The sequence below is a fragment of the Nostoc favosum CHAB5714 genome (assembly GCF_020829495.1).
Taxonomy (GTDB): domain Bacteria; phylum Cyanobacteriota; class Cyanobacteriia; order Cyanobacteriales; family Nostocaceae; genus Nostoc; species Nostoc favosum.
In genome coordinates, this window is sequence record NZ_JAIVFQ010000004.1 from 57,672 (window position 1) to 112,395 (window position 54,724).

The 54,724-nt window shown below is 43.1% G+C and carries 70 protein-coding genes, 1 tRNA gene and 2 pseudogenes (2 of these 73 only partly in view); 16 read left to right on the forward strand and 57 right to left on the reverse strand.

The genetic code is table 11. From position 1 onward, the window contains the following. The 4 genes from LC586_RS04545 to LC586_RS04560 all read right to left on the reverse strand — a co-directional run. Nucleotides 1–79, reverse strand: partial view of an amino acid ABC transporter permease gene (locus tag LC586_RS04545; RefSeq protein ID WP_229483326.1) — the beginning only. The gene continues 1,073 nt to the left of window position 1, outside the view; only the first 79 of its 1,152 coding nucleotides appear in the window; the start codon lies at nucleotides 77–79; its stop codon lies off the left edge, out of view. 333 nt (nucleotides 80–412) lie between these two features. After that, a complete protein-coding gene (locus tag LC586_RS04550) occupies nucleotides 413–730 on the reverse strand; it encodes a hypothetical protein (RefSeq protein ID WP_229483328.1) in 318 nt (105 codons plus the stop codon). Nucleotides 731–744: 14 nt separating this feature from the next. Beyond that, complete coding sequence (locus LC586_RS04555; protein ID WP_229483329.1) at nucleotides 745–1,662, reverse strand: amino acid ABC transporter permease; 918 nt, start codon at nucleotides 1,660–1,662, stop codon at nucleotides 745–747. 158 nt (nucleotides 1,663–1,820) lie between these two features. Next, nucleotides 1,821–2,900 carry an amino acid ABC transporter substrate-binding protein gene (locus tag LC586_RS04560; protein ID WP_229483331.1) on the reverse strand — a complete coding sequence of 360 codons (1,080 nt, stop codon included), beginning with the start codon at nucleotides 2,898–2,900 and terminating at the stop codon, nucleotides 1,821–1,823. 648 nt (nucleotides 2,901–3,548) lie between these two features. On the opposite strand from LC586_RS04560, the gene LC586_RS04565 reads away from it, so the two are divergent. Together LC586_RS04565 and LC586_RS04570 are read left to right on the forward strand one after the other, a co-directional pair. Next, complete coding sequence (locus LC586_RS04565; RefSeq protein ID WP_229483333.1) at nucleotides 3,549–4,106, forward strand: hypothetical protein; 558 nt, start codon at nucleotides 3,549–3,551, stop codon at nucleotides 4,104–4,106. 77 nt (nucleotides 4,107–4,183) lie between these two features. After that, complete coding sequence (locus LC586_RS04570; protein ID WP_012410672.1) at nucleotides 4,184–4,828, forward strand: DUF3318 domain-containing protein; 645 nt, start codon at nucleotides 4,184–4,186, stop codon at nucleotides 4,826–4,828. A 232-nt stretch (nucleotides 4,829–5,060) separates the two neighbouring features. Here LC586_RS04570 and LC586_RS04575 read toward each other — a convergent pair whose 3' ends face one another. Next, the gene (locus LC586_RS04575; protein ID WP_229483334.1) at nucleotides 5,061–5,858 is read right to left on the reverse strand and encodes a 7-carboxy-7-deazaguanine synthase QueE; all 798 of its coding nucleotides are present in this window, start codon (nucleotides 5,856–5,858) and stop codon (nucleotides 5,061–5,063) included. Between the two features lie 198 nt (nucleotides 5,859–6,056). Between LC586_RS04575 and LC586_RS04580 the strand changes: the two genes are divergently transcribed. Further along, entirely contained in the window at nucleotides 6,057–7,106 is a 1,050-nt protein-coding gene (locus tag LC586_RS04580; RefSeq protein WP_229483336.1) for a sugar transferase, read from the forward strand. 283 nt (nucleotides 7,107–7,389) lie between these two features. Here LC586_RS04580 and LC586_RS04585 read toward each other — a convergent pair whose 3' ends face one another. From LC586_RS04585 to rsfS, 7 genes are all read right to left on the reverse strand, one after another. Beyond that, entirely contained in the window at nucleotides 7,390–7,899 is a 510-nt protein-coding gene (locus LC586_RS04585; RefSeq protein ID WP_229483338.1) for a hypothetical protein, read from the reverse strand. An 18-nt stretch (nucleotides 7,900–7,917) separates the two neighbouring features. Beyond that, on the reverse strand, nucleotides 7,918–8,934 hold the full coding sequence (locus tag LC586_RS04590; protein ID WP_229483339.1) for a hypothetical protein: 1,017 nt from the start codon (nucleotides 8,932–8,934) through the stop codon (nucleotides 7,918–7,920). A 95-nt stretch (nucleotides 8,935–9,029) separates the two neighbouring features. Then, on the reverse strand, nucleotides 9,030–10,487 hold the full coding sequence (locus LC586_RS04595) for a YcjF family protein (RefSeq protein ID WP_229483341.1): 1,458 nt from the start codon (nucleotides 10,485–10,487) through the stop codon (nucleotides 9,030–9,032). A gap of 105 nt (nucleotides 10,488–10,592) precedes the next feature. After that, nucleotides 10,593–10,669 (reverse strand) — tRNA-Met (locus tag LC586_RS04600). A 46-nt stretch (nucleotides 10,670–10,715) separates the two neighbouring features. Beyond that, nucleotides 10,716–11,669: an asparaginase gene (locus LC586_RS04605; protein WP_229483343.1), complete on the reverse strand. Its 954-nt coding sequence runs from the start codon at nucleotides 11,667–11,669 to the stop codon at nucleotides 10,716–10,718. Between the two features lie 93 nt (nucleotides 11,670–11,762). After that, nucleotides 11,763–12,263 carry a CGLD27 family protein gene (locus tag LC586_RS04610; RefSeq protein ID WP_229483345.1) on the reverse strand — a complete coding sequence of 167 codons (501 nt, stop codon included), beginning with the start codon at nucleotides 12,261–12,263 and terminating at the stop codon, nucleotides 11,763–11,765. Next, nucleotides 12,260–12,718 carry a ribosome silencing factor gene (rsfS, locus tag LC586_RS04615; protein ID WP_229483346.1) on the reverse strand — a complete coding sequence of 153 codons (459 nt, stop codon included), beginning with the start codon at nucleotides 12,716–12,718 and terminating at the stop codon, nucleotides 12,260–12,262. The genes LC586_RS04610 and rsfS overlap by 4 nt, the downstream gene beginning before the upstream one ends. 440 nt (nucleotides 12,719–13,158) lie before the next feature. On the opposite strand from rsfS, the gene LC586_RS40395 reads away from it, so the two are divergent. Both LC586_RS40395 and LC586_RS04625 read left to right on the forward strand, forming a co-directional pair. Next, complete coding sequence (locus LC586_RS40395) at nucleotides 13,159–13,428, forward strand: carbohydrate porin (protein WP_229483348.1); 270 nt, start codon at nucleotides 13,159–13,161, stop codon at nucleotides 13,426–13,428. A gap of 62 nt (nucleotides 13,429–13,490) precedes the next feature. Then, nucleotides 13,491–13,628, forward strand: a pseudogene (locus LC586_RS04625) (carbohydrate porin); the annotation flags it as partial. A 136-nt stretch (nucleotides 13,629–13,764) separates the two neighbouring features. Here LC586_RS04625 and LC586_RS04630 read toward each other — a convergent pair. After that, entirely contained in the window at nucleotides 13,765–15,036 is a 1,272-nt protein-coding gene (locus LC586_RS04630; protein ID WP_229483349.1) for a glycosyltransferase family 4 protein, read from the reverse strand. A gap of 285 nt (nucleotides 15,037–15,321) precedes the next feature. Between LC586_RS04630 and LC586_RS04635 the strand changes: the two genes are divergently transcribed. From LC586_RS04635 to LC586_RS04665, 7 genes are all read left to right on the forward strand, one after another. Then, complete coding sequence (locus LC586_RS04635; RefSeq protein WP_229483351.1) at nucleotides 15,322–16,500, forward strand: DNA cytosine methyltransferase; 1,179 nt, start codon at nucleotides 15,322–15,324, stop codon at nucleotides 16,498–16,500. A gap of 174 nt (nucleotides 16,501–16,674) precedes the next feature. Continuing rightward, on the forward strand, nucleotides 16,675–17,355 hold the full coding sequence (gene deoC, locus LC586_RS04640) for a deoxyribose-phosphate aldolase (protein ID WP_229483353.1): 681 nt from the start codon (nucleotides 16,675–16,677) through the stop codon (nucleotides 17,353–17,355). A 117-nt stretch (nucleotides 17,356–17,472) separates the two neighbouring features. After that, the gene (recO, locus tag LC586_RS04645; RefSeq protein ID WP_229483355.1) at nucleotides 17,473–18,510 is read left to right on the forward strand and encodes a DNA repair protein RecO; all 1,038 of its coding nucleotides are present in this window, start codon (nucleotides 17,473–17,475) and stop codon (nucleotides 18,508–18,510) included. Beyond that, nucleotides 18,497–20,137 (forward strand): MFS transporter, encoded by a 1,641-nt coding sequence (locus LC586_RS04650; RefSeq protein ID WP_229483522.1) that lies wholly within the window; start codon nucleotides 18,497–18,499, stop codon nucleotides 20,135–20,137. Before recO ends, LC586_RS04650 begins: the two co-directional genes overlap by 14 nt. Before the next feature lie 354 nt (nucleotides 20,138–20,491). Then, a complete protein-coding gene (locus tag LC586_RS04655) occupies nucleotides 20,492–21,640 on the forward strand; it encodes a glycosyltransferase family 4 protein (protein WP_229483357.1) in 1,149 nt (382 codons plus the stop codon). Between the two features lie 79 nt (nucleotides 21,641–21,719). Then, nucleotides 21,720–21,890: a hypothetical protein gene (locus LC586_RS04660; protein WP_229483359.1), complete on the forward strand. Its 171-nt coding sequence runs from the start codon at nucleotides 21,720–21,722 to the stop codon at nucleotides 21,888–21,890. 313 nt (nucleotides 21,891–22,203) lie between these two features. Next, nucleotides 22,204–22,647, forward strand: coding sequence for a DUF29 domain-containing protein (locus LC586_RS04665; protein WP_229483360.1), 444 nt, complete (start codon nucleotides 22,204–22,206; stop codon nucleotides 22,645–22,647). Between the two features lie 69 nt (nucleotides 22,648–22,716). Here the strand turns inward: LC586_RS04665 and LC586_RS04670 are convergent, their stop codons facing one another. The 8 genes and pseudogenes from LC586_RS04670 to LC586_RS04705 form a co-directional block, all read right to left on the reverse strand. After that, the gene (locus LC586_RS04670; protein ID WP_229483362.1) at nucleotides 22,717–22,953 is read right to left on the reverse strand and encodes a hypothetical protein; all 237 of its coding nucleotides are present in this window, start codon (nucleotides 22,951–22,953) and stop codon (nucleotides 22,717–22,719) included. 79 nt (nucleotides 22,954–23,032) lie between these two features. After that, the gene (locus LC586_RS04675; RefSeq protein ID WP_229483364.1) at nucleotides 23,033–23,848 is read right to left on the reverse strand and encodes a peptidase; all 816 of its coding nucleotides are present in this window, start codon (nucleotides 23,846–23,848) and stop codon (nucleotides 23,033–23,035) included. A gap of 10 nt (nucleotides 23,849–23,858) precedes the next feature. Beyond that, nucleotides 23,859–24,092, reverse strand: coding sequence for a preprotein translocase subunit SecG (secG, locus tag LC586_RS04680; protein WP_094328436.1), 234 nt, complete (start codon nucleotides 24,090–24,092; stop codon nucleotides 23,859–23,861). A 163-nt stretch (nucleotides 24,093–24,255) separates the two neighbouring features. Then, complete coding sequence (gpmI, locus tag LC586_RS04685) at nucleotides 24,256–25,854, reverse strand: 2,3-bisphosphoglycerate-independent phosphoglycerate mutase (protein ID WP_229483366.1); 1,599 nt, start codon at nucleotides 25,852–25,854, stop codon at nucleotides 24,256–24,258. A 222-nt stretch (nucleotides 25,855–26,076) separates the two neighbouring features. Beyond that, the gene (locus LC586_RS04690; RefSeq protein ID WP_229483368.1) at nucleotides 26,077–27,762 is read right to left on the reverse strand and encodes an ABC-F family ATP-binding cassette domain-containing protein; all 1,686 of its coding nucleotides are present in this window, start codon (nucleotides 27,760–27,762) and stop codon (nucleotides 26,077–26,079) included. 242 nt (nucleotides 27,763–28,004) lie between these two features. Further along, nucleotides 28,005–28,229: a hypothetical protein gene (locus LC586_RS04695; protein ID WP_229483369.1), complete on the reverse strand. Its 225-nt coding sequence runs from the start codon at nucleotides 28,227–28,229 to the stop codon at nucleotides 28,005–28,007. A 51-nt stretch (nucleotides 28,230–28,280) separates the two neighbouring features. Next, nucleotides 28,281–29,113: pseudogene (locus tag LC586_RS04700) on the reverse strand (Rpn family recombination-promoting nuclease/putative transposase). A gap of 34 nt (nucleotides 29,114–29,147) precedes the next feature. Then, complete coding sequence (locus tag LC586_RS04705; protein WP_306423228.1) at nucleotides 29,148–29,690, reverse strand: hypothetical protein; 543 nt, start codon at nucleotides 29,688–29,690, stop codon at nucleotides 29,148–29,150. A 437-nt stretch (nucleotides 29,691–30,127) separates the two neighbouring features. Here LC586_RS04705 and LC586_RS04710 point away from each other — a divergent pair, with 437 nt between their 5' ends. After that, complete coding sequence (locus LC586_RS04710; RefSeq protein ID WP_229483371.1) at nucleotides 30,128–30,310, forward strand: hypothetical protein; 183 nt, start codon at nucleotides 30,128–30,130, stop codon at nucleotides 30,308–30,310. Nucleotides 30,311–30,394: 84 nt separating this feature from the next. On the opposite strand, the gene LC586_RS04715 is transcribed toward LC586_RS04710, so the two are convergent. Then, nucleotides 30,395–30,757 (reverse strand): helix-turn-helix domain-containing protein, encoded by a 363-nt coding sequence (locus LC586_RS04715; protein WP_104906418.1) that lies wholly within the window; start codon nucleotides 30,755–30,757, stop codon nucleotides 30,395–30,397. A gap of 240 nt (nucleotides 30,758–30,997) precedes the next feature. Here LC586_RS04715 and LC586_RS04720 point away from each other — a divergent pair, with 240 nt between their 5' ends. Further along, on the forward strand, nucleotides 30,998–31,444 hold the full coding sequence (locus tag LC586_RS04720) for a hypothetical protein (RefSeq protein ID WP_229483372.1): 447 nt from the start codon (nucleotides 30,998–31,000) through the stop codon (nucleotides 31,442–31,444). 9 nt (nucleotides 31,445–31,453) lie between these two features. On the opposite strand, the gene prfA is transcribed toward LC586_RS04720, so the two are convergent. The 32 genes from prfA to LC586_RS04880 all read right to left on the reverse strand — a co-directional run bounded on the left by prfA (nucleotide 31,454) and on the right by LC586_RS04880 (nucleotide 49,911). Then, nucleotides 31,454–32,551 carry a peptide chain release factor 1 gene (gene prfA / locus LC586_RS04725; RefSeq protein ID WP_229483374.1) on the reverse strand — a complete coding sequence of 366 codons (1,098 nt, stop codon included), beginning with the start codon at nucleotides 32,549–32,551 and terminating at the stop codon, nucleotides 31,454–31,456. A 104-nt stretch (nucleotides 32,552–32,655) separates the two neighbouring features. Then, entirely contained in the window at nucleotides 32,656–32,898 is a 243-nt protein-coding gene (gene rpmE / locus LC586_RS04730; RefSeq protein ID WP_229483376.1) for a 50S ribosomal protein L31, read from the reverse strand. Between the two features lie 147 nt (nucleotides 32,899–33,045). Next, nucleotides 33,046–33,462, reverse strand: a complete 417-nt coding sequence (gene rpsI / locus LC586_RS04735) for a 30S ribosomal protein S9 (RefSeq protein ID WP_012410698.1) — start codon at nucleotides 33,460–33,462, stop codon at nucleotides 33,046–33,048. Continuing rightward, complete coding sequence (rplM, locus tag LC586_RS04740) at nucleotides 33,462–33,923, reverse strand: 50S ribosomal protein L13 (protein WP_229483378.1); 462 nt, start codon at nucleotides 33,921–33,923, stop codon at nucleotides 33,462–33,464. The genes rpsI and rplM overlap by 1 nt, the downstream gene beginning before the upstream one ends. A 97-nt stretch (nucleotides 33,924–34,020) precedes the next feature. Continuing rightward, nucleotides 34,021–34,881, reverse strand: a complete 861-nt coding sequence (gene truA, locus LC586_RS04745) for a tRNA pseudouridine(38-40) synthase TruA (RefSeq protein ID WP_229483379.1) — start codon at nucleotides 34,879–34,881, stop codon at nucleotides 34,021–34,023. Between the two features lie 81 nt (nucleotides 34,882–34,962). Continuing rightward, nucleotides 34,963–35,313 (reverse strand): 50S ribosomal protein L17, encoded by a 351-nt coding sequence (gene rplQ, locus LC586_RS04750; RefSeq protein WP_100901254.1) that lies wholly within the window; start codon nucleotides 35,311–35,313, stop codon nucleotides 34,963–34,965. A gap of 32 nt (nucleotides 35,314–35,345) precedes the next feature. Next, nucleotides 35,346–36,293, reverse strand: coding sequence for a DNA-directed RNA polymerase subunit alpha (locus LC586_RS04755; protein ID WP_229483380.1), 948 nt, complete (start codon nucleotides 36,291–36,293; stop codon nucleotides 35,346–35,348). Nucleotides 36,294–36,619: 326 nt separating this feature from the next. Then, on the reverse strand, nucleotides 36,620–37,015 hold the full coding sequence (gene rpsK, locus LC586_RS04760; RefSeq protein ID WP_069070761.1) for a 30S ribosomal protein S11: 396 nt from the start codon (nucleotides 37,013–37,015) through the stop codon (nucleotides 36,620–36,622). A gap of 54 nt (nucleotides 37,016–37,069) precedes the next feature. Further along, on the reverse strand, nucleotides 37,070–37,450 hold the full coding sequence (gene rpsM / locus LC586_RS04765; RefSeq protein ID WP_104906411.1) for a 30S ribosomal protein S13: 381 nt from the start codon (nucleotides 37,448–37,450) through the stop codon (nucleotides 37,070–37,072). A 115-nt stretch (nucleotides 37,451–37,565) separates the two neighbouring features. Beyond that, entirely contained in the window at nucleotides 37,566–37,679 is a 114-nt protein-coding gene (gene rpmJ, locus LC586_RS04770; protein ID WP_015129703.1) for a 50S ribosomal protein L36, read from the reverse strand. Between the two features lie 117 nt (nucleotides 37,680–37,796). Beyond that, nucleotides 37,797–38,021 carry a translation initiation factor IF-1 gene (infA, locus tag LC586_RS04775; protein WP_006276978.1) on the reverse strand — a complete coding sequence of 75 codons (225 nt, stop codon included), beginning with the start codon at nucleotides 38,019–38,021 and terminating at the stop codon, nucleotides 37,797–37,799. 231 nt (nucleotides 38,022–38,252) lie between these two features. Then, on the reverse strand, nucleotides 38,253–38,807 hold the full coding sequence (locus LC586_RS04780) for an adenylate kinase (RefSeq protein WP_229483382.1): 555 nt from the start codon (nucleotides 38,805–38,807) through the stop codon (nucleotides 38,253–38,255). A 2-nt stretch (nucleotides 38,808–38,809) separates the two neighbouring features. Continuing rightward, on the reverse strand, nucleotides 38,810–40,120 hold the full coding sequence (secY, locus tag LC586_RS04785; protein ID WP_229483384.1) for a preprotein translocase subunit SecY: 1,311 nt from the start codon (nucleotides 40,118–40,120) through the stop codon (nucleotides 38,810–38,812). Nucleotides 40,121–40,194: 74 nt separating this feature from the next. Then, nucleotides 40,195–40,638 carry a 50S ribosomal protein L15 gene (gene rplO / locus LC586_RS04790; protein ID WP_100901250.1) on the reverse strand — a complete coding sequence of 148 codons (444 nt, stop codon included), beginning with the start codon at nucleotides 40,636–40,638 and terminating at the stop codon, nucleotides 40,195–40,197. Between the two features lie 48 nt (nucleotides 40,639–40,686). Then, complete coding sequence (gene rpsE, locus LC586_RS04795; protein WP_109011930.1) at nucleotides 40,687–41,214, reverse strand: 30S ribosomal protein S5; 528 nt, start codon at nucleotides 41,212–41,214, stop codon at nucleotides 40,687–40,689. Between the two features lie 108 nt (nucleotides 41,215–41,322). Next, the gene (gene rplR, locus LC586_RS04800; RefSeq protein WP_099101131.1) at nucleotides 41,323–41,685 is read right to left on the reverse strand and encodes a 50S ribosomal protein L18; all 363 of its coding nucleotides are present in this window, start codon (nucleotides 41,683–41,685) and stop codon (nucleotides 41,323–41,325) included. A 2-nt stretch (nucleotides 41,686–41,687) separates the two neighbouring features. After that, a complete protein-coding gene (gene rplF / locus LC586_RS04805; protein WP_100901247.1) occupies nucleotides 41,688–42,236 on the reverse strand; it encodes a 50S ribosomal protein L6 in 549 nt (182 codons plus the stop codon). 86 nt (nucleotides 42,237–42,322) lie between these two features. Then, nucleotides 42,323–42,724, reverse strand: a complete 402-nt coding sequence (gene rpsH / locus LC586_RS04810; RefSeq protein ID WP_109011927.1) for a 30S ribosomal protein S8 — start codon at nucleotides 42,722–42,724, stop codon at nucleotides 42,323–42,325. A 20-nt stretch (nucleotides 42,725–42,744) separates the two neighbouring features. After that, a complete protein-coding gene (gene rplE / locus LC586_RS04815; protein WP_229483386.1) occupies nucleotides 42,745–43,293 on the reverse strand; it encodes a 50S ribosomal protein L5 in 549 nt (182 codons plus the stop codon). A 116-nt stretch (nucleotides 43,294–43,409) separates the two neighbouring features. Next, a complete protein-coding gene (gene rplX, locus LC586_RS04820) occupies nucleotides 43,410–43,763 on the reverse strand; it encodes a 50S ribosomal protein L24 (protein WP_100901245.1) in 354 nt (117 codons plus the stop codon). Beyond that, nucleotides 43,763–44,131, reverse strand: a complete 369-nt coding sequence (gene rplN, locus LC586_RS04825; RefSeq protein WP_012410715.1) for a 50S ribosomal protein L14 — start codon at nucleotides 44,129–44,131, stop codon at nucleotides 43,763–43,765. Before rplN ends, rplX begins: the two co-directional genes overlap by 1 nt. 46 nt (nucleotides 44,132–44,177) lie before the next feature. Continuing rightward, nucleotides 44,178–44,426, reverse strand: a complete 249-nt coding sequence (rpsQ, locus tag LC586_RS04830; protein WP_073641952.1) for a 30S ribosomal protein S17 — start codon at nucleotides 44,424–44,426, stop codon at nucleotides 44,178–44,180. Between the two features lie 6 nt (nucleotides 44,427–44,432). After that, the gene (gene rpmC, locus LC586_RS04835; protein ID WP_100901243.1) at nucleotides 44,433–44,660 is read right to left on the reverse strand and encodes a 50S ribosomal protein L29; all 228 of its coding nucleotides are present in this window, start codon (nucleotides 44,658–44,660) and stop codon (nucleotides 44,433–44,435) included. A gap of 3 nt (nucleotides 44,661–44,663) precedes the next feature. Continuing rightward, entirely contained in the window at nucleotides 44,664–45,089 is a 426-nt protein-coding gene (gene rplP, locus LC586_RS04840) for a 50S ribosomal protein L16 (protein ID WP_012410718.1), read from the reverse strand. Between the two features lie 116 nt (nucleotides 45,090–45,205). Continuing rightward, complete coding sequence (gene rpsC / locus LC586_RS04845; RefSeq protein ID WP_229483388.1) at nucleotides 45,206–45,988, reverse strand: 30S ribosomal protein S3; 783 nt, start codon at nucleotides 45,986–45,988, stop codon at nucleotides 45,206–45,208. A gap of 54 nt (nucleotides 45,989–46,042) precedes the next feature. After that, on the reverse strand, nucleotides 46,043–46,399 hold the full coding sequence (rplV, locus tag LC586_RS04850; RefSeq protein ID WP_190727944.1) for a 50S ribosomal protein L22: 357 nt from the start codon (nucleotides 46,397–46,399) through the stop codon (nucleotides 46,043–46,045). Nucleotides 46,400–46,535: 136 nt separating this feature from the next. Further along, on the reverse strand, nucleotides 46,536–46,814 hold the full coding sequence (gene rpsS, locus LC586_RS04855; protein WP_012410721.1) for a 30S ribosomal protein S19: 279 nt from the start codon (nucleotides 46,812–46,814) through the stop codon (nucleotides 46,536–46,538). Between the two features lie 127 nt (nucleotides 46,815–46,941). Beyond that, nucleotides 46,942–47,805, reverse strand: coding sequence for a 50S ribosomal protein L2 (gene rplB, locus LC586_RS04860; protein ID WP_229483390.1), 864 nt, complete (start codon nucleotides 47,803–47,805; stop codon nucleotides 46,942–46,944). A gap of 141 nt (nucleotides 47,806–47,946) precedes the next feature. Further along, on the reverse strand, nucleotides 47,947–48,261 hold the full coding sequence (locus LC586_RS04865) for a 50S ribosomal protein L23 (protein WP_069070779.1): 315 nt from the start codon (nucleotides 48,259–48,261) through the stop codon (nucleotides 47,947–47,949). Further along, nucleotides 48,254–48,892: a 50S ribosomal protein L4 gene (rplD, locus tag LC586_RS04870; RefSeq protein WP_100903153.1), complete on the reverse strand. Its 639-nt coding sequence runs from the start codon at nucleotides 48,890–48,892 to the stop codon at nucleotides 48,254–48,256. The genes LC586_RS04865 and rplD overlap by 8 nt, the downstream gene beginning before the upstream one ends. Before the next feature lie 140 nt (nucleotides 48,893–49,032). After that, on the reverse strand, nucleotides 49,033–49,665 hold the full coding sequence (gene rplC / locus LC586_RS04875) for a 50S ribosomal protein L3 (protein WP_229483392.1): 633 nt from the start codon (nucleotides 49,663–49,665) through the stop codon (nucleotides 49,033–49,035). Nucleotides 49,666–49,737: 72 nt separating this feature from the next. After that, a complete protein-coding gene (locus LC586_RS04880; protein ID WP_229483393.1) occupies nucleotides 49,738–49,911 on the reverse strand; it encodes a hypothetical protein in 174 nt (57 codons plus the stop codon). 709 nt (nucleotides 49,912–50,620) lie between these two features. Here LC586_RS04880 and LC586_RS04885 point away from each other — a divergent pair. Beyond that, entirely contained in the window at nucleotides 50,621–51,097 is a 477-nt protein-coding gene (locus LC586_RS04885) for an NAD(P)H-quinone oxidoreductase subunit N (protein WP_100901239.1), read from the forward strand. Nucleotides 51,098–51,440: 343 nt separating this feature from the next. Here LC586_RS04885 and LC586_RS04890 read toward each other — a convergent pair whose 3' ends face one another. Further along, the gene (locus LC586_RS04890) at nucleotides 51,441–52,268 is read right to left on the reverse strand and encodes an ABC transporter permease (RefSeq protein WP_229483394.1); all 828 of its coding nucleotides are present in this window, start codon (nucleotides 52,266–52,268) and stop codon (nucleotides 51,441–51,443) included. A gap of 561 nt (nucleotides 52,269–52,829) precedes the next feature. On the opposite strand from LC586_RS04890, the gene LC586_RS04895 reads away from it, so the two are divergent. Next, nucleotides 52,830–53,369, forward strand: coding sequence for a DUF3172 domain-containing protein (locus tag LC586_RS04895; RefSeq protein WP_229483396.1), 540 nt, complete (start codon nucleotides 52,830–52,832; stop codon nucleotides 53,367–53,369). A 106-nt stretch (nucleotides 53,370–53,475) separates the two neighbouring features. On the opposite strand, the gene LC586_RS04900 is transcribed toward LC586_RS04895, so the two are convergent. Further along, nucleotides 53,476–54,288: an AMIN domain-containing protein gene (locus LC586_RS04900; protein WP_229483397.1), complete on the reverse strand. Its 813-nt coding sequence runs from the start codon at nucleotides 54,286–54,288 to the stop codon at nucleotides 53,476–53,478. Nucleotides 54,289–54,368: 80 nt separating this feature from the next. Continuing rightward, nucleotides 54,369–54,724, reverse strand: partial view of a hypothetical protein gene (locus LC586_RS04905; RefSeq protein ID WP_229483399.1) — the 3' portion only. 127 nt of this gene lie beyond the right edge of the window; only the last 356 of its 483 coding nucleotides appear in the window; the start codon falls outside the window, past its right edge — the gene reads right to left on this strand; it ends in the stop codon at nucleotides 54,369–54,371.

Consider the following 54,724-nt stretch of genomic DNA (forward strand, 5'->3'; position numbering starts at 1 on the left):
AACAGACAACAGTTAACAAGCTGTTGTACCAAGTACTGAACAGGTTTTTACGTAGCCAAGTTAATTTTTCATTGGTCATTTGTCATTAGTCATTGGTCATTAGTCATTGGTCATTGGTCATTTGTCATTAGTCATTTGTCATTTGTCATTGGTCATTAGTCATTGGTCATTAGTCATTGGTCATTTGTTATTGGTCAAAACTCATATTTCAACTTTGAAGGTGCAACTTCCGAGTTCAGAGGTGCGACTTCCGAGTTCAGAGGTGCGACTTCCGAGTTCAGAGGTGCAACTTCCGAGTTCAGAGGCAATACAGTTCAGTTAAGCATTTTTTCTTCTCTTTCTTCTCTTCCTTCGTGTCCTTTGCGTCCTTTGCGGTTCGTTAAAAAAATTCACTTTGACAAAGAGTAAAGCCTTAACTGAACCGTATTGAGTTCAGAGGTTCAACTTCCGAGTTCAGAGGTTCAACTTCCGAGTTCAAAGGCTCAACTTCCGAGTTCAAAGGCTCAACTTCCGAGTTCAGAGGTTCAACTTCCGAGTTCAAAGGCTCAACTTCCGAGTTCAAAGGCTCAACTTCCGAGTTCAAAGGTGCAACTTCCGAGTTCAGAGGCTCAACTTCCGAGTTCAGAGGCTCAACTTCCGAGTTCAAAGGCTCAACTTCCGAGTTCAGAGGTGCAACTTCCGAGTTCAAAGGCTCAACTTCCGAGTTCAACTGCTTCGTTATCCCCCTCATCTCCCCCATTCCCCTCATCTCTCTTTAATTTGCACGCTGCGATTGAATAAATTCATGACTACAGAGATGGTTAAACTCAGGGTGAGATAAGTGAGCATAATCAGTAATATCACTTCTACGGCTTTCCCCGTTTGGTTAAAGGTGGTGGAGGCGACAAAATAAATATCGGGATAGCCGATTGCGATCGCTAAACTAGTATTTTTCGTCAAATTAAGATATTGACTCGTTAACGGTGGAATGATTACCCGCAAAGCTTGGGGAAAAATCACCAGCCGCATTGCTAACCCTGGTTTTAATCCTAGCGATCGCGCTGCTTCCCATTGTCCCTTTGGTACTGATTGAATCCCACCTCGAACAATTTCTGCAATAAACGCGCCTGTGTAAAAAGTTAATCCCAACAGCAAAGCCGAAAACTCTGGTGATAGCGTAAACCAAGGAAGTTCTAAGCCATTTTGACTAATGCTAATAAAGCCCCAAAGGGATATCTTATTTCCTGTTTTAGGGAAACTGAGAAAAACAGCAAAGTACCAAAACAGCAATTGCAGCAGCAAGGGCGTATTGCGGAAAACCTCTACATAAACCATCGTGATATTCCGCACTAGCCAGTTGTCAGAAAGTCGGGCTATCCCAGCACCTACCCCTACAATGGTTGTCAGAAAAATCCCTGCGATCGCCACCCGCAAGGAGTTAATTAACCCCACCCACAAAGCATGACTGTAGGTGTCAGTGGGTTTGTAGCTAATCAGCGTCTCGCCAATATCAAAAGATGCTTGTTGCTTAAGAAAATCAAATCCAAACGGAATACCCAATTGCCGCAAATTGCGCTGGAGATTGCCCCACAGTATTACTACTACAACTGCTGCTAAAAATACGGCAACTAATTGCAAAGCAATGCGCCAAAAACGAACATCACGCCATATAGAATTAGTCATTAGTCATTAGTCATTAGTCATTAGTCATTAGTCATTTGTCATTTGTCATTTGTCATTAATTATTCTTCCCCTGCTTCCCCTGCTTCCCCTGCTTCCCCTGCTTCCCCTGCTTCCCCTGCTTCCCCTGCTTCCCCCGCTCCCAGCAAGAACTGCCCCCTCTACCGAAACGGCGGAGAATAAAGCAGTCCGCCTTTGCTCCAAAGTTGATTTTGACCGCGAGCTAGATTCAGTTTTGTCTTTGGGCCGAGGTTGCGATCGTAAACTTCGGCGTAGTTGCCGACGTGCTTAATTATTCTGGCTGCAAAGTCGTTAGTTAAGCCGAGTCCTTCGCCAAGGTTGCCTTCGGTTCCTAAAAAGCGTTTAACATCTGGATCAGTACTAGCAGCAAACTGACCCACATTCTGAGAAGTAATGCCCAACTCTTCAGCTTTTACTAGGGAATAAACCACCCACTTAACAGCATCTCCCCATTTAATATCCCCTTTAGCAACTGCTGGTGCAAGGGGTTCTGAAGATATCACTTCATTGAGAATCACGTTATCTTCTGGTTTGGGTAAAATTGTCCCCCGCGAAACTAATGCTGAACGGTCAGCCGTAATGCCGTCGCAACGACCTTCGGCATAAGTAGCAAAGGTAACGTTAACGTCTTCAAAGACAACGGGTTTGTAAGTGATGCCCCTTTTCCGCATTTGGTCTGCTAAGTTCTGTTCGGTAGTAGTTCCAGTTTGAACGCAGATTGCTTTATCCTTCAGGTCTGCCAGTGACTTAATGTTGCTATTTTTGCGAACCATTATGGCTTGTCCGTCGTAAAAGACCACAGGTGCAAATTCCAGACCTACAGAGGTATCGCGGCTAAGTGTCCAAGTAGTGTTGCGGCTGAGAACATCTACTTCGCCAGTTTGCAAAGCTGTAAACCGTTCTTTGGAATTGAGATTGCGAAATTCTACTGCATCTGGGTTGTCAAATAAAGCTGCGGCGATCGCGCGACAGACATCCACATCAATGCCGCTATATTTACCATCAGTTCCCACGAAGCTAAACCCTGGTACTTCACCACTGACACCGCAAATTACCTGACCACGGCTTTTAATATTATCCCAGCGATTTCTAGTTGCTGGCGCTGCTGGATTACTGCCTGGAGTACCGGGTGTACTTGCTGTTTGACCTGAATCTCCACCACAAGCCGCGATCGCAAAGACTAGAGGTGCGATCGCTAGAATTAAAGCTGATTTACGCATAAACTTCATAAATTACTAGATAATAAAAAATGTATTCTTCACTACAATCATTTAGTGAAAACAATTTGTTGCTTGTAATATAAAACTTTACCAGTCTCTGTGCTATATTTATCCGCTTTTAAAAGCGGTAGTTGAAGTTTTTACTTATCTTTTCAAAAGCCTCAGATGGTTGCAGAAACTATCTCAACTTGGCTTCAGCTTTCAAAATTCATTGAAAATCCTGCCACCATGCAAGTCTAGCAATACATTCATTCAACCTAGAAGAAAATATTAAAATTTAAGCGAGTTAGTGCTATATCCTTCACTGGGTAAGGTTTTAAAAATAGTGATTTTCGCTTCTTTAATAATGAGCAAGGGTCTTTCAGAAAATATCATTCACAGCGCCGAACGATGATCTATATTTTCCTATCCTCAATGCCCCATGCCCACTTGCCCTGAGCGACTTGTGCCGATTTGTGCCGAGCGACTTGTGCCGAGCGACTTGTGCCGAGCGAAGCCGAGGTAAGCCGAGGTAAGCCGAAGGGATGCCCAATACCCTAATTGCATACTTCTATGCGATCGCTTGTAGCCACACCAACCTAAACAACTACCCCTAGCAGGTTAAACTAGGTCTGGTAACAACTGCTCCACGTTCCTTATGAGGCTTTTATGGGAGCTAACCTCAAACAGATTGCCAACTATTTAGACAACCTTGGTTGGGACTACCGTTTTGATGATGAAGAAGACCGAATTATAACAGGCGTGGAGGCTGATAACCTAGAAGATTTCCTAATAGTTGTCCAGTTGGATGAAGAGGGAAAATTTTTCCGGGTATTTGCCCCTCAAGTTATGGCAGGAATTCAAGACCATCCTCACAAGGGAGTTATCCTCCAGACAATGCTTGCCATTTCCTGGGAAACCAAAATGTTGCAATGGGAGTATGACCCATCCGATGGCGAAATCCGTGCCATTATTGAGTTTCCTCTAGAAGACTCGATTCTCACAGAAAAACAATTTCACCGTTGTCTGAGTGGGTTAATTCAGATTGTGGATAGCATAGCAATACCTCGCCTGAAAGAAGTGATGGCAACAGGTTTTGATCCTGGGAATATAGAACTTGGGGAAAGACTGTTACTCAGTATCCAAGAAGAAGCCCCAGGATTGCTAGATTTACTGGAAAAAGCAATGGAAGCGCGAAAAAAGCGAGGAAGTTTTAAGAGCGACTGAGACGGATCATCACTTAAATAGCTATACTCCAAAGTGATACCCTCACTATATACTGAAATTTTCTGGGGCTGGATATTATGACATCCTATGCAACCTCCTCTGCCAAAGCGGAAATGAGTGAACTACGGCGGTTGAAAGGCTTACTACCGCCAGAATTACAGAGCTGGGTCACGGTTGAAGGCACAACTGAGGTCAATCCACCCCTGGTTCGTTGCGAAGAAATTGGTAAAGACCAGGTAGAAATTCAAATTGACCTGGTGAAATGGGATGCCCTCGCAATGGATCAGCGTAATCTGCTGTTCTGGCATGAAGTTGCCCGCGTTCAAAATGACACGATTCCTAAAGATGGTTGGGAAATGGCAGCACTAGCCATCGGTTTAGGTGGTGCTGTAGGCGAATTGTGGGTACAAGATGGATTGCTTCTGGTGTTAGCTTTGTCGCTGTGTGGTGTGTCAGGCTGGCGACTGTACCAAAAGAATAATGGGGAAAAGCAACTAAAAGAATTGCTCAATGCTGATGAGAAAGCGATCGCTTTGGCAACTCGTTTTGGTTATAGCCTCCCCAATGCCTACAAGAGTCTTGGTAGCGCCTTGAAAACCCTGATTGACAATACTCCTAGTAAGCGCCAACGGTCAAGATACGAAGCAAGACTCTCTGCCCTCAAACGCAGTGCCAATAAGGCAAAAGCTAAATCCAAAACTCCAGATGAAGGCGGGTTGTAATTTAGTTAGGAGTAGAGACGCGATTAATCGCGTCTGTTAAGAGTTATGAATTATGAGTGAACTCGAAACTTCAAACTCCTCATTCCTCACTCCTCACTCTGCCTCCAACTGGGAATGCCTACTGAAGAGGCTGCTGCCTCCCTGATTAGCGGCAGCAGCCCAATGACAATTTCATAGAATCTTGCATTTTTCTTGACTACATCTTTATCAAACTCAAATTTTACAGAAATTTTTACAGTTGGTTCAGCATTTTATGCGTCTGAGGGATCACACGCACATGCTTGAGAAAGCCCTTCATCAAAGCTTGCCACATCAAAACTTGATCAGCCGTAGGGGCAAGCACAGGTATTGGGGAGAATTGTTCCGATACTGGCAAAGGCGTAACAGGTTGTAAAAATACTGAGATATCTGGACTAACCTCTGCCACCAGCAAAGCTGAACGTTCCAACTCGGCTGGATCTGTGTTTTGAGACACAATTATCTTGACAAAAACATTTAAATATGAGTCATGACATAATTGGAGAAATTTAGCATGTTCTTGCCAATGACTTTCGCCGCTAACACTGGGCAATTTGAAATCCATACCTACAGAGTCTAAGTAAGGGAGAATCATTGCCAGTTGTTCTGGGCGATGTCCGCCAGTTTCTAAGTATATAGGTAGACCAGTTATGGCTCGCACTTCGGGTAGAAACTGCGTTAAAAAAGGGGCATGAAGAAGTGGTTCGCCTCCAGTTAAGCTAATGCTATCGTGTAGAGAAGGTAGATTTTGTCGTTCCACCCATTCGATTAGTATGGGTAGAGAGACAGGGTTAGAGTAGGTTTCAAAGTCGCGCAATCCAGGCGATCGCTCTATCCGACAACTAGCAGGTGCATTCCAAGTGTGGACACTATCACAAAATTGACAGCGCAAATCACACAAAGCAAAACGAATAAATATCTGACGTATCCCTACATTTAGTCCTTCCCCTTGAATGGCAGAAAAGATTTCAATCAGGCGTGCGCTAGGTGTAACCGTATTTTTAGCAATCATTTGATGAGAGCAACGCGATCGCGCTGCGTCGGCACAACAGCAAGGGTGTTTTTTGGCTTCTTGTTCTATTGTGAATCGTCGCTAGCGATCTCCAATCTCAGCCCCAGTAAATCGCAATTAGTCCTTATTACTACTGATTCCAATATTAGGTTAAGTAATTTTCTAGGACAAAATAATGTTTGGCATATTACATTATACATGGCAACGAAAGTGCAGAGCTTCATGACTAGCCAACCGACAGAGGTCGATTTTCCAGTTAATTCCCTAAACGACACGGCTATAGTGCAGGTGCCTAAGCGGTTGAGCGTCCTGGAGGCTTTAGGCTTTAAGCAAACCTGCCAAGGCTTAATCCAGTCCAATTCACATCCTAAGCAAATCATCATTGACTTTCACCAAACTATTTTTATGGATAGTAGTGGTTTAGGTGCCCTGGTTAGTAATTTTAAATACGCCCAGACTAAAGGGATTACATTAACACTGCGGAATGTAACACCTCAAATAATGGCAGTCCTAAAACTCACGGGATTGGATCAGGTTTTTCCCTTAGAGCTTGTAGATGATGCGCCGCTAATAAAACAGGAAGACTTAGTAGATAATCGGAAGACAACTTCCCGGAAAGTAGAGCAGTTACCCACTACTCACCCTTCTGTGGCATCCTGGATGAAACGGTTGTTAGACATTGTAGGGTCAGCGATCGGTTTATTAATTACAGGAATTTTATTTATTCCGATTGCGATCGCTATTCAAATTAATGATCCTGGCCCCATTTTCTTTATTCAAATTCGTTGTGGTTGGATGGGTAAACAGTTTAAGATTTGGAAATTCCGCTCTATGTGTGTGGATGCGGAAGCGAAGAAATCTGAAGTTAAAAACCAAGTGCAAGGTGCTTTTTTCAAGAATGAGAATGACCCCAGAATTACCAAAATAGGGCGCTTTTTACGGCGAACTAGTCTTGATGAATTACCCCAATTTTGGAACGTCCTCAAAGGAGAGATGAGTTTAGTAGGCACTCGACCACCTACACCTGATGAAGTGGAACGCTACGAAGTACCAGAGTGGCAACGTTTAGATGTAAAACCCGGTATGACTGGCGAATGGCAAGTAAACGGGCGTTCTACAGTCCGTAGTTTTGAAGATGTAATTCGCCTAGATTTGCAGTATCAAAAAAATTGGAGTTTGGTGTACGATTTAAAGCTAATTTTCAAAACTATAGCTATTCTGTTTAATAGAAACAGTGGTGCTGTTTAGCTAACTACCCTTATTCACAATTTTTTGTTAACTCCCAATCACAATAATTGTTAGATACACCCAAGCCTAAAAATAGGCTTGGGTAAATTTTAGGTTTACCTACAGCACTAGGCAAGTAAAAAGTCAAAAGTGAATACCCGCGTCAATGACAATATGCTGGCATAAATTGTGAGAAAATGTCTTTGACACAAATAATGTTAAAATCGCTGGTTTAAAAACCTAAATCTAGGAAAGCTGAATCAGCAAAAAAGGAGAAAATACAAGGGCGATCGCGCATTCTAAATTAAAGGTCGGATAATTGTTTAATATATTCAATAACTTGGTCTTTACTGATTATTCTTTCAACTGGCACACAATAAGATGGATAAATGTAATAAGTTTTACCTGATAGATAACTTTTACGCTGATCTTTGATAATTCCATACCTATCAGGATAAATAAACCACTCAGTACTAGGACGTTTTGGTGTTATCGCTCCCCAAGCTACATTAGACTTTAGACAATACCAAATAATTACTGTAGGTGGATATATCCACTGTTTACTCTCTACTTCGCCACACATCCATCCTTTATAACCTGGTGGTAATTTCTTAGGATCTGTAGTGTTTCCAGGCACACTTTTTACAGATATCCAAAATAACTTATTACCTAAACTATCATACACGGGAATGTCTTCATCAGTACCAAACTGACTCATAATCGACTTTCCCACATTAATACCTCTTTTTTCTAATCCATCACAAACCTTTTTGACTGCAACATCTCCTTCACCCTTTAATTCTTCCCAGTTCATGCTTAGTATATTGTTTTGTTAAAACTCACCTGTCATTGTTTGATCCTCAATTTCTAATAAAGGATTACTGAATTGCTTTTCTACTAATTCTGTGAGAATTTGATTACAATATTCAGAAATTTCTGGGTATTTTTGTGCTATCCATCCCACAGGTGTAATTACTAATGGATCGCTAATATCTACACCCATTTTCATCATTTGTATAGTTTCTTCTATCGCTTCATATAGAACGGCTTGTAATTGAGGAAATTTCGTATCCTGGTATGCATATTTATGTACGGAAAGAACATCATCAAGGGTTAAACCATATTCTTTAATAGAATTAATATTTTCTACTGAAGGAAGATATAAATCTGGATATGTTTCTACCTTCATTAATACAGAACGTATATACTCTCTTTTTGCCTTTTTGTAATTAGCAACTAAGTTTTTACAACTTTTGATTGAAGGTAAAAGCATCTGAAACCAAAACTTCATTTCAGACAATACTTTTTTTTGCCCCAGTTCTTCATCTACAAGCAGTTTGTTAGCGGAGATATCTAGCATCCAACGGACGTAGGTCGGGCAAAGCCTCCAATAATTTGTGACAACTTCTGTGAGTAATTTGAAGGCTTCAGTATAGTTTTTGTATTGTGTTGCTTTGTTATTGTTAGTTTTAGCTTCCTTGGCTAAATTTAAGTAATATAACGCCAGAGAAAACTTTTTATTTATTTGTAATAAATATGAATAATTTTTTAATAATTCAAAAACTGTATTTAGGTTATTTTCCTGATACTCTTGTGCAAGTTTGAAAGCTAAATTACTTGCTTCTTGGAATTTATGGGATTTTATTGATAATTCGTTAGCTGCTTCAGCTTCAGCTGCCAAATGAGTTATTTGTACAAACATTGAAGTGGCTGGAGATTGAGAACTAATACGTTCTTCCAATCTGTGTCTAGTTTGAATAACTAGCTTTTGAAGCTCATTTATGTCAATAGTTTCTAACAAATCTTTGTTAAAAACACCTTCTGGGTTTGTAAGATAAGGCGTTTTCATGATTTACCTATCCTCAAAACAGTAGTCGCAATGATTACCATATTTTTCAGCCTAATACAAAGGCGCAAAGAAAAACTCTGCGCCTCTGAGTGAACTTAACCCACAAACTTCTCAACACCAACTACTTCAACCTGCTGCGCTTCTGGCAACAAACGCTTCACGCTTTGCTTAACAAATCCCTGCAAAAAACCAATCTGCTGATTTTGTTGAAATACCTTTTGTAAGGTTTGCCGCAAATTCTCCAAATTTAAACCAGTACCAGAATCTATCGCTATTTCCTGCTGTTGGAAATACTCAACTAGACTTAACCCTGCCACTCTAGTTAGATAAGCTGCACTTACTCCCTGCACTACGCCACCAGCAACAAAGGTAACGGCATTACTTTTCAGAACAGTACTAATAGCCTTTGTAGAAAGTTCAACTAAACCCAGTTTCAGCATCAAACTTCCCATTGTTCCAGCTACGGTTTGTGCCTGTTCCAAGGAAAATTTTTGCTGATAAATATTACCCAAATCCATTACCATCTGAGCATTAATTGCCGCAGTTGCCAAAATGTCAAGGGCTGGGACTGGGTTAGCAAAGGCAGCAGCAGCAGCTATCCATTGATATTGTTCAATAATTGGGGTGGCGCGATCGCGTCTGCTTCCATTCAACCAGTTTTTCGCCTCAGCTTTCAACAACCCGGCTTTTCTCATGGTTGTTACCCAAACTAGCCGTTGTCCCTGCTGTACCAAAACTTCATCCAACTGCTGCGTCAACTGCTGGATATTTGGCGCTGGTTGTTCCATCCACTCTTGCACAGAACCATCAGTCTCATGCTTTCGGACTTTGATGGGAATGGGAGAGGCCGCGGTTGCAACTACATTTCCCTGCATTCGCTGTTTTAATGACAGCAAAATGCTGGCGCTTTCATCGGCTAAATACTGGTCTTGTTTGTTCAAAACCAGGATTGTGGGCTGATTTGCTGCTTTTAGCTGTTGTAAAGCTTGAAATTCTGAGTCTGTCAAATCACCGTTTGTCAGGAACAGAACAAAATCAGATTTTGCCACTTCTGCTAAAACAGCTGCATCTGAATTGTCAGCCGCTTCTCTAAATAAAGGTGCTGTTTCTTCTAGAGACACCAAATTTCGTGTCTCGACATTTTCCTTTAGCATTTTAATTAAAGTGCTTTTACCCACGGATTTACCGCCAGTCACAGCAACTTTAATTTTTTGTCTGTCTAACTCTAACAACAATTGGGCAACTTGTTCTCGCAGTGTCTCTAATGCTGTGTGGTTTTCTGCTTCTTGTGCCAGTTGGTTTATTACAGTTTCAGCAATAGAAATCGCACTTTCTACAGTCGCCCGATCCATTACCATACCATCTAGCTGCTCTAAACTGTCTTTCGGGCGATTTTTTTGGAATAACCACAAACCACCGCCTACAGCTAAGGCACTCAATAAACCAAACTCACCCACCTGCACTATAGAATCGTGCCAACTGTCCAACATCCACAGAGAAAAGGACAGTCCCAATCCTCCCACTAAAATTGGTCGCTGCAACTTCACAACCATGATTCTTTGCGCCTTTTAGATGGCTATTTCTTCCAGAATAGATCAAAATAAAACAAAAACCCTGCAATCTTCACTGATTGTAGGGTTTTTGTTTTATCTTTTATTTGGTGGCGGGAAGTGGATTTGAACCACTGACCTTCGGGTTATGAGCCCGACGAGCTACCAGGCTGCTCTATCCCGCGTCGCTCTTGACCTTTTTATCATAACCTATAGTCAAGAGTTTGGCAACTACAAAAATGATAATTCTCCAATTACTTCTAAACGCTTGTATTTTCCCAAGGTGACAAACTTTTCACAGAGGCTTTCGGCGGCGCTGGGACTAATCCAACCCATTTGCTGGAGTAAGTGAATAGCCACGGCGTATTTTGCTCGTTTTGCCCCATCCATAACTTTGATTGCCAATCCCAAGCCTTCACCGAGTCTACCAATGCACTGCACTCCTTCGGCACCAGTTTTACTAACCAGTTCTCCTGGAGTTAAGCGCATCAGTTCCGTATCAAATTCTCCATCTCCTGCTACCATCGCGGGGTGATGAGTCATAGCCCGGACAATGCGCTCCATATCCAAGTTGGTACTAGAGGCTAACAGTGCATACAAAGATGCCATGTGACCGAGTTGCATCAGATAAGTTGGTGCGCCACAGTCATCATGAGCGCTGATAAATTCTTCAGCTGGCATTCGCAGCAATTCTGCTACTTTGCTCAAAATCAACTGCTGTATTGGGTGCTTGCGATCCAAGTAGTTATTTAAGGGCCAATGGCGTTGCTGACAAACAGCTAACATTCCCGCATGTTTACCAGAGCAATTGTATTCCAGAGGACTGTGCTTATCTTCAGGAATTGGACACTGGAGTATAGTGGGGTCAAGATCAGCCCGCCAAAGAATGTTAAATACCTGTCGGACTTGATCTATTCTTCCTTTATGGGAACTTGTGATAATTGCTAAGTCGCGATCGCTGAGGTCATAGCGTTCCAGTGTACCTGTGGTGGTGACTGCGAGTGCCTGAAATGGTTTGAGCCCTGAACGGATAAATGCAGCAGTTTCAGAATTTCCGGCAACGGTTAGAACCCGTCCTCGTTCGTCGCATACAACAGCCTGGACTATATGCCTGGATTCAATAATACCTTCCCGCAGCAACCGGACTTCCAGTGCTGTGGCTTGAGTTCGTTTTCCCATTGTCATGGGTTTATATTTATTACCTTTTTTTAATTAGGAGTTAGGAGTTAAGAGTTATGAATTATTAACTAATCACTCCTAACTCCTGACTCCTAACTTTTAAAACAAATGCCAAACTATAGTACCAGTAACGTACATTCCCGCCAACCCAGCAAAGGTAAATTGTAACCGCCGCAGAATAGGTTTGATTTCGTATGCGACAATTAAGCGATCGCGGTTGAGGATTTCCTGTGGCTTTGTCCAAGTTTGGCCGTCGTACCAGCCTGACTCTTCATAAAAAACTGTGGGACTGCAAAGGCGATCGCACACGTAGAACCAGCCTAAGTACAACCTTACCAGTGCCAGCACTACGCCAACACTCGCTGCTGCTGCACCACAGAGGATAAAATGTGCAATATACTTGTTCGGAGGAAAACTTGCTGCTGCCACAGGCCCTGCGATCAGCCAAGATAAACCCCAAATCCAAGCCATTTTTGTGATATAATAGCGCAAATCTAAAGTGCTATCACGAAACAGCCACGAAGTTTTTAACTCTTCGTACTCATTAAGCGGTTGTTGGTCTGTAGGAACTGGGCAATTTGAAACCGAAGACCTAATCATGTTGGCTTACCCTCACCCTCATCAGATTCTGGAAGGGAAATACGCTCTGCATGAATCCAGAACGCTTCTAAATTATAAAACTCCCGTTCCTTGGGCATTATGATGTGAACGATCACATCACCGTAGTCTTGTAGTACCCAACTACCCTCGACTTTTCCTTCTGTCCTTATGGGACGCCGTTGCAACTCAGTTTCGACTTTTCCTTCAATTGCTTGAGCGATCGCCCTGACTTGTACTTTAGAATAGCCAGTCATCATCACAAAGTAATCAGCTAGGTAAGATACCTCTGCTACTTTGAGCAATATAATCTCACCTGCTTTGCGATCTGATGCCGCTTCTGCGATCGTTGCAGCTAATTTTCCGCTCTCCTCTTCGGTATGGGCGTGGCTCTTTGCCACACTCTTCGTCAGTGGGACAGATTGTAATGGGAAATTTCCTTGGAAATAATCAGTCATTAAACCTCAGGTGCTTTCTTTCTTATGAAACAATTGTTTACATTTACTTACAAATCACAAACAATTGATCTGAAAATGTGTCAATAGGTTTTTTTGAATACTAACAAAAAAACGGCTGTCTATGGTGGCTAGTACCGCAAGGTGGAAGTCAAAAGGAGCCAGTGCGTTGCGCGGGTTAAGAGCGTTGTTCGCGCAGCGTCTCCCCTTCTCCCGAAGGGAGAGGCTAGCGCCAAGGGAGAAGCAACTGGCTCTCAAAATTCAAAAGTCACCCATGCTTTAATTTTGGGCTTTCTGGCTGTAATTAAATGGTAGGTTTATTTCCGCCGACCTGTGCTAGTTTGATAATTGACTGCTTAGATTTCGACATCCGCAATCAGCAGTTGCGGATGGCTATTGTTGTAGTGATAAATTAAACATTAGCTTTTCAGCCAGAATTTCCGGTGAATGGTTTTATTCATGCAAAAGCAGAAGATTTACCAACAGATCCCAATGCGTCCATCTTCACATGGGCAGTGCTACTAGCTCTCAGAGATATCGGACGAAAAGGCAGGTTTGCAGGATTTACTGTGGGTCAACCTCCCAAAGTGACTCATAATACTTTCGGTGATGACTTCAAAGATAAGGATACGTCTTTAGAGCTGATTCGTAAAGAAAATCTTAAGGATATCCAATTCATTGCTGGGCAGGATTTTCAGAGAATAAACGCTTGATTGGCTCAAATTACTGAAACCCTTACGAATCAAAGACTTTACTCTAGTTTACAAATTAGCTCTTACATCTGGAAGCCTTTTATCACTATCAAGTCACGGATAATCTGGCAATAACTCCAGGATTATTTGTGATTACGAGTCCAGAACATAATGATAGTAATGACAATAGTAATGACAGCATTTATGTTGGTACTGTTCGAGACAACATTTACCTACTAAGTACAGCCCAGCGTCAACAGGGTACGAAAATCACCCTGCAACAGCCAGAGCAACTGGAGCAGAACCGTTGGGATTTTGAGTTTAGCACTTTGTGTAATCTAACCTCACTGCTGTAGATTAAACTTCTTGTTTGGTAACTCTTGTGGACTGAATTGCCCCACGATCTGCCGTCAATGAGTAACACAACGACTCATATTGATTTAAAGCTTGTTCAAAAGCATAGTGTTTAACCGCATATTTGCGACTTTTATAACCCAGAGTTTTGACTTTTTCGGGGTTTTGATACAAATCTAAAATTGCCATTGCTAAAGCTTGAGGATCTTCTGGAGGAACGATAACTCCGCCGCCACTTTGCCTGATAGCTTTTGCTGCCGTACCGTTATCGGGGACAGAAGCAACCAAAGCTCGTCCACTGGCAAGTAGCACTTGAATTTTTGATGGCATATTGAAGGATACAACATTTTTCTTTTGCACCACTAAACCAACATCAGCAGCTGCTAACATTTGTGGCAAATATTTGCGGGGTTGAAATGGCAGTAGCAAAACATTATTTGCGCCGCAGTCTAAACATTCTTGTTGCAATCGCTGTAAACCGTTTGCCTCTCCAACGATGACAAAAACAATATCTGGGATATGGCGCAACACAGAAGCAGCTTTGACAACGCTTTCTAAGCCTTGGGTTAGGGCAATGTTGCCAGAATAAAGTACTACAAATTTGCCATTCAGGTTATGTGCAGCCCGGAAAGGGTTATTTTCTTTAGGCAAAGGGCGGATAAAATTTACATCAACCCAGTTGGGAATTTGCACAATTTTGTCAGCTTCTACGCCCTTAGATCGCAAATTATCCACAAATCCATCGGCGATGACGCTAATTTTACTGGCAGTGTGGTAAGCAAATTTTTCCAATATTGTAAATAACTTTATAAGCAATTTATTTTTCAGTAGACCGACGTGGACGGCTGCTTCTGGTAATATATCTTGTAAATTTAAGATCACAGGGCAAGCACGTAACCATCCTAAAAGAGCAACCGGTACACAGCTTGGCAAGGATGGCGATGTTGAGAGAATAACATCTGGACGCCAACCGACGAGGGCGGGCACAAAACTAGTGACAACGAAACTAGCATCTAGTAACACCCGATCTAATAGATTGGGTTGGGGACGAATCCAAACGTAACTGCGTTGAATTTGAACGCCATTTTTGTATTCGTTGAGATACCACTTGCCCCGATATTCCTGGTAAATTTGACGCTCAGGGTAGTTGGGCATAGCGGTGACTACGCGCACTTGATGCCCACGCTTCACTAGCCCCTCTGCTAATTCAGTCATCAGTGGGGCAATACCAATTGGCTCTGGATAGTAGTTATAGGAGTAAATTAAAATTCGCATAAAAATTAGTCCGAAGTATCCCGGTTTTTTATTTAATGACAAATATTTGTCTTAAACATGATTAGGAGTTTTCAAACTCCTATATTTAATTGTGACTTCAGACTCTTTTTCTGTCAGGTATTTTCCTTAAAGATTGAGTAAACTTTGATGTTCAACACTTAGATAAAATGTGAGCTTTTTTACTATTTAAGCAATCTTAAAATTGCTCCTTTTTGATTGGCACGTAAGTAGAAACCCTATATATACTGAGATTAATTAAGACTGTTTCGTGGCAGTAGTTATTGAATGAGCGATCGCCCTTGTATTTTCTCCTTTTTTGCTGGTTCAGGTTTCCTAGATTTAGGTTTTGAAACCAGCGGTTTTAAGGTTGTTTACGTCAATGAAATCTTTCCCCCATTCATGACTGCATACCGCTATTCACGACAGGTTCTCAATCTACCGTCACCAGAATACGGGTATCATGATGGAGAGGGAGGAGATGTAACCCAACTTCTCGAAGGTTTACAAACACAACATCTCCGGGAGTTAGTACAAGACTGCCGTAAATCTAATAATATTGTCGGCTTCATTGGCGGGCCTCCCTGCCCTGATTTTTCTATTGGCGGAAAAAATAGAGGAGGTTTAGGAGATAATGGCAAGCTTTCCGCTTCTTACGTTGAATTGATTTGCCGCAATCTTCCAGATTTCTTTTTATTTGAGAACGTTAAGGGATTGTGGAGAACAAAAAAGCACCGTTTATTTTTTGAATCGCTCAAGCAAGAATTACTGGAAGCAGGCTATATCTTAACAGAGCGGTTAATTAATGCTATCGAATATGGTGTACCCCAGGATAGAGAAAGAATTATTCTCATTGGTTTACGAAATAGTTTTATCAAGGATATAGGAATAAAAGTCGGTAGTGAAAAGTTCCTACCTGAAAAGACTTTTCCTTGGAACAATCACATTTTATATCCTCAAACAAAGGTTTTTGCTTATCCTTGGCGTAAGTCCGAACCATTCCAGGAAAATTCCATAATACCTTGTCCTGATGGCATACCTCAAGAATTAACAGTTGAATACTGGTTTATAAAAAATAATGTGCTGAAGCATCCCAATGCTGAAAACTGTTTTCAACCAAGGGCAGGGATTACAAAATTTGCTGCTATTGATGAAGGAGATGATTCTAAAAAGTCTTTTAAGCGTCTGCATAGATGGCGTTACTCTCCGACAGCTTGCTATGGAAATAATGAAGTACATTTGCATCCCTATAAAATCCGGCGAATATCTGTGGCGGAAGCTTTAGCCATACAATCTCTGCCTGCAACTTTTGTGCTTCCAGAGAATATGTCGCTCACGAATATGTTTAAAACTCTTGGTAATGGCGTACCATATTTGGCATCGAAGGCGTTAGCTAAAACTATTTTTGACTTCTTAGGAACTGGTGTGAAAAATGCTGTTGATATTTCTAAGCTTACGATTGCCTAATGTCAACTTAAACACTTACAATAATTCCGCAATATCTACAAAGCCGACATCTAAGAGAAGTCAGCAACTTCTTTTCAGAATAAACTCGTAATAAATATGGTTTAATATATATATAAGAAATGTTTTAATTTTTTATAAAGTTTAATAATCAATCACTCACTGGCAGAAGACACGATGGCAGCAGACTATCCAAACATTGATATTGCGCCATTTATCGATCACGCCCTCTTAACGCCAACTGCTACTCCAGAGCAGGTTGAGCAGTGGTGTGAAGAAGCATACAGATTCAATTTTGCGGCGGTTTGCTTGTACCCCGCTTATGTCAAGCAAGCAGTCGAACTCCTGCACGGTAAGAACCCGAAAGTCTGTACAGTGATTGGCTTTCCTGCTGGTGCGACGACTTCAGCAGTGAAACTGTATGAGGCTCAAGAAGCGGCGGATAATGGGGCCACTGAGTTGGATGTGGTAATGAACTTGGGCTGGTTGAAAGCTGGTAAAACTGAAGAAGTCCACCGGGAGATTGCCGAAATTTGTGAAGAGACTGGGCAAACTATCAAGGTAATTTTGGAAACCAACCTGTTGACAGATGCAGAAAAAAAAATAGCTGCTGAAATAGCTATGGAAGCGGGAGCGGCATTCTTAAAAACTAGTACAGGTTGGAATGGTGGTGCAACAGTGGCAGATGTACGACTTTTGCAGGAATTTGCAAAAGAAAAAGTAGGAATTAAAGCCTCAGGTGGTATCCGCACTATCAATCAAGCTTTAGACTTAATCGTAGCGGGTGCTACTAGATTAGGCACATCTCGCGGTATCGATTTGATCCGCCAGCGCGATAACCTGGGAAAGGGTGAATAGTCATTTGTCCTTTGTCCTTTGTCATTTGTCATTTGTCCGAAGCTAATGACCATTGTACAGACGCGATTAATCGCGTCTCTACTGACCAATAACCAATGACTAATGACTAAATAACTAATGAGTAGAACCTACAAAGCAACGGGAATTAATCTTAAAACCCAAGTGCTGGGAGAATCGGATAAAATAGTGACGATTTTGACACCAGAATTCGGTCTGATTCGAGCAGTGGCTCCAGGGGCACGCAAGCACAACTCCAGCCTGGGCGGCAGGAGTGGTATGTTTGTTGTGAATGAACTATTGATTGCGAAAGGGCGATCGCTTGATAAAATTACCCAAGCACAGACGTTAAAAACTTATCCTGGTTTAGCTAAAGATTTGGGAAAATTGGCTGCCAGTCAGTATTTAGCAGAAATAGTCTTGTGTCAAGCTTTGAGCGAACAACCCCAAGAAGAACTTTATGAGTTGTTCAATGAACATCTCCATCGGTTGGAGGCGTTATCTAGTGCAAATCCATCTGGGGTTTTGGCTCATCTGGCTCATGGGGTGTTTCACCTTTTAGCGTTAGCAGGAGTAACGCCACAAGTGCAAGTCTGCTGCTTATCTGGGGGTTCGCTAAAGCCAAACTTTACAGACCCAAACTGGCAGGTAGGATTTAGCATCCCTGCGGGTGGAACGGTTTGCTTAGAAGCTTGGGAACGTTTGCGAAGAGAGGGAGAGAGGGAGATGAGGGAGATGAGGGAGATGAGGGAGATGAGGGAGATGAGGGAGATGAGGACAGACCAATACCCAATACCCAATACAACTCTTGGAGAGGCTACGCCAACGACTTCTCTACGAGACGCTACGCGAACGCTCAGTACAAGTGCCCCATTCCCAATGCCCAATGCCCCATGCCCCATGCCCCATGCCCAAACAGTTGTTGTGCATCGGCAAGAAATACCTGTGATTTCTTGTCGTCTGGATGCTATGGAACTCGCTTTGCTTCAACATCTGTCACAACCAGAGATAATGCAAATTGCTGGTGCTAGAGATTATGACTGGTTATCTGTTGAGCAGATTTTGCGCCAGTATGCTCAGTATCAATTAGGTCGCCCTATTCGCTCTGCTACCTTGATCGACTCTTATTTTGCTGCCAACCATGATGCAACCGTCTGATTTGGATAAAAAAATCCTGCCTTTGTCACCAAGCCTCGTCAAAAAACAGAATAGGGCATTAGATCCTACAGTCAGGAATCACTTGAGTGCTGTTTCAAAGTGTACACCTAGTCAAATAAATGGACAAGAAATGTCCCCAAAAGACGTTTCTAAAAACGATCAAAATTGGACAGCCCAGATCCCCAAAACTGATGTTCCAAGTAAATCAGAAACAGAATCTGAGGACAAATTAACCACTCATGAGGTAGATAACAACGGGAAGAGTTTGCCAGTAGCCACTACCCCAGAAAAAGAACCACCAACATTAGATGGATCTGGTTCTGGTGGAGAAGCTGTTTCAGGAAATGTCAAACAACAGGGGTTTTTGCCTGTATTAAAAAACCCTAATTTCCTGGCTCTTTGGGGGGGTCAAGTTTTCTCCCAACTAGCAGATAAAGTTTATTTGGTGCTGATGATTGCTTTGATTAATACTCAGTTTCAAGCTAGTAATCAGAGTATTAGTGGTTGGGTGTCAGTTTTGATGATGGCTTTTACGATTCCAGCCGTATTGTTTGGTTCCGTTGCTGGCGTGTTTGTCGATCGCTGGTCGAAAAAGGCTGTGCTGGTGGCAACGAATATTTGGCGCGGCATCCTGGTTTTGTCAATTCCCTTTCTGCTGTGGTTGACTCATGGCTGGAAACCCATAGGAGTTTTGCCAGTGGGTTTTTTGATCATTCTGGGTGTGACTTTTTTAGTTTCCACGCTGACGCAGTTTTTTGCACCAGCAGAACAGGCGGCAATTCCCTTAATGGTAGAAGAACAGGATTTACTTTCGGCAAATTCGCTTTATACGACAACGATGATGGCATCGGTGATTGTTGGGTTTGCTGTCGGGGAACCATTGTTAGCGATCGCAGATGGACTTTGGCTGCAAATTGGTGGTAGTGGTAGTTTGGGCAAAGAATTTTTAGTAGGTGGTAGTTATGCGATCGCTGGACTAATTTTATTCCTCTTGGCAACTAACGAAAAACACCACCACCCCGATACAGAATTCCCTCACGTATTCTCTGATTTGCGAGATGGTTTTGCCTACCTCAAAGCAAATCATCGCGTCCGCAATGCTTTGCTTCAGCTGATTATCTTGTTTTCTGTTTTTGCAGCATTAACTGTTCTAGCCGTTCGGATGGCGGAAATCATTCCCAACATGAAAGCCTCCCAGTTCGGCTTTTTACTAGCAGCGGGCGGTGTTGGCATCGCTGCGGGAGCAACACTTCTCGGTCAATTTGGTCAACGCTTCTCCTATACCCAGCTAAGTCTGTGTGGTTGTATGGGCATGGCAGCATCCCTGATTGGTCTATCAATATTTACAACCCAACTGTGGCTAGTCCTGTTACTGGTGGCGCTATTAGGTATCTTTGGGGCACTAGTGGGAATTCCTATGCAAACAGCGATCCAAACAGAAACACCTCCAGAAATGCGTGGTAAAGTTTTTGGTTTACAAAACAATGTAATTAATATTGCTCTCTCCTTACCTTTGGCATTAGCAGGTGTAGCAGAAACCTTTGTGGGATTACAGGCAGTTTTTTTGGGATTAGCTGCGATCGTCTTTTCAGGAGGCATATTAACCTGGTATAACTCACACAAGTAGTTATCAGCTAACAGCAGTTATTATTCATTAGTTTGAAGTAATTAGTAATTTCCTTAAAGCTTTTGTGTTCATGGTAAACTGTGGTCAGTGAAAATTTATCTCATACTTGCGGGATATCAATCTGACATTAGTCAGAATAAGTTGTTTAAATATCAGAAATTAACAACTTATAAGTAGAATAAATAAAGCCATAAATCCACTGGTTTAATCAGCTTCAAATAGGCTTTTTAAACTAGATTCTCTTGGAAATCTGTAATAACTAAAAAAACCAGCAAGTATAGCTAGATAAAATAAAAATCACCAAGGACACACAAGTAATAGATAAAACCCGCTTTTCTTACAGCTAAATAAAGAATGCGTATAGCCTGGATTGGAAAAAAATCACCCTTTTGCGGCAATGTCACCTACAGTCGAGAAATTACAAATGCCTTGTTAGACAGGGGACATCAAGTTAGCTTTCTTCACTTCGCCCAAGAAGAATCTGAACCTGACAATTGGCCAAATCTTCGAGAGGTTTCCCTCCCTTTTATTTATAAGTCCCAGGTTTACACAATCCCCACTTTTAAAGCGACCAAACTTTTAACGGAGTCGCTGCGGGAAATCAAGCCAGATATAGTCCATGCTTCCTTGACGCTATCTCCTCTAGACTTTTTTCTACCGGAAATTTGTGAGGAACTGAGGTTGCCCTTAATTGCCACTTTTCACACACCATTTGCTGGTAAGGGGGCAAAGCTGATATCGGGAACACAGCTTTTGGCTTATCAGCTCTACGCACCTTTTTTAGTTAACTACGATCGCGTGATTGTATTTTCCCAAATTCAGCGAGAATTATTAGCAGGGATGGGCGTGAGGGAAGAGAATATTGCTGTAATTCCCAACGGTGTTGATACCGTTAAGTATTCTCCAGGATTTTCTCAAGTCAAAACAGAATTTAAAGCCGAACGTTTGTTTGTCTATCAGGGTCGAATAGCACCAGAGAAAAATGTCGAAGCCCTCCTCCGGGCTTGGAAGCAGTCTGCAATGGGGCCAGGTACTAAGTTGCTAATTGTTGGCGATGGGCCTTTAAAGTCTTCTTTAGAACAGTTTTATGGTTCAGAATACGGCATTATCTGGTTGGGATTTGTCGCTGATGAAGACCGACGCATTGAGATTTTACGGGGCGCTGATGTATTTATTTTGCCTTCATTGGTAGAGGGTTTGTCCCTGTCTCTGTTAGAAGGAATGTCATGTGGGTTGGCTTGTTTAGCAACAGACGTGGGTGCAGATGGAGAAGTCTTGGAAAAGGGCGCAGGTATAGTTATTAGTACTAAAACAGCGCGATCGCAATTAAGAACCCTCTTGCCAGTGTTGCAAGACCATCCAGAGTTAACAACTTTACTAGGGCAAAAAGCAAGACAGCGTGTATTAGACCGCTATACCCTTAGTAAAAATATTACTCTGCTCGAAGAACTTTATAAAGAAGTTTTAGCACAGCGACCTCTACCGCTAAGTCGTAGAGCGTAGGGAACGCCAGTTGTTACAACAGATAGCGCAGCGTTAACGAGTCAAACACTACGCACAGTCGCTAAGGCTTCTCTATGAGATGCTGGGCAAATGCTATCGAGCGTCGGGAACCTCCCTTCGGGTGACGCTCCTACGTCGCTACCGCTACGCTAACACCAGTCGCCTACGGCGGGAAACCCGCCTACAGCGCTGGATTCACCGCAACGCACTTGCTCCCCTACGTATATTTATTTCAAAAGTCAAATACTAGTCCTATATAAAGCATCAGTTTGTAACTGACTATCACGCTATATTTCCAAATCTTGATCAAGTTCATGACGTACAGTGGCTTGGACATACTCACCTGTTAGACTAGGTATTATAGCGGTTCCCACTCAGGTGCGGTACAAAATTAATCGCAAGGTGTAGGGGCACGGCATGCCGTGCCCCTACGGGTGTACCTCACGTAAACGAGAACCGCTATATTATAAAGTCATAAAATGTAAATAATTATCAGCAAAAATTAATATATTAGTTAATATTAAATAATAAATAACAGTAAATTAAACCTACAAAATCAACAAATGACTGCAATCATCGACATAAAAACATTATATGAATCCAATTATCTGCAATGGTTAGAGGAGACTATTAAATGTCTCAAAAATCGACAATTAGCAGACATTGACTATGAAAATTTAATAGAAGAATTGGAAGATTTGGCTAAAAATGAAAAAAGGCGAGTAAGAAGTTTGTTGGAACAGATTATTAGACATTTATTACTTTATCAATATTGGGATTTAGAAAAGCCAAGAAATGCTAATCATTGGTCAGGAGAAATTATTAGTTTTCGTAATCAAATAAATGAAGATTTAAGTGCCAATTTACGCAAACATTTAGAGGATAATTTTAGCATAATTTATACTAATGCCTTAGATTATGTTAAGGCTAAAACAAAGCTAACCAATTTACCTGAATTATGTCCTTATACCTTAGAGCAAATTTTAGATAAAAATTGGTTGCCTTAATCTTAAATTTTTATTCTTTGCGCTAAACATATTCATATTTTAACTCAGCAACACCAAAAAATTAAGTCGCTACAATTTGTCGTATTCTTCTGGTTCTACGTTAGGCACTTTATTCAAAACTTGCTGAAATTTTTCCCAACTACCGCTTTTGGCTTTTTCTTCCAAATAGTCTTTGGTTATCCATGCGGAAACTTGTGCAGATAAAGCAATAGTTGCAAGTTGTTCAATGAAAATATTTTCTCTTGCTGCTAAAGCTTCAATTTGTTTATATAAAGATTCGGGTAGCTGTACATTTAAGTTAGTCATGGGATTTCTCCTACTATTTGCAAAAATTCTTTGGGTGAAACTACCCTCAGTCCAAATTTTTGTATAGTCTACCTATCGATCAATTAATCTTTGAATTATCCACTAAAGACCATCCTAAACTGGTTGGCTGTTCATAAACCCGCTTTAGAGTATTTACATCTCTGTAAGAAATAGGCGACGGGTTACGAACTTGGGAAAAGTATAGGGCATCCGTTTGTAGGGGACTATGACCCCAAATTCCCAGTGCATGACCGAATTCGTGGCGGGCTGCTGCAATGAGATACTCACCTGTTTGGCTGGGACTTAACAAGATGGTGAAGCGGTGGGATAAAACTTTGTTGCTCGTGTATAACTCGTAAGTAGTTTGTGCCGATCGCGCACGGGTTATATTACTACCAGGGGAAATTTGTAGAGGTGGCGCTTTTCGCACAATCGTAATATCAGCAATTTCTGGGTGTTTGACTATTGTCAAAGGCAAATAAGTACTCCACTCCTGTACACCCTGTAAGACACCATTAACCCATGCTTGAGCTTGTTTTTTGCTGATGGCTTTTGGTGGTTCTACGTAAACTCGAATGGGAAATTGCGACCAGACTAAATAACCAACTTGAGTTGTTGTAACTTGGGAAAAGTAGTCACCACTATTAGTACTATCTTGCCACTGTGCGAGTGTGGGCGGTAAGGGATGGGGTTTTGGGGAAGATGATGGAGGGAGAGAGATTATTAAATCTGAGTATGCATATTTTGGTATTATTGTAAACCCATGACTCGACTGGAAATTAGTAAAAACGATTAACAGCCCTGTGCCAAGAAAGAAGGCAAGAGCTGTAATTAACCGTCGTGAAATTAAATTTATTAGGGTGTTAAGTATGGGATGTTGGGTTTTTTTCCCCATTGACCTATCCTTATTTAGGCAGCCAACCAGCACTTAAAACTACTGTTAAACCGAGAAAAATTACTGTCAATGCCCAAGTAATTCGGTTTAAGGTATTTTCTGCACTTTTGGTGCTGCTAAATAGCTGGGCTTGTCCGCCAATGGCTCCAATGCCATCACCTTTAGGGCTATGCAGCAAAACTAAGATAATCAAACCTGTGGCGGAAAACGCCCAAATGCCTTGCACGATATTAGTAACTGTCATGGTAGGAATCTCATTTATAACAATTTTTCAAACAGGGAGTCAGGGTTGGGAGTTGGAAGTTAGGAGTTGGGAGTTAGGAGTTAGGAGTTAAGAAAGTTTTAATTCATCACTCTTCATTATTAACTCTTAACTATTAACTCCTCACTATTAACTCCTAACTGTTTTACAGCCCTACTTGCACGGGGGTGCGAGTGCGTTGCAACTCATATTCTGCTGTTTTCAGCAGCGATCGCCCGGTCATTTCTGGTGGCTGAGGCAGCTGTAAAATCTCTAGAATCGTGGGGGCGATGTCGGATAGCTTGCCATCGCTTCGCAGTTCGACATTTGTACCATATCCAGGGATTTTAACTCTCTCTCCTTCCACCAAGATGAAGGGGACTGGGTTAGTGGTGTGGGCTGTCCAAGGATTACCCCCTTCATCTAGCATATACTCAGCGTTGCCGTGGTCGGCAGTAATAAGTGTTGTGCCACCGGCTTTGATAACGCTCTCTAACAAGCGTCCCAAACAGCGATCAACTGTTTCAATTGCTGTAATGGTAGCTTCGATTTGACCAGTATGCCCTACCATGTCTGGGTTGGCATAGTTAATCACAACTAGGGAATATATACCCTTTTGAATCGCAGCGATCGCAACATCTGTAACTGCTGCTGCTGACATCGCTGGGGCGTGATCGTAAGTCGCTACCATCGGGCTGCTTACTAATTCCCGATCTTCTCCAGCAAAAGGTTCCTCCAGACCCCCATTAAAGAAATAGGTGACGTGGGCGTATTTTTCTGTTTCGGCGGTGCGGAACTGATTCAGACTATGATTGGCTATCACTTCTCCCAGAATGTTACTGAGATTCTGAGGCTCAAAGGCTACAGCCACGGGTAAGTCTGAATCATACTGTGTAAAGGTGACAAAAGACAGTGGTGTGATTTGCTGTCTTTCAAAACCATTAAAAGTGGGACTGACCAAAGCTTGAGTCAGTTGTCTGGAGCGATCGGGGCGGAAGTTGAAAAATATCACCCCATCCCCTGGTTCTATTGCACCTGGTGCAATTCGGATGGGGTTGACAAATTCATCTTTTACCCCTTCGGCGTAAGATGCTTGCAAGATTTCTACAGCGTTGCGATTATCAACCAGACTATCTTGGGTCATCACGTCGTAGGCGCGTTTTACTCGATCCCAACGGTGATCGCGATCCATCGCGTAGTAGCGACCGCTGAGGGTGACTATGCGCCCAATTCCTACGCGGTCTATATAATTTTCCAGCAGTGTGATTGCTCTTACACCGTCAGTTGGGGCGGTGTCACGACCATCGGTGATAGCGTGGATACAAACTTCTGGAATTCGCTGGTCTTTGGCTAAGTTAAGTAGTCCGAATAGATGGGTGATATGCGAATGTACCCCTCCCTCAGAACAAAGCCCGACTAGATGCAGCTTGCTATTCCGAGAGCGAACTTCCTGGCAAATTTTGACAAGTGCTGGGTTTAAGGCAATAGAACCGTCTTCGACCGCATCAGAGATGCGTACCAGTTCTTGCGGTACAACTCGCCCAGCACCAATGTTCAAATGACCAACTTCCGAGTTGCCCATTTGACCCTCTGGCAACCCTACGGCTTTTCCTGATGTGCGGATGAGGGTGTGCGGGTAAGCTGCCCATAAACTTTCCATAATGGGAGTTTTAGCAGCAAGAATAGCGTTTCCTCGCTTCTGGTCGCAGTAGCCCCATCCGTCTAAAATGACTAGCACCACAGGAGCAACAGGTGCTTTGGTCATAGTAAAATTGCCCTTTACTTTTTGTAATACCCGAATGATACCACTGCTAAACCACGCCGCAAGTGAATTTTTGCTTATTAATTTATTTTATGAAAGACTTAACAGTTTTTTGAATGATTTTTCAAACTTTAGCAATTTTTCTGTAATGTCGGTGATCGCTAATAACAAGTGATTACTTAGTAGTAGCATTTTAGCACTACTACTAAGTCCGTATTCAATCTCTTATTTCCTTTTACTGGAAGCTTTTGCCGCTTTTTTAGCAGCTTTTTCAGCAGCGATCGCAGCTAACTTTGCTTGTTCTTTTTCTTCGGCAATTTTCTGGAGATAGTAATGATAATCTCCTAAGTAAACGCGGAATTCCCCATCACGAATTTCGACGATTTTGTTAGCTACTTGAGAAATAAAGTAGCGGTCATGGGAAACTACAATTGCCGTACCATCATAATTTTTGAGCGCTTCTTCCAGCATTTCTTTCGCTGGAATATCTAGGTGATTTGTCGGCTCATCTAGAATTAGTAAGTTCGCGGGGCGTAAGAGCATTTTTGCCAACGCCAAACGAGCTTTTTCTCCTCCACTTAATGCCCCAACTGCCTTAAATACAGTATCACCAGTGAATAAGAAGCGTCCCAAAAGCGTGCGGACTTCTTGATTATCCCAGTCGGGAACTTCATCATGGATAGTTTCCATGACAGTTTTTTTCAAATCCAAAGCTTCAGCTTGATTTTGCTCAAAGTAACCGGGAATAACGTTGTGATCGCCTAATTGAACAATACCTTCTGTGGGTTGTTCCATACCCATAATCACACGCAGAAGGGTAGATTTTCCAGCACCGTTGGGGCCAAGAAAAGCAATGCGATCGCCTCTTTCAATTAGGAGATTTGCTGCCAAAAACAGGATTTTATCACCATAAAGATGAGTTAAATCTTTAATTTCTACTACCTCGCGTCCACTGCGGGGTGCAGGTGGAAAACGGAAATGTAGAGTTCTTACCCCTGCAATGGGTGCTTCAATACGCTCGATTTTGTCGAGTTGCTTTTCCCGGCTTTTTGCCTGGGTACTGCGGGTAGCACTGGCGCGGAATCTATCAACAAAGGTTTGCTGTTTCTCTAATTCTTTTTGCTGGCGTTCGTAAGCACTAAGTTGTGCTGATTGACTTTCGGCTTTTTGTTCCAAATATGCTGAGTAGTTACCAAGGTAGGTACTGGAAACGCCACGTTCAGTTTCCACAATTTGGGTGCAGAGGCGGTCAAGGAACTCCCGGTCATGGGAGACTATTACCATTGGCGTAACCAGCCCTCTAAGGTAATTTTCCAACCACTCAATGGTTTCTAAATCTAGGTGGTTAGTCGGTTCATCCAGCAGTAACAAGTCGGGTTTTTGCAGGAGGATTTTACCTAAACTCATCCGCATTTGCCAACCACCACTGAAGGCACTGACGAGGCGATCGCCATCTTCTAGCCCAAACCCCATCTCTGGTAAAATTTTCCCGATGCGTGCATCTAAGTTGTAGCCATCCAAGGCTTCAAATTTGCGCTGCAAGCGATCCAACTTGTCAATCAGTCGATCCAGTTCCTCTGGGCTAGCGGTTTCCATCTCTTGTGGCACATGTGCCAGAGATAACTGTACTTCGTTGGCTTCTTTGAAGACAGTCCAAAACTCTTCTCTAACGGTGCGGCTAGGGTCTACTTCAAACTCTTGGTTGAGGTAAGCTATGTGTAAACTATTAGGACGAATAATTTCGCCTGCGGTGGGTTCCATTTCCCCAGAGATGATTTTGAGTTGAGTCGATTTTCCAGCACCGTTGACACCGACTAAGCCAATGCGATCGCCTGGTTTAACTTCCCAGTTGATATCTTTGAGAACTTCGCCTGTGGGATAAATTTTACTTATATGTTCTAGTCGCAGCATTAAGTTTCTCTCAGGTAGGGAGTGGGTGGTTGAGGACGAAGTACTAACACCGCCTCTAATATTAACAAAAATTAACTATAAATTCGTCGTGAGAAAGTCTAGGGAGCCGCAAACCAAATTTGGCTTGAGCCACGGATAAAATTTACCACATCTATCTCAAGGCTGGCTTTGTGTTACTTGTCTAACTTCTTCGACACTCAAATCAAATGCCTCAGCCACTTGTTCCACTGTCACCCCCAATTTCAATAAGGTCGTATTAATTTTAATTTGGCTCTACGCTCCCCTCTTTCCATACCATCATGATAGAGTTTTGCGTTTTGAACTTGGTTTATGGTTAAACCTAATCCCTCCGCAACTTGCTCAATAGTTAACGCTAAATCTAATAGACGAGGTACTGATTGCACTAAACCTTCCAAACGCCCTTCTTCAAATGCTTCTTGATAAACTTTTGTATCTTTGAAACTCATAGTTCCTATGTTGTAGTCCACCAATTCCTCTACTGCTTGATCAGAAGAATCCTAGTGCGCGGCTTGTCTGACTTCTTCGACACTCAAATCTAACGCCTGTGCTACTTGTTCTACAGTCAACCCTGCTGCCAACATTCCTGGTACTGCTTTTAGTTTACCTTTAAGCTCACCTTGTTCAATGCCTTGTTCAATGCCTTGTTCAATGCCTTGTTTAATGCCTTGTTCAATGCCTTCCTGAAAGGCTTCCTGATAAAATCTGGTTTGCTTTAACTCGCTTAAGCCAAACATTTCCTCCATCTCCTCCCTACTCATTGCAGGAAACTTGTAAGCCAAAATAGTCTCTATAAATTGTAATAATTGCTGCTGTTTTGGTGGTGAACTTATCTCTGACTTAGTTCTGTCTATCAACTCCCTTGCTTTAGCGATCGCTATATCGTCGGTTGCAATTACTAATTTAGCAGTTGCAATACCAATTGGAAGCGATGCACCTTCACCTAATTCATCTAAATAAATGCGCCTGACGCGCCCACTTGTGAAAAACTCACGGTAATGTTTGATATTGCCTGTATCTACATTCCTGTTTGGGTATAAAACCACAGCACCCCAATCATTTAATGGTTGATTCTGACGGAGATATAAACATATTTCTGAAATTAGCCGTGAATAAATTTCCCCATCAGGTTGAAATTGCACTTCAACAAAGTAAATCGGGTTCTCGCTTCCTTGTGTCGGTATAAACACACCATCTATTCTGAAGGCTGTTTGTTTGATTTCAACTGATGAAAATTGATAAACTCCAGTTCTTCTGGAGGATTACCGATAAGTTCAAAGAAGATATCCGGGAATTCTTGAAACAGCCGATAAAAGATGATGTCTGTTTTCACAATTTTATATCAACTGAAAATTTTGATTTGCTGTTCATGTGTTACTTTGTTCTTCAGAACCATCTCGCACTTTCAGCAATTGCTCTTTTGCCATCCCTAATATACGTGAAAGTGGCGCTAATAAACTATCATCAAATGCTTGTCCAGAATAAATATTATTCAATTCGGTAGGGGATAATTTAAAGGTGTCACAGAACTTAGCAAACTCCTGATTGCTCAAGTCAAGCTCTTTTTGCCTATCATAAAGTAAAACTGCGATCGCTCTAGTTCCATGCTTTGGACGCTCACTAGTTTTTACATATTTTTCCATTAAGTAATTGACTTTCCTGGTATCGCCGCCGATTTTTTTAATTAAATCAGTACAAGCCATTTTTAGCGTTTTCTTTAAAACTTCTTCTTCATTTAAAATTTTAAGAATTTCATTGGCATATTTTGGTTTAAAAAATCCCACCAAATTCCCTTGATGATAAACTGGTATATAAGGATTATTCGTTTCAAGTTGCCAATCTAAAGGCTCATTGCGTAGCGACATAGCTGCACCCCTAAATATTTTAAGATTGCACCATTTTAAAACCATTTATTCCTTAACTGCCAGTAAAATACCATATCACTGGCCATTAGAAATCGCAGCTATAGCAGTCCTATTTGATTCGTGAAAAATATAAAATTTGAAAACGAACCGCAAAGTATTGGCTTTGGGCGCAAAGGGAAGAAAGAAGAAAGAGATATATAATTTTCACAAATGATTTAGGACTGCTATATACAAACAAAACCCACCTCCGTGGGTTTCAACTTGCTGGAGTCCACGCAGACGGACTTAGTTTGTGTAGCTGTTATGTATTTCTACCAAAACCTCTAACTCAGGCAAAATTAGCATCGCCTTGCTCATCACCAACTGCCTAAAGGGTTGCCAGAGGAGTGTTTGGTGGCGTTATGAGGCTTTTGTTAGATATTTAAGCATAATGGGCATACTGTAAATATCAAGTAAGTAAGCATCGAAAGAGGCCAAACACTATGTTGACGATAACGTGGCAAGAAGAGATTGCATCCTTGAAACAAGATTTGAGGAAGGAAATAAATAAAATTTCAGGTCATTCGGAAATTAATATACCTAATCATATTTGCATCAATAACCTGAAATCCAAGTTAGAGCGATTAGATGAAATAGAAAAAATTCTTAGTCCATCAAATAAATAGGAGCAATGCTCTGGAAAAGTTCATAATGGTAAGTTAGTTTCTCGTAGCGCCAAATCGACTCCCGCTTCAATTCTGAACAAATATTCAACTAGCCTTCGCTTCATCCCCGGATGCTTCAGCCACAGCCGCCAATCTATCTGCCGCAGCTTGGACGATTTGAGCGACTTGGGCCAAAGGCATGTGCTGGATTTGTCTAAGAATCAAACTCAAATCTGAGGTTTCTGGAATTGGCTTGCCATCAATGCAGCTGATTAACTCTTCCATTGTGTAGCCTGCTTTCGATGCGATTTGAGCCAAATTTTCTGTATCTGGCACCTTTACACCTTTTTCCCACATCTGAACGGCAGTAGCAGATACTCCCAAAAGCTTACCAAATGCTCGCTGACTCATTGAACCGCGAGCTAGTTTAATGATTTCAATCAGTTTTTGTTTGCTTTCGATCTTCACTGCTTATATAGCTAGCCAACTGTATTTACAAGTTTACTTTCAATATTACAAGTTTACTTTTATATTGACAGCCTTGTGTTTTAGTATTAAACTATATCTTTGGTTGTAAATCGGCAACTACAGGCATCAAGCTAGTAGAATAACCCATCTATCTTTAATCAACCCAAAAAACTTAGTTTGCTACGGCGCTTGTGCTAGTAGCTAGACTTTGCTGCGAAGAAATAATATCGAAGGTGCATCATGTTTCGCAAGCCACGCAAAATTAACCAATATCGCCGCAAAGGTAAAAACCTTATAGCCACTAATAAAATTAAACCAGAACAGTGGAACATTTCTGACGCAGAAACCAAAGAAGCTTTAAAAGTTAAAGGCTACGATGTTAAGCAAATCAAAAAAATCCACCTTCTGAAGCATCAAGTGTGTATTTCCTACTGGGATGTAAAAGGCAATATATGCAGCAGCTTTTTTAGCTACCGGATTTTTGCACGTTGGCAAAAGGAAGTAGAGAAATTAATTTATACCTGTCAAACCCTGAAGGAATGGGCGAAGCTAAATTACGTTATGAAGTACGAATTTGCCTATTACCATTATCCCAGTGAAATGGAAGATGCACTCGACACGATATTAGAAAACCACCTGTGTCTGTTAAAAACAACAGAACAACAAGCGATTTTACAGTATCTTTAAGGGCAAAAATTAGTTAGCGGCAGAAGTCGCTAACTCTGCGAGACGTTCTTGTTGGTCTAGAGATATACAAGACTGGATAAGCGTCTCTAAATCACCATCCAAAACAGGGGTAAGAGAATAATTTTGACCTAACCGATGATCGGTAGCGCGGTTATCTTTATAATTATAGGTGCGAATTTTTTCCGATCGCGATCCAGTACCAACCTGCGATCGCCGCATGGAAGTTACAGCTGCTTGTTGTTCGCTTAACTTGATGTCATACAACTTCGCCCGCAGAATTTGCATCGCCCGTTCTTTGTTTTGCAACTGGCTGCGTTCTTCTGTACAGAAAATGCGTATTCCCGTTGGTTTGTGCATCAAGTCAACGGCTGTTTCCACCTTGTTGACGTTTTGTCCACCAGCACCGCCAGAACGGGCTGTAGTCATTTCAATATCTTTCGGGTCAATGTGAATTTCCACATCATCCACCTCTGGCATAATCGCCACGGTAGCTGTGGAAGTATGAACCCGTCCCCCAGATTCAGTTGCCGGCACGCGCTGCACGCGATGCACTCCAGCTTCAAACTTTAGCTGGCTGTAAACGTCATTACCTTTAATTTCGAGAATGACTTCTTTCCAGCCACCCATTTCTCCTCGAGATTCGCTCACTAGAGAAACTTTCCAACCTTGAGTCTGGGCATAGCGGGTGTACATCTGCATCAAATCGCCAGCCCAAATACTTGCTTCATCGCCACCAGTACCAGCGCGAATTTCCAACATGATATTCTTTTCATCATTAGGGTCGCGTGGTAGCAGCAAGACTTTCAAGCGAGACTCTAAATGTTCTATTTTTTCTTCAAGTTCTTTTACTTCCAGTGCTGCCATTTCTTGCAACTCTGGGTCACTCGCAGATTCTTTGTAAACCTGACGCGCTCCGATTAAGTCTTCTTGGGCTGTTTTCCAAATTTCATAGGTATTAACTACCTCTTCCAAAGAAGAACGAGACTTAGCAATTTCTTGATACTCATCAGGATTGTTAGCGGTATCGGGGTCGCCAAGACGACGTGTTAATTCATTAAAAGTTTGTTCAACGGATTTTAGTTTGTCCAGTAAGTATGATTCAGCCATGACGATTGCGATCGCTCCTTAAAAAAATAACAAATTGGCTCGAGCATATAAATGAAAATCGACCCAGCTGATGCAGGGCCGTCGTTAACAGCAGAGCCAACCCGCTACTTTTTGTTTTGATCGTCGCCAGATGCTTGAGTGCTGCTCATGCCGTACTTGCGGAGGAAGCGCTCTACTCGACCCTCAGTGTCAATAATTTTCTGAGTGCCTGTGTAAAATGGGTGATTTCCAGACCAAACATCTACATGCAATTCTGGCTTGGTAGAGCCAATGGTCATAACAACTTGACCGTTGCAGTAAACTTTAGCATCTGGATACCACTTGGGGTGAATATCAGCTTTAGCCATTGTTTTTTTTGTGATGAATCTATATTAATTATAACTTTCAGGTTTCAATTGAAGCTAGAAGAAGGGAAAAGGGAACAGGTTACAGGTAACAGAAAACTATCACCTGTCCCCTGTAACCTATCACCTTCTTCACCAATGCCCAATTCCCTAACGCTTAGAGTACTGAGGCGCTTTCCGAGCTTTATGTAAACCATATTTCTTCCGCTCTTTTGCTCTCGGATCACGAGTCAAATAACCTTCGGTTTTCAAAGGTGGGCGGTTGTCTGGGTCTAGTTGGCACAAAGCACGAGCAACTCCCAAACGAACAGAATCAGCCTGTCCGGTCAAGCCGCCGCCTTCTGCTTTCACCAAAATGTCATATTCGTTTTCTAGTCCCAGAGTTTCCAGGGGTGCTTTAATCACTCCCAGGTAGTTGGGGTTAAATTGGAAATACAAATTTCCATCTTTACCGTTCACAGTCAGTTGACCAGTGCCTGGAACCAAGCGTACCCGTGCTACTGCGTTCTTACGACGACCAGTACCCCAGTATACGGCGCGACCGCTATTAGCATCTGCTACTACCATTAATTTTCTTCTCCAGGAATTGTACTAACTTTTAGTTCTTTAGGTTTTTGAGCATCGTGGGGATGTGTAGGCCCAGCGTAAACTTTCAGCTTGGTGAATAACTGCTTACCCAGGCTATTTTTAGGTAGCATACCTTTAACAGCCTGTTCTAAAATCCGCTCTGGTATGCGCTGTTGCAGTTTAGCGAAAGTTTCCGTTTTCATCCCACCGGGACGACCAGAATGGCGACGGTAAAGCTTTTGAGTACGCTTTTTGCCTGTAACTGCGATTTTTTCAGCATTAATGACGATTACGAAGTCACCTGTATCTAGATGGGGTGTGTATTCGGGTTTCTTTTTGCCTCTTAAAACCTGGGCGATTTCGCTGGCGAGACGACCGAGGCGTTTATCGGTGGCATCTACTATGTACCACTCACGCTCAAGGGATGCTTGAGAAGGAAGGTATGTTTTAACTGTTGTCATTTGTTATTTGTCCTTTGTCATTTTTAATTTGTCATTAGTCAATTGTCTTTTGTCCTTTGTCCTTGGTTATTCACTAATGACCATTGTACAGACGCGATTAATCGCGTCTGTACTGACCAATGACTAATGACTCTTGACTAGTGACGAACTTTGGCAAGGTGTCGTACCAAATCTCTTTTGGAAAGGGAAAATCTGGATAGCCGACTCGCAACAAGCACAAGCCTTGGGGCGGTGCGGCGTGTTTCACTTCTTCTCGACGTTGTTCTTTCCAGAGTTCGGTGAAGCTAGAAAGTGTCCGTTGTCCAGAACCTACTTGTACCACCATCCCTACCAACAGCCGTACCATGCCATACAAAAATCCATCTGCCTGTATTTCAATATGGATAAATGGCCCACTGCGACGACACTCTGCTGCTTGCATTTCTACCCAGGAATGCGATCGCTTTGAGCCTGCACGGTGAAAAGCAGCTAAGTGATGCTTTCCCAAGAGAGGTTTCAGGGCAGCTTGAATTAAGGATTCATCCAGGGGTGCATAATAATAATGCCAACTGAAGGGTCTTACAAACAAGTTAAGTCGATCTTCAGTGTATATTGTGTAGCGATATCGTCGATAGGCTGCACTAAAGCGAGCGTGCCAACGGTTATCTACACTAGCTGAAGCCCTGATTAATATATCTGGCGGCAGATAGCTATTTAGGATTGTTGCCCACTTGTGAGGCGGAATTAAACCTGTTGCTTCAAAATGGGCTACTTGAGCAGCAGCGTGAACTCCAGAATCGGTTCGCCCGGCACCGTGTAATGTTACATGGTAGCCAAGAATAGTAGCGATCGCTCTTTCTATCTCTTCTTGGACTGTCCGTTGTTTTTTTTGCCGTTGCCAGCCATGAAAATGAGTGCCCAGGTATTGGATTACCAAGGCTACTCGATGAGTTTGTGTAGGCTGGTGGCTTTCTAACATACAGATTTTGTCCTTTGTCATTTGTCCTGTGTGAATAACCAATGACCAATGACTAATGACTAATGACTAATGACCAATGACTTAAACCAATTCAATTATTGCCATTTTTGCATTATCGCCCCGACGCGGTACGGTATGCAGGATGCGGGTATAACCGCCCTGGCGATCGCCATATCGAGTTGGAGCTTGCTCAAATAGAGCGTGAACCAGTTGTTTGTCGAAGATATAGCCAAGAGCTTCCCGGCGTGCTGCCAAGGAGCCATTTTTAGCTAGAGTAATCATTTTTTCCACTTCACTTCGCAGAACTTTTGCTCTAATTAAAGTGGTGGTGATCTTACCATGACGGATCAGCTCGGTGGCGAGCGATCGCAGTAAAGCACGGCGTTGATCGGCTGGTTTACTGAGTTTTTTGACGCGACAACGGTGACGCATAATTATGCACTATGAGTTATGAACGGTTTTTCTTAAGGGTGTTTAGAGCCTCTTTCCATTGGCAGGGTGATGCCCAAGCGGCGCTGTAAAGCTTCCACGACCTCTTCTGCTGACTTCTGACCAAAGTTCTTAATTTCTAAGAGGTCTTCTTGGGTATAATCCAACAAATCTGCCACAGAGTTAACTTGTGCCCGTTTGAGACAGTTATATGCCCGCACAGAAAGTTGCAACTCTTCGATGGGTATCTGGGCAGTTGGGTCGTCTGGAATCTCTGAACCTGTGTCTGTTGGTTCTAGGGAGATGTCTTTCAACGGGTTGAATAAATCTACCAAGATCCCAGCGGCCGAGGATAGTGCTTCTTGGGGGGAAATACTGCCATTTGTCCAAACTTCCAACAGCAGTCGGTCTTTTGGAATCAAGCCTTCCCCACGAGATTCTTCAACACTATAGTTGACTTTTCGCACCGGCATAAATATTGAGTCGATTTGCAGAAAATCCAACGATGTGGCTTCCTCACGTCCTCGCTCTACGGTGCGATAGCCTTTACCTTTCTCAATCCGAAATTCCATTTCCAGCTTTCCACCCTCAGCGATGGTGGCTACATACTGGGTCGGATCGATGACTTCTACTTCACTAGGCAAATCAAAATGCGCCGCAGTGATTGTTGCTGGCCCACTAACGAGTAATCTACCAATCTGGGGCTGCGAGGAATAGTTTTTTAGGATAACTTCCTTCATTCTCATGAGGATTTCCAGCACATCTTCCCGCACGCCTGGAACTGTTGCAAACTCGTGTGAAACACCTGCAATCCGCACTGCTGTAACTGCTGTACCTTCTAGGTTGGAGAGTAAAACTCGCCGCAGTGCATTGCCAACCGTTGTTCCTTGACCACGATCTAGAGGTTCCAGAACAAATTTACTGTAATGGTTCCGACTTTCTTCAGTATTAGACTCTACACATTCAATCTGAAACTGCGCCACGGATGAGCCTCCCTTTTTCTAAGGTGCTGCTAGCAGACAAATCAATTGCCTCCCGAATTGAATTTATGTCCTGTAGATTATAGGTATATCAAACTATTACTATAAAATTACGGTATAGTTTGACACTCCTATTGAGCTTTCAGGCGCTAATAATATTTTGGGTTCCCGAAGTTTAACAGCTTTCTCTCCGGGAAATCTGACGCGCTTTCGGTCGCCCAAGCTTTCACACAATGACAAGTTACACGTTAGACGCTTAACTGCTCATCCTAAGTAATTTTACTTGCTTTGGTTGTAGCTTATCGTCCTAAATGCCCAAGTCTTGGTGTTTAAACTCGACGGCGCTTGGGTGGACGGCAACCATTGTGAGGAATGGGGGTAATATCCCGAATGAGTGTAATTTCCAGTCCTGCTCCTTGAAGTGCCCGGATAGCGGTTTCTCTACCTGCTCCTGGCCCACTGACCATTACCTCAATTTGGCGCATTCCTTGATCAATGGCTCTACGGGCTGCACTTTCAGCAGCAGTTTGCGCTGCAAAGGGAGTTCCCTTTTTTGCTCCCTTAAAACCGCTAGAACCAGCACTAGCCCAGGAGATGACATCTCCATTTTGATCGGTAATGGTGACAATGCTATTGTTGAAAGTAGACTGGATGTAGGCCATCCCACTGGGTACATTCCGTTTCTGCTTCTTGCTCCCGGTTTTTTTAGTTGGTTGTCTCGCCATACTTGTTTAGTTGATTTAAGGTAAAACTTGCTCGGATTAGCAAGCGTTGCAAAATTATTTCCCTGGAGCCTTCTTCTTCCCAGCCACTGTCTGCCTTCTGCCTCGACGGGTTCTGGCATTGGTGCGAGTTCTTTGGCCTCTGACTGGTAAGCCCATGCGATGACGACGACCTCTGTAGGTACCAATGTCAACTAAGCGCTTGATGTTCAAAGACTCCAAGCGCCGCAAGTCGCCTTCAACTTGATAGTTGGTTTCTATTTCCCCCCGTAGGGCTGTTACATCGGCATCACTTAAGTCCTTAACGCGAGTGTCTGGGTTCACACCAGTAGCCGCTATAATTTCTTGAGAACGTGATAAACCAATTCCATAGATGTAAGTTAGACCGATCTCGACGCGCTTATCGCGTGGAAGGTCTACTCCGGCAATACGTGCCACAATGAACTCTCCCTATTGTTCTCGCAATTACTGTTGGTTGGAAAAACGTGATTAATCGCGTTTTTTCGTTTTAATGATGATATGCGTGTTACAACTCACTCTGTTGGTAAGAGTGTTATCCTTGACGTTGCTTATGCTTGGGGTTCACGCAGATCACCATGACGCGACCACGACGTTTGATCACGTTACACTTTTCACAAATTTTCTTGACTGAGGCTCTAACTTTCATGCCTTTTATTTTTTGACTCCAAATATAAAATTATAGCATTTCTAGGGAAATTAATCCAGTTCAATGACTAGCAAACAGCCAAAAAAATGGTTTTATGGTAAAATTCTCTACATATACTTACTTCTTTCGTAGTCGATAGGTAATTCTGCCTTTGGTCAAGTCGTAAGGAGTTAACTCTACCTTGACGCGATCGCCGGGCAAAATCTTGATATAATTTCGGCGAATCTTGCCGGAAATGTGAGCTAGCACGTTAAAGCCATTGTCCAAGTCAACGCGAAACATCGCATTGGGCAAGGACTCTGTAACCGTGCCTTCCATTTCAATCAAATCTTGCTTAGACAATTTGTTTTTTCCTCAACTCAACAATTTCGTGTTCAGTTGCAGCGCTTCATCTGCAAAGAAACACATTTTTAGAAATATATCAACAGTTTATTAATATATCTTAGCTAAAATTGATCTTTTTTTTGGTAGAGGGGCATTGGGCATGGGGCATTGGGCATTGGGCATTGGGGAAAGAATTACTGTAGCTCCTCCCATGCTCCCTCGTCTCCCTCATCCCCTCCCCCCTCTTTTTCACGAAGCGATTACCTTTTGTAATTCACCAGTGACATCTTCTTGGGACTGATTGCCATTGACTGTTAGGAGTTTTTTGCGATCGCCGTAATAATCAATTAAAGGTGCAGTTTCAGCGCGGTATACTTCTAAACGACGACGAATCACCTCTTCGGTATCATCTTTTCGTCCTCTAGCTAGCAAACGTGCGATCACAATTTCATCTGGTGCATCTAGATTGACTACCCTTTCGCCGCCTTGATGTATTGCTTCGAGTAACTTCTCCAGAAAAGCTGCTTGGGTCACTTTCCGGGGAAATCCATCAAGAATCCAACCATTTTTGGCATCTGGTTGACTGAGGCGCTCCTGTACCAAGTCCTCCACTAGCTGGTCGGGTACTAACTCGCCGCTATCGACATAAGCTTGAGCCTTGATTCCCAAATGAGTTTGCTCTTTCATGGCTTGTCTTAATATTTCACCAGTAGAAATATGGGGAATATTCAAGTGTTCAGCCAAAGTTTGAGCTTGTGTTCCTTTACCCGCTCCAGGTGGCCCCAAGAAGATTAATCGCGTCACTATTATTTCACCATTCCTTCATAGCGCTGAGAGATGACATAAGTTTGGACTTGTTTGGCTGTCTCAATTGCCACACCAACTAAAATTAATAAAGAGGTAGCACCTATTCCCTGGAAAGTTTTCACATTCAAAGCGCTTTCCACGGCGGTAGGGATAATCGCAACGAAGCCCAAAAATATCGCACCCAAAAAAGTGAGTCGGTTGGACACGCGTTCGATATACTCGCTAGTAGCCTTGCCAGGACGAATTCCAGGAATACTAGAACCCATTTTCTTCAAGTTCTGCGCCACATCTACTGGGTTGAGAATCAACGAAGAATAGAAGTAGCTGAAGAAAACGATGGAAATCATGTAGACCAAGGCATAGACCCAGGAGCTAGAACCGCCTGGACTCAGATAAGTGTTAACTATATTCGCCAAATCGGCATTTTTAGTAAAGTTGGCTATCAGCAGTGGCAAACTGAGGATGGCAGCAGCAAAAATAATTGGCATCACGCCGCCTTGATTTAACCGCAGGGGCAGATAGCTACGCTGTTCTGCCAACACTCGCCGACCTACTTGGCGACGAGCCGAAATAATTGGGATGCGGCGCATTCCTTCTTGCACAATTACAATACCAACAATTGTTGCTAGGAAAACTAAGAGCAGCACTATCACACGCCCCACTGTTTCCCGACCACCGACTTGCACCAAGTCGATGGTATCGCCTAAGGCTTTTGGTAATGACGCGACAATATTGACAAAAATCAACAATGATGCTCCGTTACCAATGCCACGTTCTGTAATGAGTTCTGATGCCCACATTACGAACATGGAACCAGCAGTCAGAGCGATCGCAGTTTCAGCTACGAAAATTGGCCCTGGCTTTAAGGCGAATTGCTGGAGGAATAATGCCGAAAAAGCTGTACTTTGTAGAATTGCCCAAACTACAGTGACATAGCGGGTAATTTGCGATATTTTGCGCCGACCTGCTTCGCCTTCATTTTTCTGTAAATTTTCTAAAGATGGAATCGCTGCGGTGAGCAATTGGATGATAATAGACGCATTAATGAAGGGCAAAATCCCTAAAGCAAAGACTCCCAAAGTCGAAAGTCCTCGCCCGGAAAATATATCCAATAAGCCGAATATGGAATTATTACCCGATATGGCTTCGGCAAATCTAGGTCTATCAATCCCTGGTACGGGTAAGAAGATACCCAGACGAACCAAAATTAAAATACCGACGGTGACAAGCAGCCTACCTCTGAGGCCAGCTGCTTGCGCCATCTGCATAAAAGTTTCTTGAGCCGTTGGGGCTTTATCTCGACTGATCATAGAGTGCTACCTTTATAGTGAACCAGGCGCTGACAGCGAGTTGGCTTCCATTTAAGTGCGCTGTTCCGGCTCACTCATAAGACTTCACAACTACCACCAGCTGCCTCAATTTTGCTACGAGCTGAACCTGTGAAAGCTGCCGCTTGTACCTTGAGCGGAATGCTCAATTCCCCGTTACCTAAAATTTTCAATGGCCCCTTGACAGCAGTCAGAATACCTGCGGCTTTCAAGGAGGTCAAAGTTACTTCCGTATTAGCAGGAAGGGAGCCTAGCTTCTCTACATTAATCGTAGTGTAAATCTTCTGATTAACAATCGGAAAGCCCTTCAGCTTAGGTAAGCGGCGGTACAGTGGCTGTTGACCACCTTCAAAACCTGGGCGAGTTCCACTACCAGAACGAGATTTTTGACCTCGCATACCTAGACCAGCACTGGCACCTTGACCGGCAGAAATACCTCTAGCTACACGCTTTTTGCGTTTCTTTGAGCCTTTTTGCGGCTTAACATCGTTGAGTCTCATGATGTAGTTAGTTCTTGTTTACACAAAAGCTCTGTAAGTGCGACTCTACTAAATGTAGAGACTTTCAATAGGAATACCGCGATCTTCCGCGACTTCAGAAAGAGTCCGCAGTGTAGATAAGGCATTGACTGCGGCTCTAGCATTATTGAGCGGATTGTTAGAGCCAAGTTGCTTGGCTAAGACGTTACGAACTCCTGCCAATTCCAGCACAGTCCGCACAGCACCACCTGCAATTACCCCAGTACCAGGTGAGGCTGGGCGCATCATCACTTTCGCACCGCCACCGACACCATTAATGGGATGGGGGATGGAGTTGGATTTGGTGATGGGTATATCAATGAGGTGTTTTTTGCCGTCAGCTACACCTTTTTTGACGGCGCCAATTACATCTGAGGCTTTGCCTACTCCAACACCAACTTGACCGCGTTCGTTACCGACAACAACGATCGCTCGGAAGCTGAGTTTTTTACCGCCTTTGACCACTTTACTTACGCGTCGGATTTGGATAACCCGTTCTTGCCAAGTGGTTTCTTCTTTTTTGGCACGCTTTGTTCTACTTTTACGCTCTGTTGCCATAATTTAGTGCTCTGGTGAACGTCATTTGTCTTTTGTCATTTGTCTTTTGTCATTTGTCCGTTGTCATTTGTCCAATGACTAATGACCAATGACTAATGACTAATGAGTTTAGAAATCTAAACCAGCTTCGCGTGCTGCATCAGCTAATGCTTTGACACGACCATGATATAAGTTTCCACCGCGATCAAAGACTACTTTGGTGATGCCTTTTTCTAGCGATCGCACTGCAATCAATTTCCCAACTTGCACCGATGCGTCGCGGTTTGCACATGACGCTAAACTAGATTTCAGTTCTGGTTCTACAGTCGATGCTGCCACGATGGTTTGATGCTGAGTATCATCAATTATCTGGGCATAAATATGCTCATTAGAACGAAATACCGCTAAACGCGGGCGTTCTGGGGAGCCAATAACTTTGCCACGAACGCGTCGATGACGACGGTTTTTTGATTCTCTACGAGTAAGTTTCATTTCTACTTCTTACCACCCTTACCAGTCTTACCAGCTTTCCGTCTGACCACTTCACCGGCATAGCGAATGCCTTTACCTTTGTAAGGTTCTGGTGGACGAACGGCACGAATTTTGGCGGCTGTGTTGCCTACAATTTCTTTGTCATAGCCGCTGACAATGACGTTAGTGGTACCTTCTACTGCAAACTGAATTCCTTCTGGTGGTTCAATTTGCACCTGATGGCTATAACCCATATTCAAAACTAGGTTACGCCCTTGAACTTGTGCCCTGTAGCCAACACCTTGAATTTCCAAACGGCGCTGAAAACCTTGGGAAACTCCCTCGACCATGTTGGCAACTAAAGTGCGGCTCAAGCCGTGCAGTTGCTTTGAGGTACGAGTTTCATCCCGACGATTTACCTGTAATATGTCTCCCTCTTGAGAGAGTGAAACATTAGGTGTGAGAGTGCGAGAAAGTTCTCCTTTCGGGCCTTTCACCACAATATTCGTACCATCGATCGCCACTTGAACTTTGGCGGGAATAGTAATTGGACGTTTACCGATCCGAGACATGACTTTTTGTCCTTTGTTATTTGTCCTTTGCCTTTTGTCCTTTGTCTTTCATTAATGACAAGTGACAAATGACTAATGACCAATGACTACCAAACGTAACAAAGCACTTCGCCACCCAAGTTCTGACGCCGCGCTTCGCGGTCAGTCATAATGCCACTGGATGTAGAAATAATGGCAATGCCAATGCCGCCTAGTACCCTTGGTAATTCTTTTCTGTTGGAATAAACACGCAAGCCAGGCTTACTCACTCGCTTTAAGGCGGTGATCAGAGGCTGACGGTTTTTACCTTTGTATTTTAGGGAAATCACCAGATTGCGTTTTACCCCTTCTTCTGCTTCTTCGATTTCAGCAATAAAGCCTTCCTCCCGTAGCACTTTGGCAATGCTTCGGGTCATTTTTGTAGCTGGCACTTGTGTAGTTTGATGCCGCGCCAGGTTGGCATTGCGGATGCGCGTCAGCATATCTGCAATTGTGTCGTTAGCCGCCATCGTTCCCTCTATAGATGAACTTATTGATCGCGAAAGGGCATTCCTAATTCTTTAAGTAAGGCGCGTCCCTCTTCGTCGTTTTTTGCTGTGGTGATGATGGAAATATCCATCCCACGTACTTGATCGATGCTGTCGTATTCGACTTCTGGAAAAATTAGCTGTTCTCTGACACCCAGAGTATAGTTACCGCGTCCGTCAAAGCTTTTAGGGCTAACGCCGCGAAAATCTCGAATTCTCGGTAGTGACAAACTAACTAGTCTATCGAAAAAGGCATACATCCGTTCGGATCTGAGAGTAACCATGATCCCCACAGGCATCCCTTGACGAATCTTAAAGCCAGCGATCGCCTTTTTCGCCCGTGTCACCACTGGTTTTTGACCAGTGACCAAGGCAATTTCATTAATGGATGCTTCCAGCGACTTCGCATTTTGAGCTGCTTCACCCAAACCCCGGTTAATAGTAACCTTTACCAACTTCGGTACTTGATGAACGTTGGTATATTGAAACTGATTAATCAGTTTGGGGACGATTGTCTCTTGATATAAGCTTTTGAGTCTTGTTGTCGCCATAGTTTTTTGTCCTGATATCCCTGGGCTTGGTCAGGGAACAAAGTTACGAGTTATGAGTTATGAGTTATGAGTTATGAGTTAAATTTAATTCCTAACTCTTAATTCCTAACTTCTAACTATTTATCCAGAATCTCGCCAGTTTTCTTGAGTTTTCTGACTTTTTTGCCTTCTGAGGTAAAGGTATAACAAACACGACTGGCAACGTTTTGCTTGGTGGAATAAAGCATCACGTTGGAGCTATGAATCGGGAATTCTTGGGTGAGAATCCGCCCTGATTCCCCTTCTTGCTGGGGTTTGACGTGCTTGGTTTTAATGTTGACACCTTTGACGATGACTTTACTCAGTTGGGGAAGTGCCTGGATAATTTCACCAACTTTTCCTTTGTCTTTGCCAGCAATCACTTGTACAGTGTCGCCAGTTTTGACGTGCATTTTGTGGAATACTTTGGGCGTACCCTGTTTGGTTGCCATTAAAGCACCTCCGGAGCCAGAGAAACGATTTTGGTAAAGTTTTTATCGCGTAGTTCCCGGGCAACTGGGCCAAAAACCCGTGTGCCTCTAGGATTACCGTCTTTGTTGATAATCACAGCAGCGTTATCATCAAAGCGAATACTCATGCCACTGTCACGACTTACAGCTTTCCGAGTCCGGACAATTACTGCTTCCACGACATCAGACTTTTTGACAGCCATGTTGGGTGTAGCATCTTTGACAACGGCGATAATTTTATCGCCGATAAAACCATAACGACGGTTGCCTCCGCCTAAAACGCGGATGCACATTAGTTTGCGGGCACCGCTATTATCTGCGACATTCAAGTAAGTCTGGGGTTGAATCACAATTATTCTCCCTTGTAATGTTGTTAAAAACTAACAACGATGAGGTTTAAGTAGGCTTGACGTTCAAAATTTCTGTGATTTTCCAGCGCTTGGTTTTGCTCAGGGGTCTAGTTTCCTGAATGCGAACGCGATCGCCTACTTTACACTGATTTTCTTCGTCGTGAACTTTATATCGTTGGGTGTTAACCACAATCTTGCCGTACTTGGGGTGAGGAGCGCGGTTTTCTATGGCTACTACCACAGTTTTTTGCATTTTATCGCTCACTACCAAGCCAACTCGTTCTTTAACTGCCATAATCTCCTACTTTTCTTCTTTAGCCGATTGACTTGCTGCCCGTTTGCGTTCTGTTTCTAGCGTTAGCAACTGGGCTAGGCGGTGTCGCATTTGTCGGAACTGGTGAGGCTTTTCTAATTGCCTTGTAGCTTTTTGCAAGCGCAACTGAAATAGTTGTCTTTTGATAGCGACAATTTCTTCAGAAAGTTTCTCGTCACTTAATTCTCTTGCTTCTGAAATCTTGGGAAGAGGCATAAGCTACTCCTGCTCCTGTGGTTGAGAGCGCACAATAAACTTAGTTTTTATAGGCAGTTTAAATGAAGCCAAACGCATAGCTTCACGGGCGATTTCTTCAGAAACCCCACCGATTTCAAACAAAATTCGTCCTGGCTTGACTACAGCTACCCAAAACTCTGGATTACCTTTACCGGAACCCATCCGGGTTTCAGCAGGACGCATGGTTACAGGTTTATCAGGGAAAATCCGAATCCAGATTTGTCCACCCCGACGAATATAACGGGTCATTGCCCGACGAGAAGCCTCGATTTGCCGAGAGGTAATCCAAGCAGGTTCTTGTGCTTGGAGTGCAAAATCACCGAAGTTGAGGGTGCTACCACGGGTGGCTAGTCCCTCCATCCGTCCGCGCTGTTGTTTGCGGAATTTAGTTCTTCTAGGGCTTAACATGGTTTGTTACTTGTCATTTGTCATTTGTCCTACCCTACGGGAAGCCGCCAAAGGGCGTCTATGTCATTTGTCATCTGCCATTTACTAATGACTAATGACTAATAACTAATGACGATTTATCCTTCATTTGAGCGGTCTTCAAATTGCTGGCGACGACGTTGTTGTTGACGACGACGGGGTTCACGTTCGCGATCGCGGGGATCGCGTTCACGTTCGCGGCTTGCAGGTGGTAGTGGAATTTCTTCCTGTCCAGGAATAATTTCTCCCTTAAACACCCATACTTTGATACCCAAAATGCCGTAAACAGTTTTTGCCGTGCAATAAGAGTAGTCAATGTCAGCCCGTAAGGTATGTAAAGGTACTCTACCTTCACGAGTCCACTCTGTCCGGGCAATTTCTGCACCGTTGAGCCGGCCGCTGACTTGGATTTTAATACCTTGGACACCAGCCCGTTGGGCACGCTGAATCGATTGCCGCACTACCCGCCTAAAGGAAACCCGGCGTTCTAATTGTTGAGCAATGTATTCGGCAATTAGGTAGGCATCAGCATCAACTCGTTGGACTTCAACTACGTTAATGCGAATTTGGCGATTACTACCCAACAGTCCTTGGAGTCCGGTACGCAAGGATTCAATGCCTTGTCCACCACGGCCTACTACTACGCCGGGTCTAGCTGTGCGTACTTCTAAGTCGATTTGGTCGGCTTTGCGCTCAATCCGCACTTCCGAAATACCGGCGTTGTTTTGAGCCTGTCTACCCAGCTTTTGTTCTATATATTGACGCAGTTTGTAGTCTTCTTGTAAAAGTTCTGGATAGCGATCAGGAACAGCAAACCAACGGGATTGATGTTCATGTGTAATACCCAGGCGAAAACCAACTGGATGAATCTTCTGTCCCACGAATGCTTCCTCTAAAATTTCTTACTTTACGCAATTTATTCGTGTAAAAAAAGCTTATTTTTCTGGGGCTGCTGCAACGGCCACAGTAATATGACACGTCGGCTTGCGAATTTGGTAAGCTCGACCTTGCGCTCTTGGTTGGAACCGCTTCAGCGATGGCCCTTGATCGGCATAAGCCTGAGTAATCACTAGTTGAGTCCGATCTAACCCAGCGTTGTGTTCGGCATTAGCAGCAGCGCTTCTGAGAACCTTCAATATGGGTTCAGTGGCGCGATAGGGCATGAATTCCAGGATGATTAACGCTTCACGGTACGATCGCCCGCGAATTTGATCGAGTACCCGACGCACTTTGTAGGCCGAGATGCGGATAAAACGAGCGATCGCTTTTACTTCAGTAGTATTAGTAGCCATAATTTTCTCCAATTTTGTCATTTGTCGTTTGTGAGCCAGTGCGGTCTTGGGGGTTTCCCCCATGAGTAACTGGCGAACCCAAAGGGTCATTTGTCATTTGTCTTTCAGCTCATGACTAATGACTCATAACTAATGACTACCTACCTGCTTTTTTGTCGCTTTTTCCATGACCTCTGTAGGTGCGTGTCGGGGCAAATTCACCCAACTTGTGTCCTACCATCTGTTCATTTACAAAAACTGGAACGTGTTGGCGTCCGTTGTGAACAGCTATGGTATGACCTACCATTAGAGGCAAAATTGTCGAAGCTCTTGACCAAGTTTTAATAACTTCTTTTCTGTTGTTGTCGTTGAGCTTTTCAATTTTCTTTAGGAGATGATCCGCAACGAAAGGACCTTTTTTTAGAGAACGACCCATAGTTCAATTTTGGATTTAGGATTTAGGAATTACGAGTGAGGAGTGAGGAGTGAGGAGTTAGGAATTAGGAGTTAGATTTTACTCTCAACTTATAACTCTTAACTCATAACTCTTAACTCCTAACTCTTTAAGACTCACGACCACCGCGACCGCGTTTAGAAGACTTACGACGACGACGCACAATCAATTTGCTGCTAAGTTTCTTGCGATTGCGTGTCTTCGCGCCCAATGTGGGTTTACCCCAAGGTGTAACAGGTCCTGATCTACCGATAGGTGCCCTACCCTCACCACCACCATGTGGGTGATCCACTGGGTTCATGACGCTACCTCTAACCTTAGGACGGCGACCTTTCCAGCGATTTCGCCCTGCTTTACCTGCACTCAGATTTCTCGCATCGGTGTTGCCTACTTGCCCAATGGTGGCGTAGCATTCGCGCCGAATCAAGCGGACTTCTCCTGAAGGCAACTTGAGAGTTACATAATTACCTTCTTTTGCCACAACTTGAGCGCTAGCACCAGCAGCACGCACGATTTGACCACCTTTGCCAGGAGTCAGTTCTACGTTGTGAACACCAGTACCCAAGGGAATCTTTGAAAGAGGTAAAGCATTACCATCTTCAAAGGGAGCTTCAGGCCCAGAAATAATTATTGTTCCAACTTTCAACCCGTTGGGATGGAGGATATACCGTTTTTCGCCATCTTGGTAATACAAAAGGGCAATTCGGGCATTGCGGTTAGGATCGTATTCAATTGCTGCGACTTTGGCAGGAATATTATGTTTATCCCTTTTAAAATCGATGAGCCGATAAAGTTGTTTGTGTCCGCCACCCCGGCGACGACTGGTAATCCGCCCGGTATTATTCCGACCTTTGGCGCGATGCTTCGAGGTAGTTAGGGATTTTTCTGGCTCGGTTTTTGTGATCTCCGCAAAGTCAGAAACTGTAACTTGGCGAGTGCTGGGGGTATAAGGGCGATAAGAACGAGTACCCATAATCTATTTTGGATTTTGGATTTTGGATTTACTTAATTTCGGATTTTGAATTTTGGATTTAATGAGTGTTTAACTGATTGCGACCATCTTTGGTACTTATTTCAGTAAACTCCTCAATCTAAAATCTAAAATCTAAAATTCCTAGACTTCTGGGAATAGAACTTGTCTAATCTTGTCTTCATCCCCAGGTGCGACGGTAACAATGGCTCGCTTATATTGGGGCTTATAACCAATAAATTTACCAACGCGCCGCTTTTTACGCGGTGGTAGGGTGGTGTTGACTTTTACAACCTTGACCTGAAACAAGTCTTCGATCGCAGCCTTGATTTCTGGCTTAGATGCTTTTGGAATTACTTCAAAGGTGTACTTATTCTGCTCCATTAAGATAGTCGCTTTCTCGGTGACGATTGGGCGACGCACTAAGTCGGCAAGGTCGCGGGGGTCAAAGCTAGGCACTGTAGACCTCCTGAATTTTTTCTAGGGCTGATGCCGTAACTACAATTTTGTCAGCGTGCAGTAAATCAAAAACATTTAGCTGGTCGGCTGCAATTAGTTTTAAATTTTCAATGTTGCGGGCTGACAAATAAACGTTATCTGTATCCGCAATTTCAGACAAAATTAACAGTGACTTGCTTTCTGGTACGACTCCCCAACGAGCAAGGGCTGCTACTAATTCTTTAGTCTTTGGGCGAGATAGCTCGGTGCTAAATTCTTCTACTACGATCAAATCCTCAATGCGGCTGACAAATGCTGTCCGCAGTGCTAAACGTCGCTCTTTGCGGTTCAACTTGAGGTTAAAGTCTCTGGGCTTTGGCCCAAAGATCACACCACCACCACGCCACAGTGGTGAACGAATAGACCCTGCACGAGCGCGACCAGTACCTTTTTGTCGCCAAGGTTTACGGCCACCGCCTCTGACTTCTGAACGAGTTTTTGTACTGGCATTTCCTTGACGAGCATTAGTCAATTGCCGTACCAAGGCGCGATGCACAATATGAGACGCTGTTTCTTCCTTGGCAACGCGCAACTCGAAGGTCGTCTCGCCGACCTGTTCTCCTTGCCAATTTTTAACTACGCTTTCAACCATCTTTGTTATTTGTCCTTTGTCATTTGTCTTTTGCCATTTGTCCTGTGTCATTTGTCCTGTGTCATTTGTCCTTTGTCCTTTAACCAATTGACTAATGACCAATGACTAATGACCAATGACTAATGACTAATGACTTTTGACTATCCCACTATTTTTGCAGGCACAACACTTACTAGAGCGCCCGGTTTACCAGGAATGGCTCCCTTAATTAGCAATAAGTTGCGTTCTGCATCAACTCGCACTATGGTCAGCTTACGGATTGTGATGCGTTTCCCACCTAAACGCCCTGCCATCCGCTTACCTGGATAGACACGACCTGGTGTTGTACCAGCACCAATAGAACCCGGCGCTCTGTGGTTTTTGGAACCGTGTGACATGGGCCCGCGACCAAAGTTGTTGCGCTTCTGGTTACCCGCAAAGCCGCGACCGATGCTTGTGCCGACTACATCGACAATTTGACCTGCACTAAAAATATCTGCTTTAATCTGTTGACCTAAAGCATAATCACTAGAACTTTCGGTGTGATATTCATTTAGGTGACGCAATGCTGGGGCAGATGATTTAGCTAAATGGCCCAGTAGTGGTCTGTTCAGTGCCTTTGGTTTAACTTCGCCATAACCAACTTGAATGGCAAAGTAACCGTCGGTTTGTTTGGTTTTAACTTGTGTAACGGTGCATGGCCCTGCTTGAATGACAGTCACAGGAATAGCTACTCCTGCTTCGTCAAATATTTGGGTCATGCCCAGCTTGGTGCCGAGAATACCTACAGACACAGTAACTGGTTCTCCTTTCTACTTGCTGACCTTGGAATTGGACTCTAGAGGACACGCTTTGTACGCATCAGTTTAGGCTGGGTTAGCCTGCGAAATTTGGAATGGTTTAAATAAACCGCTCCAAATGCTTTCGGACACAACAAACCGTGTCCGTACTGCTTGGTGAATCTGTTTAGCTTCACTCACTAGATCACCAGAACAGCCACAAGTCTCTTCCCATTGGGAAGTAGTAACTTCTGGAATCAATGCAAGGCGCTACAGCTTTAAGCTGTGTGCAGCAATGCTTTTGTCCAAGCAATTGCTCTGGCACTTTCTGGAGGCAGCGCTGTCGGCGGGTTTTCCGATTTTTAGACGCCCATTAAGACGGCTTCCCGGAGGTTGGCTACTGCCCTGTTGCAGTTGGACTTAAGCGGTTTTTACCACCCAGTATCCGTTAACTGAGACTGACGTAATGCCATGAAACCAACATTGCTGCTCAGTTTTTACTTCCTTAAACACCTTAAACTATTGTTTAAGATTTTGCCTGCTTTTTCAGAGGCATAGGAGTAAATGTACTCTGGAGCTTTGGATTGGCTTTGATTCTTCGCCCATAAGCTCCAATGTTGACCTGAAAGCTTTCTTAGTTTACCAGTCTATGATCAATCTGAGTTAGATTATCCAATTTGGATTGAGTCATCAGCTTTTGATGCTAACACTATCTCAAAATGACAGTAAGAAGGGACTCTAATTTGCGTCTTTGGTCACAATCTAATAATATAAATTATTTATTTATGTTTGTCTACTAATTTATAGAGTTATTTTTGGGGAGTAGGGGAGGCAGGGGAAGCAGGGGAAGAAGAACTATTGATTATTGCCCAATGCCCAATGCCCCATGCTCCATGCCCAAAAAAATCCTTTTAATCTATCGGTTCAGGGTAAATAATAGAGATATCTAAGTGGGATAAGACGAAAATCTATGGCACTAATTACCACTGGCAACGGTTTAATGCGCGATCTGGAAAAATTTGGCGCTCTTGGCGTGTATGTACCTCTGGAAGGGGGTTATGAAGGTCGATATCAGCGCCGACTACGCGCAGCTGGCTATACCACCCTCCACATTACCGCCAAGGGGTTGGGCGACATAGCTGCGTATCTCACAAGAATTCATGGAGTCAGACCTCCTCATCTTGGTAAAAAAAGCACTGGTAGTGGTGCCGCAGTAGGTCATGTGTACTATTTGCCACCAATTATCAATTCTCATCTAGAACAGCTACCACCAAAGTCTAAGGGGCTGGTTTTGTGGATTATTGAAGGGCATATTCTTTCCAATGAGGAACTTGAGTATTTAACGAATTTGCCTCAGCTAGAACCACGAGTAAGAGTAGTTATTGAGAGGGGTGGCGATCGCGCCTTCCGTTGGACTTCTCTAGAAAAAACTCTGTTAGCTAGTTAGTCCTTTGTCGTTAGTCATTAGTCATTTGCTCATGACTAATGACTCACTTCAATCAGCATTTCAATAATGCTGGGTCGAAAACCACAAGACGCAAATAACCGCCGTGAAGCCTCGTTAGCAATTACTGTATCAAGACGAATTTGTTTGCCGCCCATCTGATGAAAGCGTTAAACAATTACTGGTATAATAAAGCACGCTATTTGATAAATTTTACGCAGTATCAGGAAAAAGTTTTGCAGAAAATTCAACGATTAAAGTACAGGTTGTAATCAAGGCTTTAACTAATTACGAATTACGTAGCTTGCTTCTCGCCGGAGGCGAGTATTACGAATTACAAATTACTTTAATCCTGTTGGTGAGCGAATTTATAAGCACCCCACAGAGAAAGAGCGATCGCAATCACTAGCAAAATCGGTATGCTGTACCAAGGAAACTGAGACAAAGGTAAATGGGCAGCTGCACGCAGTCCGATGCTGGCGTAGGTGAGTGGTAACAGGTAAACTACGACTTTGAGGGCAGCTGGTAATGTACCAGGGTCAAAGAAGGTCGCTCCTAAGAATGACATGGGGATAATTATAAAATTGTTGTAGAGTCCAACTGATTCGAGCGATCGCACACTCAAACCAACAATCACCCCTAACCCAGCAAATACCGAACAATTCAGTACTACCAACAATAGAAATAGTGGGTTGAGAAAATTCCAGTTTCCAGTCAACAGCAGCGCTACTAAAATCACCGAACCCGATGTCATCAACCCCCGCACTACTCCCGCCAGCATTTTTCCGATGTGCAAGGCTAAGGGATGTATAGGAGTTAACAACAATTCCTCGAAGGTTTTGGTAAATAGTCTGTCTCCACAAATGGAAAATGTCGTTCCACCAAAGCTAATCGTCATCGACGATAGCGCCACCATCCCCGGTAATATGAATTCCAAATAGTTATTATAGTTACCACTAATCCCTGAGCCTGGTTTGATGGAACTACCCAAACCCAAGCCAAAAGCTAAAATGTATATCAGTGGGGATATTAAGCCTGATGCAGCAACTTGTACGATTCTGACACGTAAATCTAACCAATCTCCCCAAAAAATAGTCAGACTATCAGCTAGAAGGATTTGAAGTTGCGAAGTTTTGAACTTCTTGCTTGAGAATAACGCTCTTTGAGATGCCACTTGCTTCTAATTAGTTATTAAAACTTTCTTAAATTTTAAGTTACATTGTTTGACATATCAATTACTAGGGGTAACCAAAATATCTAAGAAGAATACGAAAAATTAGTCTTGGAAATTTGTAAGCACAGGTTTCCTCCGCTCAGACTTTTCGCAAAATTACAAACAAAAAGCTAGATAATCCAAGCATTGTGACTGCACCATTTGTGCAAATTGAATCAAGACTATCTGATAGATATCAAAAATATGCTATAATTAATTAATAAAAAAATATAAAACTTAAAGACAGTTACTATGTGATTTCCATGTGAAGCAGCATAAAAGTAATAACAATTCCTTAATCGGCAAATAAATAAAAATACTCACCAATTGTTCAAGATGGAAACAATAACCGACAAGGTTGAAATTCTGTCCATATATCTAGATAAGTTCCTATTTTTATCATTTAAGAACAATACTGCCCGAAAACTCGCAGACAATTACAGTCAAGAATAGGCATACTGAAAGAGGGAGAAAACTTTAGACCACTCCCTGCGAAATCGGCGTGAAGGTGATTAAGCAACAATGAGACGTAAACCCACTGGTAAATCGGCTACTACTTCTAAACCCTCTATTTTCCAATCCCCTATGTTTAACTTCTTTACCATCGCAATTATGGGAGGGGTGTTGATTTTGGGAATTGGGATTGGCATTGCTTTTAGTTCGACAACCACGTTGTCCCCATCAAATGTGGCTTCCCGTGAATATATTGATTTGAAAGCACCAAACCCTGAGATTTGTGTGCAGTACGGAGCCAGCGCGATGGTGATGGACGCTAGACTGTTCGTCACTCTCAGTCCTTTCAATGTCTATGTTTCCCAGCCCAGTATGCGTCCCGGATGCGTGATCCGACAAAATAACTGGGCGCTTTTAGAGCAACGTAAGCTGGTGACATCTGATCAGGTAAGAGATTGCAAAAATCGCCTGAACACTTTTGGTTTTACAGGGAACTTAGACAGTGAAAAACCTGATATTAGGTGTATATATCAGAATGAAGCTGCTCAAAACTTCTTTGCGAATCAACCAGGAGCAGTTGGAACCCCTCAGGAAACTGACAGATTTTAGATTTGGGAATTGGGAATGGGGCATTGGGCATTGGGCATTGAAAAGAGGTAGGGGTGCGGGGGGCAGAGGGGAAAACTCTTTTCCCTTGCTCCCTGCTCCCTACTCCCTATCTATTTTTAGGTAGGGGTTGACCAAACTCGATTACCTGGGGATTGGGAACATTGGGGATTGTTGGAGCTGGAAATTCTGACATACCGAAAGGAGGAATGCTATTCAAGTTACCGGGTTGATTTGGGAAAGAAGGAGGGGGAAGAATCAAAGCAGGTTGTTGAGAGGATGTATTAGGAGTTAGGGGAGGTACGGTTACAAAAGGCTGCCCTGAATTATTAGTAATTGTTGAGGGCAGGTTATTTGATATAGGTGGAACCGTAAGTAAGGGTGCTTGTAGGTTAGTAGGCGGCTTTTGGGGTGTTTGAGGTTGTTTCTTGGGTGACGGTGGGGAGTTCCCTGGTTTCACGGCAGTAGTTTTACCAGAAATAACTGGACGTAATACCCAGCGAGTGGAGTTTTTTCGGGAAACGGGTTGCAGTTGTATCTGTTTGGGATTTAAAACAGCCTCTGGTGCTAAATCTAGGACAATGCGTGTGTCATTTGCGTTCAGTTGAGAAACACGAATGCTTTTGATTGCTCCAGAATAATTTTGTTGTGTAATAATTTTGCCTAACTTAGTATTCGGTAAATCTACAACAAGCCGAGATGGTTGGGCTAGGTAGAAATAACGGGGGGTTGTGCCTGCTGAGAGGGTGATTTCGAGTTGCTGTGTCTTGGGGGAAAAACGCCACTTTTCTAGCTTTGCCACTGGTGTAGCAGCAGTAGTGCAAGTTTCAAGGGCGATCGCTGCACAAAAGCCTAATAGACTGATGCTAAATAGCTGCTTGCGCCATTGGCAAAATTGCCTAGTCTTTAGTCCCTGATCCATTCTTTTTATCTGCTCCATAAAACCCATACAATGCGCTCTTCCAATCCCTACTCACCACTCCCCACTCCCCACTCCCCAATTCAATTAGCTTTTTGGGGCACAGCAGTAAATTTCAGAGTTTGTGGAATGCCCTTTACGGTTAATTGACCTGTCATATTACCTTTATCCACAAGTTGCATTTGAATTGTGACTGAGTTCAGAGGATCATTTTGGGGGCGAGGAATATTACAAAGGATTGATTTACCAACTTTTCCAGATAAATTTAACTGTTGATTTCGGAAGATGCCTGCCAGAGAGTGCTTTTCGTCAGTATCGGGGTTAGCGTTTGCCGGTAATACAGAGGCATTTAAGTAAATACCCGATTGCTGAATCTTTAACGTCAGAGTATCCGATTTTTCACAGTTAGGCAAATTCTCTGACAGTGTTAGACGATACC

Coding starts and splice junctions, on each gene's coding strand:
- LC586_RS04550 (WP_229483328.1), bottom strand. CDS start 730: ATGAGGGGGATAACGAAGCAGTTGAACTCGGAAGTTGAGCCTTTGAAC.
- LC586_RS04555 (WP_229483329.1), bottom strand. CDS start 1,662: ATGACTAATTCTATATGGCGTGATGTTCGTTTTTGGCGCATTGCTTTG.
- LC586_RS04560 (WP_229483331.1), bottom strand. CDS start 2,900: ATGCGTAAATCAGCTTTAATTCTAGCGATCGCACCTCTAGTCTTTGCG.
- LC586_RS04565 (WP_229483333.1), top strand. CDS start 3,549: ATGGGAGCTAACCTCAAACAGATTGCCAACTATTTAGACAACCTTGGT.
- LC586_RS04570 (WP_012410672.1), top strand. CDS start 4,184: ATGACATCCTATGCAACCTCCTCTGCCAAAGCGGAAATGAGTGAACTA.
- LC586_RS04575 (WP_229483334.1), bottom strand. CDS start 5,858: ATGATTGCTAAAAATACGGTTACACCTAGCGCACGCCTGATTGAAATC.
- LC586_RS04580 (WP_229483336.1), top strand. CDS start 6,057: ATGGCAACGAAAGTGCAGAGCTTCATGACTAGCCAACCGACAGAGGTC.
- LC586_RS04585 (WP_229483338.1), bottom strand. CDS start 7,899: ATGAACTGGGAAGAATTAAAGGGTGAAGGAGATGTTGCAGTCAAAAAG.
- LC586_RS04590 (WP_229483339.1), bottom strand. CDS start 8,934: ATGAAAACGCCTTATCTTACAAACCCAGAAGGTGTTTTTAACAAAGAT.
- LC586_RS04595 (WP_229483341.1), bottom strand. CDS start 10,487: ATGGTTGTGAAGTTGCAGCGACCAATTTTAGTGGGAGGATTGGGACTG.
- LC586_RS04605 (WP_229483343.1), bottom strand. CDS start 11,669: ATGACAATGGGAAAACGAACTCAAGCCACAGCACTGGAAGTCCGGTTG.
- LC586_RS04610 (WP_229483345.1), bottom strand. CDS start 12,263: ATGATTAGGTCTTCGGTTTCAAATTGCCCAGTTCCTACAGACCAACAA.
- rsfS (WP_229483346.1), bottom strand. CDS start 12,718: ATGACTGATTATTTCCAAGGAAATTTCCCATTACAATCTGTCCCACTG.
- LC586_RS04630 (WP_229483349.1), bottom strand. CDS start 15,036: ATGCGAATTTTAATTTACTCCTATAACTACTATCCAGAGCCAATTGGT.
- LC586_RS04635 (WP_229483351.1), top strand. CDS start 15,322: ATGAGCGATCGCCCTTGTATTTTCTCCTTTTTTGCTGGTTCAGGTTTC.
- deoC (WP_229483353.1), top strand. CDS start 16,675: ATGGCAGCAGACTATCCAAACATTGATATTGCGCCATTTATCGATCAC.
- recO (WP_229483355.1), top strand. CDS start 17,473: ATGAGTAGAACCTACAAAGCAACGGGAATTAATCTTAAAACCCAAGTG.
- LC586_RS04650 (WP_229483522.1), top strand. CDS start 18,497: ATGCAACCGTCTGATTTGGATAAAAAAATCCTGCCTTTGTCACCAAGC.
- LC586_RS04655 (WP_229483357.1), top strand. CDS start 20,492: ATGCGTATAGCCTGGATTGGAAAAAAATCACCCTTTTGCGGCAATGTC.
- LC586_RS04660 (WP_229483359.1), top strand. CDS start 21,720: ATGCTGGGCAAATGCTATCGAGCGTCGGGAACCTCCCTTCGGGTGACG.
- LC586_RS04665 (WP_229483360.1), top strand. CDS start 22,204: ATGACTGCAATCATCGACATAAAAACATTATATGAATCCAATTATCTG.
- LC586_RS04670 (WP_229483362.1), bottom strand. CDS start 22,953: ATGACTAACTTAAATGTACAGCTACCCGAATCTTTATATAAACAAATT.
- LC586_RS04675 (WP_229483364.1), bottom strand. CDS start 23,848: ATGGGGAAAAAAACCCAACATCCCATACTTAACACCCTAATAAATTTA.
- secG (WP_094328436.1), bottom strand. CDS start 24,092: ATGACAGTTACTAATATCGTGCAAGGCATTTGGGCGTTTTCCGCCACA.
- gpmI (WP_229483366.1), bottom strand. CDS start 25,854: ATGACCAAAGCACCTGTTGCTCCTGTGGTGCTAGTCATTTTAGACGGA.
- LC586_RS04690 (WP_229483368.1), bottom strand. CDS start 27,762: ATGCTGCGACTAGAACATATAAGTAAAATTTATCCCACAGGCGAAGTT.
- LC586_RS04695 (WP_229483369.1), bottom strand. CDS start 28,229: ATGAGTTTCAAAGATACAAAAGTTTATCAAGAAGCATTTGAAGAAGGG.
- LC586_RS04705 (WP_306423228.1), bottom strand. CDS start 29,690: ATGGTTTTAAAATGGTGCAATCTTAAAATATTTAGGGGTGCAGCTATG.
- LC586_RS04710 (WP_229483371.1), top strand. CDS start 30,128: ATGTTGACGATAACGTGGCAAGAAGAGATTGCATCCTTGAAACAAGAT.
- LC586_RS04720 (WP_229483372.1), top strand. CDS start 30,998: ATGTTTCGCAAGCCACGCAAAATTAACCAATATCGCCGCAAAGGTAAA.
- prfA (WP_229483374.1), bottom strand. CDS start 32,551: ATGGCTGAATCATACTTACTGGACAAACTAAAATCCGTTGAACAAACT.
- rpmE (WP_229483376.1), bottom strand. CDS start 32,898: ATGGCTAAAGCTGATATTCACCCCAAGTGGTATCCAGATGCTAAAGTT.
- rpsI (WP_012410698.1), bottom strand. CDS start 33,462: ATGGTAGTAGCAGATGCTAATAGCGGTCGCGCCGTATACTGGGGTACT.
- rplM (WP_229483378.1), bottom strand. CDS start 33,923: ATGACAACAGTTAAAACATACCTTCCTTCTCAAGCATCCCTTGAGCGT.
- truA (WP_229483379.1), bottom strand. CDS start 34,881: ATGTTAGAAAGCCACCAGCCTACACAAACTCATCGAGTAGCCTTGGTA.
- rplQ (WP_100901254.1), bottom strand. CDS start 35,313: ATGCGTCACCGTTGTCGCGTCAAAAAACTCAGTAAACCAGCCGATCAA.
- rpsK (WP_069070761.1), bottom strand. CDS start 37,015: ATGGCGAGACAACCAACTAAAAAAACCGGGAGCAAGAAGCAGAAACGG.
- rpmJ (WP_015129703.1), bottom strand. CDS start 37,679: ATGAAAGTTAGAGCCTCAGTCAAGAAAATTTGTGAAAAGTGTAACGTG.
- secY (WP_229483384.1), bottom strand. CDS start 40,120: ATGATCAGTCGAGATAAAGCCCCAACGGCTCAAGAAACTTTTATGCAG.
- rplO (WP_100901250.1), bottom strand. CDS start 40,638: ATGAGACTCAACGATGTTAAGCCGCAAAAAGGCTCAAAGAAACGCAAA.
- rpsE (WP_109011930.1), bottom strand. CDS start 41,214: ATGGCAACAGAGCGTAAAAGTAGAACAAAGCGTGCCAAAAAAGAAGAA.
- rplR (WP_099101131.1), bottom strand. CDS start 41,685: ATGAAACTTACTCGTAGAGAATCAAAAAACCGTCGTCATCGACGCGTT.
- rplF (WP_100901247.1), bottom strand. CDS start 42,236: ATGTCTCGGATCGGTAAACGTCCAATTACTATTCCCGCCAAAGTTCAA.
- rpsH (WP_109011927.1), bottom strand. CDS start 42,724: ATGGCGGCTAACGACACAATTGCAGATATGCTGACGCGCATCCGCAAT.
- rplE (WP_229483386.1), bottom strand. CDS start 43,293: ATGGCGACAACAAGACTCAAAAGCTTATATCAAGAGACAATCGTCCCC.
- rplX (WP_100901245.1), bottom strand. CDS start 43,763: ATGGCAACCAAACAGGGTACGCCCAAAGTATTCCACAAAATGCACGTC.
- rpsQ (WP_073641952.1), bottom strand. CDS start 44,426: ATGGCAGTTAAAGAACGAGTTGGCTTGGTAGTGAGCGATAAAATGCAA.
- rpmC (WP_100901243.1), bottom strand. CDS start 44,660: ATGCCTCTTCCCAAGATTTCAGAAGCAAGAGAATTAAGTGACGAGAAA.
- rplP (WP_012410718.1), bottom strand. CDS start 45,089: ATGTTAAGCCCTAGAAGAACTAAATTCCGCAAACAACAGCGCGGACGG.
- rplV (WP_190727944.1), bottom strand. CDS start 46,399: ATGGCTACTAATACTACTGAAGTAAAAGCGATCGCTCGTTTTATCCGC.
- rpsS (WP_012410721.1), bottom strand. CDS start 46,814: ATGGGTCGTTCTCTAAAAAAAGGTCCTTTCGTTGCGGATCATCTCCTA.
- rplB (WP_229483390.1), bottom strand. CDS start 47,805: ATGGGTACTCGTTCTTATCGCCCTTATACCCCCAGCACTCGCCAAGTT.
- rplD (WP_100903153.1), bottom strand. CDS start 48,892: ATGGTTGAAAGCGTAGTTAAAAATTGGCAAGGAGAACAGGTCGGCGAG.
- LC586_RS04885 (WP_100901239.1), top strand. CDS start 50,621: ATGGCACTAATTACCACTGGCAACGGTTTAATGCGCGATCTGGAAAAA.
- LC586_RS04895 (WP_229483396.1), top strand. CDS start 52,830: ATGAGACGTAAACCCACTGGTAAATCGGCTACTACTTCTAAACCCTCT.
- LC586_RS04900 (WP_229483397.1), bottom strand. CDS start 54,288: ATGGATCAGGGACTAAAGACTAGGCAATTTTGCCAATGGCGCAAGCAG.